The organism is Streptomyces sp. NK08204 (assembly GCF_020400585.1).
Lineage (GTDB): Bacteria > Actinomycetota > Actinomycetes > Streptomycetales > Streptomycetaceae > Streptomyces.
In genome coordinates, this window is sequence record NZ_JAINVF010000024.1 from 55104 (window position 1) to 106081 (window position 50978).

A 50978-nucleotide genomic window follows, 5' to 3' on the forward strand; every position below is an offset into this window, starting at 1 on the left:
CGCTGTCTTCGGCTACATGGTTCCGGAGCTACCGGAGAGCGAACTGAACCCGCGGGTCGAACACCGGATGCGCCGCAGGTCCGTACTGGAACGTGCCGTCCCCATCCCCTACGAGACGATCATCCATGAGGCGGCACTGCGCATCATGGTGTCGGATCGCCGCACCGCTCAAGCTCAACTACTCGAACTCCTGCGGGCAATCGAGCGCGGGCACGCAACGGTACGCGTCATCCCCTTCACACACCAGGGGTTCGCTGGGGCGGGAATCGAGATGATGTACGTGGGCGGTCCGCTTCCCCGTCTGGACACGGTGCTTCGCGACGCACCTCATGGCACCGCATTCATCGATGCCGAATCACAACTGGCGCGCTTCCGGGCTCTGCTCCATAAGGTGGGGAAGTCCGCACTGGACCCCGTGGGATCACGGGATTTCATCCACCGTTTGACCAAGGAACTGTGAGGCGCCCGCATGACCCACGCCATCCGCTGGCAGAAGTCGTCGTACTCCGGCGGAGGGGATGGCAACACCTGCGTCGAGATCGCGCACCTGGACAGCCACATAGCCGTCCGTGACTCAAAGGCCCCCGCCCGAGCCACTCTCACCTTCCCCACCCACACTTTCACCCGCTTCGTCGAAGCCCTGAGCACATCACTCACCCGTGAACTGACCGAATCCTGACCCGTCGTTCAATAACGTGTGGCAAACTGCCGCAGTGGTTGATCACTCGTACGCCGATCTCTCACTCGCCGCGCTGTACGACCGCCTCAACCCCTGGGCGCCGTGCGACGGCTTCTACCTGAGTCTGGTGAGAGAGGCCGGCTCCGTGCTGGACATCGGTTGCGGCACGGGACGGTTGTTGCGCCGGGCGCGGGCCGAAGGACATCAGGGCCGACTGGTGGGGCTCGATCCGGCCGCGGCCATGCTCGTGCAGGCCCGGCAGGCAGCCCCGGACGTCGAATGGGTGCTCGGGGACACCCGAGTGCGGTGCTGGCGGGGCGAGTTCGAGCTGGCCGTCATGACCGGACACGCCTTCCAGGCGCTGGTGACGGACGACGAGATCCGCGGTTGTCTGCGGGCGGTACGGGCGGCGCTCGCCGACGGGGGCCGGTTCGTGTTCGAGACGCGCAACCCCGCGGCCCGCGCCTGGGAGGGCTGGACCCCCGAGCGGATCCGGGAGATCAACACCCCCGACGGCACTCCCGTCAGGGTGTGGCACGAGGTCCAGGGTGACGGCCTGGACCGGGACCGGGTGCACTTCACGGAGACCTTCGAGGCCGAGGGCTGGCCGGCCCCGCGGGTCAGCCACAGCGTCCTGCGCTTCCTGGACGCCGAGACGCTGAAACGCTTCCTCACCGAGGCAGGACTGGCCGTGGTGGCACAGTACGGCGACTGGGGACGGGGGCCGCTCACCCCCGCCAGCCCGGAGATCATCACCGTTGCCCGGCCCCTCGGCCAGGTGCGTGCCTGACCGGACGGGCACGTCGTAGCCAGTGCTCTGTCCGACATCGTCAACCAGATTGCTCACCGCAGGCCTCTGGGGCACTGCCGCACTGCTGCTCCTGCACGCCGCACCGTCCGTTCCGGACTGGGTGGCCTTGGCCGTCGGTACTCGTGCGGCCTCCGGTCTGGACGCGATGAGCCGGTTCGCGACCTTGCTGTACGAGCCGTTCTTCATGGCCGGCGGGCTGCTCTTCACCCTCGCTTCCCTCGGCCGCCGAGCAGCGACGTTCCAGCGGCCGGCGTCTTGACCAGCCGCCCACCGAGTCGGCAGCGGCGGGACCCGGACGGGTCGGACATGGGGGCGCGGTCAGCTGGTCCACCGGGTCGACCGGCTCGGCCCGGCCTGTCCGGACCCTCGGTGGGCGCAGGACGCCCGACCGAGCGATCCGGCGAGCCGATGGCGGTCACGGCACCGGGCAGTCGCTTCCGGATGCTCCGCCTGTGATCGCCCGGCCAGGTCCTCAGTCCTCCGAGGACTCCTCCAGGGCCGCCAGCGCCGGGTCCAGCACGATGTCCTCGTCCCGTGCCTCGGTCGTCGGGTCCTCAGGGAAGTGGCAGGCCGTCAGGTGGCCCTCGTGGTTTCCGGAGATCTGCACCAACGGCGGTTCCTCCGTCGCGCACCTGTCCTGCGCCTTCCAGCAGCGCGTGCGGAACCGGCAGCCGGAGGGCGGGGAGATGGGGGACGGGACGTCACCGGCCAGGCGGATGCGTTCGCGGGCCGGGGCGTCGCCGTCCGTGAGGTTCACCTCGGGGACCGCGGAGAGCAGGGCGTGGGTGTAGGGGTGGCGAGGGCGGGCGTAGATCGATTCGCGGTCGCCCACTTCGATGATCTTGCCGAGGTACATCACCGCCACGCGTTGCGAGAAGTGGCGTACGACGGCCAGGTCGTGGGCGATGAAGAGGAACGCGATGCCCAGCTCTCGCTGCACCTTCTGGAGCAGGTTCACCACCTGGGCCTGGATCGAGACGTCCAGGGCGGAGACCGGCTCGTCGGCCACGATCAGCTTCGGTTCCAGGGCCAACGCCCTTGCCACACCGATGCGTTGCCGCTGGCCGCCGGAGAACTCGTGCGGGAAGCGGTTGTAGTGCTCGGGGTTCAGGCCGACGATCTCCAGGAGTTCGCGGACGCGCCTCTCACGGCCGCCCTCGGGCTGGATGTCGTTGATCTCCATCGGGCCGGAGATGATCTTGCCGACCGTCTGGCGGGGGTTCAGGGACGAGTACGGATCCTGGAAGATCATCTGGATCTCGGAGCGGATGGGTGCCAGCTGCTTGCGGGTGGCGTGGCTGATGTCCCGGCCGCGGTAGGCGATGGCGCCGGCCGTGGGCTCCAGCAGGCGCGTGATCAGGCGGCCCGTGGTCGACTTGCCGCAGCCAGACTCCCCCACCAGCCCGAAGCTCTCGCCGGCGTGCACGGTCAGGTCGATGCCGTCGACGGCCTGGACATGGCCGACCGTGCGGCGGACCGGGAAGCCGCCCTTGACCGGGAAGTGCTTGGTCAGCCCGGTGACCTTCAGCAGCGGCTCCCCGTCCGGGTCGGCGGTCCGTTCCCGGGGGACCGGGAGGACCAGGTCCTCTTTCATGACGGTGTCCTCCTAGGACGACTGATGGACGAGTGATGGACGAGTGATGGACGAGTGATGGACCACTCACGACCTACCCCAGTCGGGGCTTGATCTCCTCGATGAAGATGGTCCGCTTCTGGTCGGCGGTGAGATGGCAGGCCGAGGCCCGGTCGGGGGCCAGCAGGGGGCGGTCGGTGACGCAGCGGTTCCTGCCCTCCACCCGGTCCTGGAAGGTGCAGCGCGGGTGGAAGCGGCAGCCGGACGGCGGCGTGAGCAGCGAGGGCGGGGTGCCCGGGATCGGGGCCAGCGGGGCGCCGAGGTCGGAGTCGAGACGCGGCATCGAGTTCAACAGGCCCCATGTGTAGGGGTGTTGGGGCGCTCGCAGTACCTCGTCGACCGTGCCCCGCTCCACCGCGCTGCCCGCGTACATCACCATGATGTCGTCGGCCATGTCGGCGATCACCCCCAGGTCGTGGGTGATGAAGACGATGCCCGAGCCGAACTCCTGTTGCAGGTCCTTGAGCAGGTCCAGGATCTGTGCCTGGACCGTCACGTCCAGGGCCGTCGTCGGTTCGTCGGCGATCAGCAGGTCCGGATCGCAGACCAGCGCCATGGCGATCATCGCGCGCTGCCGCATGCCGCCCGAGAACTGGTGCGGGTAGTCCTTCGCCCGCTCCCTCGGGTTGGGGATGCCCACCTTGCCGAGCATCTCCACCGCGCGTTCCCAGGCCGCCTTCTTGGAGGCGCCGTTGTGCTTCATGTACGGCTCGGCGATCTGGCGGCCGACGGTGTAGTAGGGGGAGAGCGCGGTGAGCGGATCCTGGAAGATCATGGCGACCTTGTTGCCGCGCAGCTTCTCCAGCTCGGACTCCCGGGCGGTGGTCAGTTCCTGGCCGTCCAGCAGGATCTCGCCCTCGACGGTGGCGAACATGGGGTTGTGCAGGCCGAGGATCGTCAGGTTCGTCACCGACTTGCCCGAGCCCGACTCCCCCACGATGCCGAGCGTCCTGCCGCGCTCCAGGTCGAAGGAGAGCCCGTCCACGGCCCGTACGACGCCGTCCTCGGTCCGGAAGCTGACGTGCAGGTCCCGCACCGACAGCAGGGGACCGGCACCGGCCGGGACGGGAGCACCGGCCTCCTTGGTCAATGTGGTCAAGGCAGGGCTCCTAGGCCAGCCGCACGCGCGGGTCGATGAAGGCGTAGGCGGCGTCGACGATGATGTTGAAGAGCAGGATCATGGTGGCGGAGAACAGCATCACGCCGAGCAGCAGCGGAAGATCGCTGAAGAAGACCGACTGTACGGCGAGTTGGCCGAGGCCCGGCAGGCCGAAGGTGTACTCGGTGATGATCGCCCCGCCGAGCAGGGAGCCGAGGTCGATGCCGAAGATGGTGACGATCGGGATCAGCGAACCGCGCCAGGCGTAGCGGAAGAAGACGTACTGCCGGGACATGCCCTTGGCGCGGGCGGTGCGGACGTGTTCCTCCTGGAGCTGTTCGATCATCGACGAGCGGGACATACGGGTGTACTGCGCGGCGAAGATCGTGGAGAGGACCACCCAGGGGATGATCAGACCGGTGAACCAGCTGACGGGGTCCTGGGTGAACTCGTTGTAGGCCGGTTTGTCGAACCAGTGGGTCTGGTAGACGAGGACGGCCAGGGCCAGCGGGCCGAGGAAGTAGATCTGCATCGAGCTGATCACCATGGCGCCGGCGGTGGCCGCCTTGTCGATCAGCGTGCCGCGCCGCCAGGCGGCGAGCAGTCCGGTGCCGAGGCCGATGATCAGGAAGCACACCGCGCCGCCCAGGGTGAGCGAGACGGTGGTCGGCAGGCGGTCCATCAGCGTGCTCCACACCTGTTCGTTGGTGTGGTACGAGTACCCGAAACAGGGGGCGGGGCAGGGGCCCTGGGCGAAGTCGTTGCTGCCCAGCACGAGGTTGTGCAGGAAGATCCCGTACTGCTCGGGGATCGACTTGTCGAGGCCGAGCACGTGGTGGATGTTGGCGATGCTGTCCGGGTTGCAGGTCTTGCCGCACATCAGCAGTGCGGGATCCCGGGGCACCCCGAAGAACAGCAGGAACGTGACGATGCTCAGCAGGAAGAGGATGACGACGGCGCCGAGGGTCCGGCGGACGAGGAAGCGCAGCATGACAGGGGCAGCTCTCTGACGTCGACGGGCCGGACGGCACCCGGCGCGCCGCCCCGGAAGGCTCCGGGGACGCGCCGGGTACCGGGCGGGGACGGTTACTTGATGAACAGGCGACGCGGGTCGACGCCGCCGATCACGTCGTCGTAGACGAGGCCGCCGACCCTGGAACCGGCGATCTGGACCTGCTTGTAGTACGCGGTCGGAACGACGTTGACGACGTCCTTCACGAGGTACTCGTCGAGCTTCTCCCACTCGGCCGCGGACTTCACCGGGTCGGTGATCGAGTTGATCCGGTCGATCTCGCTGTTGACCTTCGGGTCGTTGACCTGCGAGTAGTTCGACGCGCCGTCGGCGATGACCCGGCCGTCGTACAGCGGCGGGATGACGGTCGAGGCGGACGGCCAGTCGGCACCCCACGCGGTGTGGAAGATGTCGTAGTTGTTGTTCAGCTTGGAGACCTGGTCGTAGTAGGTCTCGGCCGGGATCTCCTGGCGCTGGACGTCGAAGCCGGCCTTCTTCAGGCCCGCGGCCATGGCGGTGGAGTACTGCTGGCCCTCGGGGGTGTTGATGTAGCCGAAGGTCAGCTTCATGTTGAGCTTGCCGGCCTTCTTCAGCAGCGCCTTGGCCTTGGCGGGGTCACCGGCGGGGTTCTTCTTCTTGCCCCACGGGTCGAAGGCGGCGTTGTAGCCGGACACGGTCGGGGAGATCAGGCCGCCGGCGACCTCCATGGCGTCGGTGCCGCCGAAGGCGCGCACGAACGGGGTGATCGGCAGGGCGTAGGCGATGGCCTCGCGGACCGTCTTGTCCTGCATGGCCGGGTGGTGCATGTTGATGTTCATCTGGCCCACGTACGGCTGGTAGCCGGAGACGGTGCGCGCCTTCATCTTCGGGTCGCTCAGCACCTGGGACAGGTTGCCCGCGTCGACCTGGTTGTTGAAGCTGACACCGGTCTGGTCCGCGCCGCTGTCGGCGAGCAGCGCCTTGGTGGACGTCTCGAACTGCTGGTTGAAGGTGATGTTGAACCGGTCGACGTACTGGTGACGGATGGGGTCCGTCTTCGGGTCCCAGTTGGGGTTCTTCACCAGCACCATCGACTTGCCGGACTTGAACGACTGGATCTTGTACGGTCCGGTCACCAGCGGCGCCTTGTCGTAGCGCTCCTTGGTGTCGGCCTTCTCCGAGACCACGGCGTACCCCGCCATGGCGAGCGCGTACGGCAGGTCGGGGTGCGGGGCCTTGAAGTGGAAGACGACGGTCTTGTCGTCCGGGGTCTCCAGGACGGAGCTGGGAAGGTGCTTGCCCTTGTACGGGCCGCCCTTGAGGAGCTTGCGGTAGGCGGTGCCCGGCGTGTTGGCCAGCCACTGCTGGAGGTAGGTCGGACCCTCGTTGATGAACGGCGCGAAGAGCCGTTCGATGCTGTGCCGCACGTCCGTGGACGTGATCGGGGAACCGTCCTGGAACTTGATGCCGTCCTTGAGGGTGTACTTCCAGGTCTTGCCGCCGTCGGTGGTGGTGCCGGAGTCGGTGGCGAGGTCGCCGACCACCTCGTGGCCGCTGCCGTCGTTGTTGGTCGACTTGTACCCGGTGAGCCCTCTGTGGAGCAGCGTGGCGAGCGAGCCCTCGTCCGAGACGTAGATCTGCGCCGGGTCGAGGTGGGCATAGCTGTCGCGCTGGAGTACTTCCATCGTGCCGCCCGGCTTTGCGCCGGGGACGTCCGGCGCGGGACCCGTGGAGTCGGCGGCGCCGCCGAACTTGATGGACGCCTGCTGGCGTCTGGCGTTCTGCTGGTCCTTCTTGCCGTCGTTGCCGCTGTCGCTGCCGCCCTTGCTGCAACCGGTGAGCACAAGAGCTCCGGCCGCGAGCATGGAGAGTGCGCCGTATGCGTGGCGTCCGCCCCTACTCATCACGAAGATTCCCACCCATCTGTGTGTCACCAGTGCGACGAAGTGTCACCAGTGCGGAGTAACTGCTTGCTGTGACCGTGCAGTTGATGTGCGAGTGTTTGAGAGTGCTGGTCAGCGCGCGGTCTTGGGGTCGAAGGCGTCTCTGACCGAGTCCCCGAGCAGGTTGAACGCGACGATGAAGATGATCATCGAGATGCCGGGGAAGAACATGTAGGTGATGTCGTTGCGCATCACCAGCTCCGTGGACGCCTTCGCGAACATCTGTCCCCAGTCCGGGGTCGGTTCGACGATGCCCACGCCCAGGTAGGACAGGCCGGCCTCGGCGGTGACGAAGCCGGGCAGCAGATACGTCGCCTGCACCAGCAGCGGTGTGACGACGTTGGGCAGGATCTCCTTGCGGATGATCCGCCACGAGGAGGCGCCGCTCACCTTGGCCGCCTCGATGAACTCCCGCTCACGCAGGGAGAGTGCGGTGCCGCGCAGGATGCGGCCGAGTCCCATCCAGCCCAGGAACCACTGGACGAGGATCAGCGCGACCACCCGGACGTACGTGGGCGTCTCGTCGCGCGGGCTGACGAAGAGTGAGACCACGACCGGCATGCTCGCGATGAAGAACAGCTGGGCCGGGAAGGCCAGCAGGAAGTCGATGACCCGCCCGATGGCGTAGTCGGCCTTGCCGCCGAGGTACCCGGCCGCGACACCGAGCAGGATGCCGGTGACCACCACCGCTATGGTGACGGCGACCGAGATCATCAGCGAGGTGCGGATGCCGTACAGCAGCTTGGTGAAGACGTCGTAGCCGTTGCCCGGTTCGAGGCCGAACCAGAAGTCGCCGCTGATGCCACCGTTGGGCTTCACCGGCACGCCGGCGCTGTCGAAGAGTTCGGGCCGTTCGTCCGCGTACACCGTGTACGGGTCCTTGCCGTACAGCTTGGCGATGAGCGGGGCCAGCAGGCCGATCAGGAAGAAGAAGCCCACGACGTAGGCCGAGATCACGCCCGTGCGGTCGCGCTTGAAGCGCAGCCACATCAGCTGGCCGGGTGAACGGCCTTCGAGCTTGACGGTGTCGTCCGTCGTCTTCGGCTCTGGTTCACCGCCGACGACGACTGACGCCCCGCCGCCCTCAATGTCGATAGGACTTGTCACGGTTCGTCCGTTTCGCAGGTATGAGTGTGAGAGGTACCCGGATACTCCGAGGACGTGCGAAACCCCTGGAGGACGCGCGTAGTACTACGCCCGGTTCACACTGCTGGAAGCGACGGACTGACCCACCTGGTGCTCGTGACACCGCGCATGGGGGTTCCTCCTCATGACTTCACGTGTTCACCAACAGGAGAGGGCTTACGTCTTCCCTCCGACACCCCTGACGGAAGGTCAGACACCCCCTGTTGCTCGTGAGTCGGCGCGCTGTCCCCACAGCGCGAGACCCATTGACCCGAGCGCTACGCGGCTAACTATCTGCCATGAGCCAGGTGGCGACCACCGTTCTAAAATCTCAATTCAGTCACAGCTGGCATGGAGAGCTTCCAAAAAATGGACAAACGGTTCGGCGGGAGAAGCCGCGAAACGGACGTGTTACATGGGTATCGGGCGAGCTTCTCCGCATTTCGGACACCACGGACGTGCGGGGGCCGGAAAATGGGTTGCAAAAAACCCGGGCGCCCCCACTCTTGGGGACACCCGGGTTCGGGTCGGCCGGACCGGCCGGATCAGCCGTGCTTGGCGCGGCTCGCGGCGCGGGCCCGCTCACGCTGGTCGAGGTTGACCTTGCGGATGCGAACGGCCTCCGGAGTCACCTCGACGCACTCGTCGTCACGGCAGAACTCCAGCGACTGCTCCAGCGACAGCTTGCGCGGCGGGACGATCGACTCGGCCACGTCGGCAGTCGAGGACCGCATGTTGGTGAGCTTCTTCTCCTTGGTGATGTTGACGTCCATGTCGTCGGAGCGGGAGTTCTCACCGACGATCATGCCCTCGTACACCTCGGTGCCCGGCTCCACGAAGAGCACGCCGCGCTCCTGAAGGTTCGTCATCGCGAACGCGGTGACGGCACCGGCGCGGTCGGCGACCAGCGAGCCGTTGTTACGGGTCTGCAGCGCGCCGAACCAGGGCTCGTGGCCCTCGTGGATGGAGTGGCCGATGCCCGTGCCGCGGGTCTGGGTCAGGAACTCGGTGCGGAAGCCGATCAGGCCGCGGGACGGCACCACGAACTCCATGCGGACCCAGCCCGAGCCGTGGTTGGACATGTTGTCCATGCGGCCCTTGCGGACACCCATGAGCTGCGTGACGGCGCCCATGTGCTCCTCGGGCACGTCGATCGTCATGCGCTCGACCGGCTCGTAGACCTTGCCGTCCACGTCCTTGGTGACCACCTGCGGCTTGCCGACGGTCAGCTCGTAGCCTTCCCGGCGCATGGTCTCGACCAGGATGGCCAGCGCCAGCTCACCACGGCCCTGCACCTCCCAGGCGTCCGGACGCTCGGTCTCCAGCACGCGCAGCGAGACGTTACCGATCAGCTCGCGGTCCAGGCGGTCCTTGACCTGGCGGGCGGTGACCTTGCGGTCCTTCACGGCCGACTTCGCGTCGGCGCCCTTGCCGGTGCCGCCACGGCCGACCAGCGGCGAGGTGTTCGTACCGATGACCATGGAGATCGCCGGCTCGTCCACCGTGATCAGCGGCAGCGCGACCGGGTTCTCCGGGTCGGCCAGGGTCTCGCCGATCATGATGTCCGGGATACCGGCGACCGCGCAGATGTCACCCGGGCCGGCCTTCTCGGCGGGCTTGCGGGTGAGCGCCTCGGTCATCATCAGCTCGGAGATGCGGACGTTGCTGATGCTGCCGTCGCGCTTGATCCACGCGACCGTCTGGCCCTTGCGCAGCTCGCCCTGCTCCACGCGCAGCAGCGCGATACGGCCGAGGAAGTTGTCGGCGTCCAGGTTGGTGACGTGGGCCTGGAGCGGCGCGTCCTCGTCGTACGTGGGGGCCGGGATGTGCTCCAGGATCGTGGAGAAGAACGGCTCCAGGCTGTCGCTGTCGGACGGGACCGTGCCGTTGTCCGGCTTGGTCAGCGAGGCGATGCCGTCACGACCGCAGGCGTAGACGATCGGGAACTCGATCTGCTCCTCGTCGGCGTCCAGGTCGAGGAAGAGGTCGTAGGTCTCGTTGACGACCTCGTCGATGCGGGAGTCCGGGCGGTCCGTCTTGTTGATGCACAGGATGACGGGCAGGCGCTGCTGGAGCGCCTTGCGCAGCACGAAGCGGGTCTGCGGCAGCGGGCCCTCGGAGGCGTCCACCAGCAGCACGACACCGTCGACCATCGACAGGCCACGCTCGACCTCACCGCCGAAGTCGGCGTGGCCGGGGGTGTCGATGATGTTGATCGTGATCGGTTCCCCGCCGTCCTTCGGGTGGTACTTGACCGCCGTGTTCTTGGCGAGGATCGTGATGCCCTTCTCACGCTCCAGGTCGTTCGAGTCCATGACGCGGTCGTCGACCTGGTCGAGCTGGTGGGCGGCGAAGGCACCGGCCTGCTTCAGCATGCCGTCGACGATGGTGGTCTTGCCGTGGTCGACGTGGGCGACGATGGCGACGTTGCGGATGTCGTGGCGCGTGGCCATATTGCGGCGTACTCCCGGAGTGGTGAGAAGGACCCTGCTGGGTACGTCCGTGTGACGCGGGTCCTGCCGGGCTTGACATGCCACGGCCTCACCCCATGTTACGTGGCCTCGGGAGAGTCGGCCTCCCCAGGTCCGTTTGCGCACGTCAAAGGCGTGCGGACCCGGGCTTCAGCCCTTCTTGGGACTGCGCGGCACCTTCGCGCCCTTCTTCAGGTAGCCCATGTCCTCGTAGATCGGCGTCTGGAAGCCGAAGGCACCGGCGTTGACCAGGTTCCGGCGGACGCCGACCAGCTGCGGACGCTGGTAGAGCGGGATCGAGCCGGCGGCGGCCCAGATCCGGGCGTCGGCCTGGCGGAGCAGGTCGCGTGACTCGTCCTCGTCCAGCGCGGCGGCGGCCTGGTCGAAGAGCTGGTCCACCTGGTCGGTGCCGACCCGGGTGTAGTTCTGCCCGATGTTCACCGAGCCGTCGGCGGCCGGGACCGGCTTGGCGTAGAGGGGCCGGGCGTCGGTGGCCGGGAAGGCGGAGGCCGGCCAGGAGTACAGGGCGAGGTCGTAGTCGCCGGCGGCGATGTGGTCCTTGAAGTAGCTCTCGTCCGAGACCTTGGTGATCGTCGTGCTGATGCCGACCTTCTCCAGCATCGCCGTGATCCGCCCGGCGACGGTGTCCAGTGTCTGCGAGCCGGGGCCGGAGGGCAGCACGAAGCGCAGGGTGAGCGCCTTGCCGTCCTTGGCGAGCGGACCGGTCTTCGCGCCGGCCGGTGCGGCCGTGCCCTTGGGTGCGTACGCGCCGGGAGCACCGCCGCCCCGGCCCTCCTGGGCGAGGTGCCTGCCACCCTCGTCGCCCTTGTTGCGCCTGTCCTCGGCCGGCTCGTGCCGCCTTTCCCTTTCGTCGCCGCTCTTGTCGTCGCCGCTCTTGTCGTCGCCGCTCTTGTCGTCGCCGCTCTTGTTGTCCTCGCCGACGATGTACTGGCCGTCCTTGCCGCCCTGGGAGGGCTTCTCCTGGTCCTTCTCGGGGCCGGCCGCCTTCTCCCCCTTCTTCAGCGGCTGGGTGACGGGCCCGCCCACCACCCAACCGGCGTCGGCGAGCAGCGCCTGCGCCTCCTTGGTGTCCTGGCTGCCGAGGGCGCCGCTGCCGTCGGTGTAGTCGTCCTGCCCGGACAGAGCGAGGTGACTGCCGACCGGGACGGCGGGCAGGCCCAGCGGGGTGAGGACCAGCCTGGCCAGTTGCCTGCGGTTCAGGGCCCGGGCGACGGCCCGCCGCACGCGCTCGTCGGTCAGGGGGCCGGAGGAGCCGTTGAGGGCCAGCTGGGTGTAGGCGGGCTCCAACGACTTGCGGACCTCGATGTCGCGCAGCGCCTGCTGCTGCTCCAGGTACCGGCTGATGGCCTTGGCCAGCTTCTTCCGGCCGACGTGGACCTCGTCGGAGGCGAAGCCGTGCGCCAGCGCCCAGCCCCGCAGTTTCTTGGCGGAGGTCTTCCCGCCGCCCTGCAGCGGGGTGCCGGCGCCCTTCGAGCGGCCGGCGGCGCCGATCCGCTCGGCGTCGACGGGGTCGATCTCGGCGAGGTCCACGCCGCCGTCGGCGAGAGCGGCGGCCCGCTTGTCGCGGGGCACGGCGTGCAGCACGATCTGGTCCAGCTTGGCGGGCCGGCCCCACCAGCGCGGGTTGCGGGCGAGGACGACGTCCTTGCCGACGGTGTCGACCTTCTCCACCCGGAACGGCCCGGCGGTCACCTTCAGCTTGCGCCGGGCGCCGTCGTTGAAGGCGTCCGGGGTGCCCATGACCTCCTTCGGGTACAGCGGGGAGAACAGCGACCTCCAGTCGGCGTAGGGGCGGCTGAAGGTGACCCGGACCTGGAGGTCGTCGGCGCCGCGCTCGATCTTGGCGATGCGGTCGTAACCGGCGTTGCGGGCGGTCCAGTAGGAGCTGTTCCTGCCGGACAGGGCACGCCACTGGGCGACGAAGTCGGCGGCGCCGATCTCCCGGCCGTCGCTCCACACCGCCTGCTGGTTCAGCTTGTACAGCACGACCTGCCGCGGCTCGGTCTCGATGACCTTCGCCGACTCCAGATAGGCGGGGTTCGGTACCGGCCGGCCGCTCGCGTCGAGCCGGAACATCGACGGCAGCACGGCCTGGGCGACGCGGGTGGTGCCCCCGTCGGCGTCGGCCTGGAAGACGTTCAGGGTCTCCGGCAGGGCGTCCACGGCCCACTTCAGGGTGCCGCCGTCGGCGACCTCGGCGCGGGTGACGGCTGCGATGTCCTGCGGGGCGAGGGGGGTGCTGGTCTTGTCGTCCGAGCCACAGCCGGCGAGGAAGGGCACCGCGAGCGCGCCCGCGGTGAGGAAGGCGACCGAGCGCATCACCGCGCGCGAGCTGACGCCGTCGTGGTGGGACATCTCTGCTACCTCCGGGAAGCCGCGGGCGTTATGATCACTTTTGGCGGTATATGGAGCTGATCACATCTATGCGGCCACTGAAGAGGAAACGATCCTGGAACACCGGGCGACACGGCGACGACGGGCGGCAAGCCCACCCGTGCGGCGCAACACACACGGAAGGAGCACCGACACGCCTGCGCCAATCGCTGCACATGCCTTCACATCGGCAGGTGTGACGCGCAACACTCGCAGGCGCATGAACGTCGCCGCCGGGGCCCGCAGGACCCAGGGAAGTGAGGTCACGTCATGTCCGTGCACGACGACATCACCGCTGTCCAGCGCTGCCTCGACGACCTTCAGCGGTCGTTGGGACGCCTGGAACAGCACCTCGGCACCATCGGCCTGGACATGCGCCGGGTCCGGATGGACGCCGCCCATCTGAGTGAAAGTGTGGCGCTGCTGCGCGACGCGGCCTCCACGCCGGACGCAGCGCGCCGTCCCGACCTCGTCACCATCTCCGACACGCCGTACGACATCAGCCTGTGGACGGACACGGACGACGAGGGTCTCGGCGCCCGCGACCGCCACGCCCCCTGATCGGGAAGCGGAGCATCCCTTGGCCACTGGTACGGAACGTCAACAGAGCCGCGGCGGCGTACGCACCGGTACGCGCGCCGCGATCGCCGCCCCGCATCTGCGGACCGACCGCTGGTGGCTGGCGCCCGCCGCCACCGCGGCCGGGCTGTTCGCCTTCGTCGTGTACTCGACCTGGCGGGCCTTCGCGAACACGGACTACTACGCGCCGCCGTACGTCTCGCCGTTCTACTCACCGTGCCTGGCGCACAACTGCCGGCCGATGCACGGCGGCCCCAACGCCGATCTGTTCGGAAGCTGGTGGGGACTGTCCCCCGCGATCATCATCCTGGTCTTCCCGCTCGGCTTCCGCCTGACCTGCTACTACTACCGCAAGGCCTACTACCGCGGCTTCTGGGCGTCCCCGCCCGCCTGCGCGGTGGCCGAGCCGCACCGGACGTACACCGGCGAGACCCGTTTCCCGCTGATCCTGCAGAACATCCACCGGTACTTCTTCTACGCAGCCGTGCTCGTCGCCGGCGTGCTGACCTACGACACCGTGCTGTCCTTCCGGGACACGCACGACCGCTGGGGCCATATGGGCCTCGGCAGCCTCGTCTTCCTCGTCAACATCGTGCTGATCTGGGCGTACACCGTCTCCTGCCACTCCTGCCGGCACATCGTCGGCGGCAAGCTGCGGCACTTCTCCAAGCACCCCGTGCGCTACCGGGCGTGGCAGTTCGTCGGCAGGCTCAACGCCCGCCACATGCTGCTCGCCTGGACGTCGCTGGTGAGCGTGGCGCTCGCCGACTTCTACGTGTACCTCGTCGCGTCCGGCGTCTTCGACGATCCGCGCTTCTTCTAGTGATCTGGTGATCTAGCGAGTAGGGACTGACTGATGTCCGTGGTCGACCGGCAGGAGTGGGACGTCGTCGTGGTCGGTGCCGGGGGCGCCGGGCTACGGGCCGCGATCGAGGCGCGTGAGCGGGGCTGCCGTACGGCGGTGATCTGCAAGTCGCTGTTCGGCAAGGCGCACACGGTGATGGCCGAGGGCGGCATCGCGGCGGCCATGGCCAACGTCAACGAGCACGACAACTGGCAGGTCCACTTCCGCGACACCATGCGCGGCGGCAAATTCCTGAACCAGTGGCGGATGGCCGAGCTGCACGCCCAGGAGGCCCCGGACCGGGTGTGGGAGCTGGAGACCTGGGGTGCGCTGTTCGACCGGACGAAGGACGGCCGGATCTCGCAGCGCAATTTCGGCGGCCACGAGTACCCGCGGCTGGCCCATGTCGGCGACCGTACGGGCCTGGAGCTGATCCGCACCCTCCAGCAGAAGATCGTCGCCCTCCAGCAGGAGGACTTCGAGGAGACCGGGGACTACGAGTCGCGGCTGAAGGTCTTCCAGGAGTGCACGGTCACCCGGATCCTGAAGGACGCGGAGCGCGTGTCGGGGATCTTCGCCTACGACCGCGAGACCGGCCGCTTCTTCGTCCTCGAGGCCCCCGCGGTGGTCGTCGCGACCGGCGGCATCGGGAAGTCCTTCAAGGTCACCTCGAACTCCTGGGAGTACACCGGTGACGGCCACGCCCTCGCCCTGCTCGCGGGGGCACCGCTGCTGAACATGGAGTTCGTGCAGTTCCATCCGACGGGCATGGTGTGGCCGCCGTCCGTCAAAGGCATCCTCGTCACCGAGTCCGTGCGCGGGGACGGCGGGGTGCTGAGGAACTCCGAGGGCAAGCGGTTCATGTTCGACTACGTCCCGGACGTCTTCAAGGAGAAGTACGCGGAGTCCGAGGAGGAGGGCGACCGCTGGTACGACGACCCGGACAACAACCGGCGCCCGCCGGAGCTGCTCCCCCGCGACGAGGTGGCCCGCGCGATCAACGCCGAGGTGAAGGCGGGCCGCGGCTCCCCGCACGGCGGGGTCTTCCTGGACGTCTCCACCCGTATGCCCGCCGAGGTCATCCGGCGCCGCCTGCCGTCCATGTACCACCAGTTCAAGGAGCTGGCGGACGTCGACATCACCGCGGAGGCGATGGAGGTCGGGCCGACCTGCCACTACGTGATGGGCGGCATCGCGGTCGACTCCGAGTCGGCCGCCGCCCGTGGGGTGCCGGGGCTGTTCGCGGCCGGTGAGGTGGCCGGCGGCATGCACGGCTCCAACCGGCTCGGCGGCAATTCGCTCTCCGACCTGCTGGTCTTCGGGCGCCGGGCGGGCTGGCACGCGGCCGAGTACGCCGCGGGCCTCGCCGGTGACCGCCCGGTCGTCGACGACGCCCAGGTCAACAGGGCTTCCGCGGAGGCGCTGCGGCCGTTCTCCGCCGAGTCGGAGGGCGAGGCGGGGGCACCGGAGAACCCGTACACCCTGCACCAGGAACTCCAGCAGACCATGAACGACCTCGTCGGCATCATCCGCCGCGAGGGCGAGATGGAGCAGGCGCTGCAGAAGCTGGCCGAGCTGCGGGTGCGGGCCCGCCGGATGGGTGTCGAGGGGCACCGGCAGTTCAACCCCGGCTGGCACCTCGCCCTGGATCTGCGGAACATGCTGCTGGTCAGCGAGTGCGTGGCGCGGGCCGCGCTGGAGCGCACCGAGTCGCGCGGCGGCCACACCCGCGAGGACCGGCCGGCGATGGACCGCGCCTGGCGCAACGTGAACATCCTGTGCGCGCTCGCCGACCCCACCGGGGAACTGGCGGCCACCGACCCCGCCCGGGGCCGGATCCGCCTCTCCCGCGAGACCACCGAACCCGTCCGCCCCGACCTGCTCGCCCTCTTCGAGAAGGAGGAGCTGGTCAAGTACTTCACCGAAGAGGAGCTGTACGAGTGAGCAGCTACGAGGCCCGCTTCAAGGTGTGGCGGGGTGATGTGGAGGGCGGCGGCCTGACGGACTTCACGGTCGAGGTCCACGACGGCGAGGTGGTGCTCGACATCATCCACCGTCTCCAGGCCACGCAGGCGCCGGACCTGGCCGTGCGCTGGAACTGCAAGGCGGGAAAGTGCGGTTCGTGCTCGGCGGAGATCAACGGCCGTCCACGGCTGCTGTGCATGACCCGCATGTCGGTCTTCGACCGCGCCGAGACGATCACGGTGACTCCCCTGCGCGGCTTCCCGGTGATCCGCGACCTGGTGACGGACGTCGGCTTCAACTACCGCAAGGCCAGGGAGGTTCCGGCGTTCGTCCCGCCGGCGGGCGTCGGCCTTGGCGAGTACCGGATGTTCCAGGAGGACGTGGAGCGCTCGCAGGAGTTCCGCAAGTGCATCGAGTGCTTCCTGTGCCAGGACACCTGCCATGTGGTCCGCGACCACGAGGAGAACAAGGCGGCGTTCGCGGGCCCGCGTTTCCTGATGCGGATCGCGGAGCTCGACATGCATCCGCTGGACGCCGCCGCCGATACCGGCCTGGACCGCGCCCGCACCGCCCAGGACGACCACGGTCTCGGCTACTGCAACATCACCAAGTGCTGCACCGAGGTCTGCCCGGAGGGCATCCGGATCACCGACAACGCCCTGATCCCCATGAAGGAGGCGGTGGTCGACCGCAAGTACGACCCGCTGGTGTGGCTCGGCTCGAAGATCAGGAGGCGGACTTCGTAGCGCCGGTCCGCGGGGTGCGGCCGGGGCGCTGGGCGAGCATCTGGACGCCCAGGCCCGCCATGAACATGAGCCAGCCGATGAGCGGCAGCGCATCGAACCTGTGGGGGATCGTCCCGAGAAACATCCACAGGGAGATACCCACCGCGCCGGCCAGCTGGCCGTACCCCCACAGCCTCGGCCGCAGGACCCGGTGCCGGCCCAACGGGATCACCCAGCCGGTCGTGACGGCCGCGAGGCCGAACCCCGCCATGAGTGCCACGATCAGCACACTCGCGACGATCATGAGCATGTGCATGGCGGTTAGCATCTCACGGTGTCTGTCCCGGTACTACCGCTGCACCCAGTCCTTCTGGTAAGCGGACCAGTCGCCCTGTGTCGCCGCGAAATCGACGTACAGGGCGACGCCGAAGCGGGCGCGATCGGCGTCCGTGCGGGACAGGCCCAGGCGGACGCCGCGTACGGCGGCCGGGACGGTCTCCGCGCTCGCCCAGTGGCCGGCGTTGTCCGTGTGGTAGAAGGGCAGGCCCATGAGGAGGTCGGTGCCGGACGGGGTGACCTCCAGGGCGAGGCTGGTCTGCTGCGCGACGTAGCCGCCGTACAGGCTCTGCAGCGGTTGCGCGGTGTCGTAGGACATCACGGCGATCTGGTCCACGCGGCGGGCCACCTGCCCGAAGTACGCCTGCGACCACCACTTGGGATGGCCGGTGGTCACGCCCCAGAAGGAGTGGAGAGCGGGCAGCGGGTCGATCTGGTGGGCGGCGACGGAGAGGACGGCGTGCCGGGCGCGGGTGAGGGCGCGCAGGTCGTCGAGGAGGGCGAGGTAGTCGCGGTCGCCGGAGTGGAGGGGCTCCAGGTCGAAGTGGACGCCCTGGAAGCCGGTGGCGAGGATCTCGCTGGTCGAGGCCAGGACGGCGGCACGGGTGGCGGGGCGGTCCAGCCGCATGCCGACGGGCCCCTCACTGGCCAGCTTGTCGCCGAGCCAGGCCTGGACGCGGACGCGGGGCGCTGCGTCGTGCAGGGCCGCTGTCAGCCAACGGGCCCTGGGGTACGCGGACCTGGGCAGGGTGCCGTCGTGTTCCAGGGGGCCGGCGTGGACGTACAGGTCCCGGATGCCGGTGTCCCTCAGGCGTTGGGCCAGGGCGGTGACGTCCGCACCGGTCTTGCGGCCGTCGACCCAGGCGTGGCCGAGCCAGAGGGCGTCCCGGTGGCGGGTGCGGGTGCCGGGGGCGGGAGTGCCGGTGTAGTTGACGCGGAGGGCTGTTTCCGCGGCGAGGAGGGGAAGGAGGAGGAGCAGAGCGGTGACCAAGAGGGCACGGCGGGCGCGGCGGGCGCGGCGGGCACTGCGGGCACTGCGGGCACTGCGGGCGCGGCGGGAACGTTTCGCCTCGGCTTGGCCATCGGCCTGCGTGCCGCCACCCGCACGGCCGGCGGCTTCCGGCCCGTTCCGCCCGACGGACGGTTCCGCTGCCTCGCATCCGGTACCGCCCGCGCTCCCGTCCCCCGGCTCACCTCCGGCGCCGCCCACGGTCTTCTCCCCGGCACCGCCTCCCGGCCCGTCCGCGGACCGGTCCTCGGTGTCGGCCCCGCTCTCGCGTGCCGTGCCGTCGTCCATTGCCGCCCCCTGTTCCGCGGTTCCGTTCGTCCCCCGGCTGTATCCGCACCGCTCGCGGAGCCGCCGACCTGCCCATACGCTCCGAAAGGTGACCTCCTCCCTGATCCGGGGCCGAGCCCGGCATGCCAAGGGGAACATACGGGTGCGCGTGGCGCATGCCGTGCTGGGTGTCGTGGTGGGGGCCGGGTGGCTGGTGTTGCCGGTGATGACGGCCGGGGGCGATGATCCGGTTCCGGTGGCCCCCGCAGGGGGTGTCGCGAGTGCCGCCGCCCCACGGCAGGACGGGACGTCCGGTGCCGACCTGATCATGCCGCTCGTCGCGGTCGGCGCGGCCGGGGTGCTCGCCGGGTACGGGTACCTGCGGCGCACCCGGCGGGCCCGGACCCGGACGACCCCGGCCACGGTGTCCGTACAACCGCCCGTGCCCGCGCCCGCCGAGTCGGAGCGGCAGGCGCGGGCCGCGCTGGTCCTGGCAGACGACTGCGTGCGCACCAGCCGGGAGGAACTGTCGTTCGTGTCCAGGCGGTTCGGGCCGCCGGAGACCGAACCGTTCGAGCGCGCCGTGCGGGCCGCGCAGACCGAGCTGACGGCGGCGTTCGCGATCTGGCGGCGCTACGAGGAGGGGGTGCCCGAGGACCCGGCGGCCCGACGGCAGGCGTTGGTGGGGGTGGCCGGGCGGTGCGCGGAGGCGGGCCGGCGGCTGGACGCGGCGGCGCCGGACCTGGACGGGCTGCGCGGGCTGGAGCGGGGCGTGGGCGAGGCGCTGGAGGTGGCCGAGGCACGCTTCCGGGAGCTGACGGCGCGGACGGCGACGGCCCATGTCACGCTCGCGGGTCTGCACGACCGGTACACGCCCCTGGCCGTCGGGTCGGTCACCGGATACGTCGAACAGGCCAAGGACCGGCTGGTGTTCGCCACCAGCCACCTCAACCAGGCCCGCCAGGCCGACGACGCGGAGGACGCCGCGCGGGCGGCCCGGCAGCTGCGTGCCGCCGAGGGGGCCGTCGCCCAGGCCGGGATCCTGGTGGGCGGGGTGGAACGGCTGCGCGGCCGGCTGGGGCAGGCCGCCGCGCTGGTCCCGGCCGCGCTGACCGGCGCCGAGGCGCGGATCGCGGCGGCCCGCACGGGGCAGGTGCGCTCGCTCGCCGCCGGTGAGCTGCACGCCCGCCTCGCCCACGCCGACGGTGTGCTGGCCGCCGTGCGCGATGAGCTGACGAAGGGGGCGTACGACCCGCTGGACGCGCTGCGCCGGATCGCGCGGGCGGTCGCGCGGCTGGAGGTGGGGCTGCCGGGCGTGCTGGACACGGCCGAGCTGCTCGTGGCACGCGAGGCCGTCGACGGGGCCGAGGACTTCGTCGCCGTGCACCGGGGGGCGGTGGGCGCACAGGCGCGGGCGCGGCTCGCGGAGGCGGTACGGGCGCTCGGCTCGGGGGACGTCCAACGGGCGGACCGGGTGGCCCGGCAGGCCCGGGAGCTGGCCGAGCGGGACGTACGGGCGCACGGCAATCCGTACGCCGGCACGGACAGCGAGGCCGCCGGGCTCGCCGGTGCGATCCTCGGCGGAGTCCTCCTGGCCGAGGAACCGGACGCCGGCCCCCCGACGAGCTTCGGCGGCCCGGAGACAAGGGCACGCCGCCGGCTCGGCTAGCCCCGTGCCGCCGCCGACTCGGCTAGCCCCGTGCCGCTGCCGAGATCGAACGCCCTCGGATCAGGCACCGCGGCCCGGCAACGGACGTGTCAGAAGAGGCTCAGCAGGGCCTCCGTGGGGTCGGTGAGGGTCTGGTCCGTGCCGGGCAGCGGGAGTTCGAACCACACCGTCTTGCCGCGCGGCGTCCTGCGGGAGCCCCATGCCGCACTGAGCAGCCCGACCAACTGCAGCCCACGGCCGCCCTCGTCGGTGTCGCGGGCTCGCCGGCGACGGGGCTGGACCAGGCCGGAGTCCCAGACCTCGCAGACCAGGGTGCGGTCCAGCAGGAGCCGGAGCCTGATGTCTCCCTCGCCGTACCGCAGCGCGTTCGTCACCAGCTCACTGACCAGGAGTTCCGTCGTGTCGACCAGCGACTCCAGATCCCAGCCGAGCAGCTGCGCGCGGGTGTACTCCCGGGCGCGGCCCACGCTGCGCGGCTCGCGCGGCAGCGTCCAGTCGCCGACGGACTCGGCGGGCAGGCCCTGAACGCGGGCCATCAGCAGGGCGATGTCGTCCTCACCGTGGTGGGTGTCGAGGGTGTTGAGGACGTGGTCGCAGACGTCCTCCAGCGGACGGGCGGGGTCGGTGAGAGCGCCGACGAACGCCTGGAGTCCCTCGTCCAGGGGGTGGTCGCGGGACTCGACCAGGCCGTCCGTGTAGAGGGCCAGGAGGGCGCCCTCGGGGAGTTCGACCTCGACCTCCTCGAAGGGTTCCCCGCCGACACCGAGGGGCATGCCGGGCGGCACGTCGAGCATCAGGGCAGGCTCGCCCGGTTCCACCAGTACGGGGGGAAGGTGGCCGGCGTTGGCGAACGTGCAGCGTCTGGTGACCGAGTCGTAGACCGCGTAGACGCAGGTGGCGAGGTAGACCTCGGAGAGGTCTGCGGCGCGGGGCTGGCGGGCGGTGCGGGTGGCCTGCTGGACGCCGCCGGGGGTACCGAGTCCGCGGGCGATCTCGTCCAGCGCGGAGAGGACTTCGGCGGGTTCGAGGTCCAGCAGGGCCAGGGTGCGTACCGCCGTACGCAGTTCACCCATGGCCACCGCGGCCCGCAGCCCGCGGCCCATGACGTCGCCCACCACCAACGCCGTACGGTGCCCCGGGAGTTCGATGACGTCGAACCAGTCGCCGCCCACCTCGGTGGCCGCGTTGCCGGGCAGGTAGCGGCAGGCGATGTCCAGGCCGGAGGCCTCGGGGTCGCCGGGCGGGAGCAGGGACCGTTGCAGTATCAGGGCGCGTTCGTGTTCGCGCCGGTACAGCCGGGCGTTGTCGATGCAGACGGCGGCACGTGCCGCCAGTTCGACGGCGAGGTCCCGGTCGCGGTCGCCGAACGGCTCGCTGCCCTTGGTCCGCGCGAACCGGGCGAGGCCCACGACGGTGTCGTGGGCGACCATCGGCACGGCCAGCGTGGACTGCACGAGGCCGCCCTCCTCGGCGGGCACGTGCTTCGGGCGGGCGGTGCGCAGGGCTTCCGCGCAGGGCGAGTTGAACGGGAAGTGGTGGACCGCGCCGACCGCGACGGGCTGGACGCTGCTCTGGAGGGGCACGTCGGCGACGGCGCTGGCGAAGGCGACGCGGCGCACCGCGGCACTGCCGTCGGCGAGGCCCGGCGGGGTCTCGTCGCCGGCGAGCAGCCCCTGGTAGAGGTCGACGGTGGCCAGGTCGCAGAAGCCGGGGACGACCACGTCGAGGAGTTCGCGGGCCGTGGTCTCCAGGTCCAGGGAGTTGCCGATGCGGGCGCCGGCCTCGTTGAGCAGGGCGAGGTTGCGGCGGGCGGCGGCTGCCTCGCGGGCGGCGGCGCGACGGGCGGTGATGTCGGTGCCGAGCCAGGCGACGCCGATGGGCCGACCGCTGCCGCTGTTCACGCGGTAGAGGTTGACGGACCAGTGCCGCCGCTCCTCGGAGCCCGGTACGAAACCCGTGATGTGCATGTCGGTGATGGAGTTGCCGGTCTCCAGCACTCGTCGCAGCGTGGCCGAAACCCGTTCCGCCTCGCCGCGCGCGAGATAGTCGTGAACTCCCCTGCCCCGGTGGTCGTCCGGGGTACCGCCGAAGATGGAGGCGAACCGCATGTTGGCGCGGCGGACTCTGAGATCGGGGTCGATCAGCAGAAATCCGAAAGGTGACTGGCCGAAAATCGCCTGCGAGGCGGCCAGGTCGGTCTCGATGCTGCGCAGGGTGCGGACGTCGACGACGATGCAGACGGCGGCCTTCTCGCCCTCGGCGGTCCGGGTGGGCATGACGTAGACCTCGGCGAGCCCCTCCTCGCCGCGTGTCCCGTCGGGCTCGTCCGGCATCCGGAAGGGGACCACTCCGGTCCACTCCCGCCCGTCGAGGATCTCCGCCATCTTGCGCTGGCCGCGCTCGCGCAGATCGGGGTCGACGAACACCTCTATGGGGTCCATGCCGACGGCACGTTCGGCGGGGATGCCGAAGATCTGCTCGGCGCGCAGCGACCACTGGTCGACCAGGCCGCCGGGTCCGATGGAGAAGGAGGCGACCTTGATGTAGTCGTAGATCGAGCCGGGCGGACTGCTCTGCCACATCGCGTCGCCGGGTGCCGCGGCGGCCTGGTCGGCCTGGTTCCTCGCGCCGTCCGACGGGTCCTCGGACTCCGTGGCCTTCGCTGGTATCCCGCTCACGCGAACCGTCCCCTCCAGCTCACCGCGTCCGGCACCGGTCACCGAATGGCGGCTGCCCGCAGTATCCAGCACTACGGCGCCGCACGACACGGTGTTCACGATCACAGCTCGGTCCAGGTTCTTTTCGGACCGCCGCATGGCAACACTTCCAGACTTCTAACCAGGGAACACGCCCTCGAATCACGTACTCCGGCATGGAGCGAGTGCGCGGGCCGCTCGATGGACGGCAGGGCCGCCGCTGTACACCCGTCGTGCCCCCGTATGCCCCCACCCTGCCTCCGTCTCACCCCCCGACACCCGTTACCTCGGCAGCCGTTGCCGGATCAGTGGGGGACCGCCAGTTCGAACCAGACGGTCTTTCCGGTCACGCCGGGCCTGGTGCCCCAGCGGCGCGAGGAGCCGGCGACGAGCTGCAGGCCGCGTCCGTGCTCGTCCTCGAGGCGGGCGGCGCGTTCGTGCGGGAGGTCCGGGAGCGGGTCGGAGACCTCCACGAGCAGCGGGTCACCGAGCCCGGCCGGGCGCACCAGCCGTACGCCGATGGGGCCGGCGGCGTACCGCAGGGAGTTGGTGACCAGCTCGCTGACCAGCAGTGTGGTGAGGTCGGAGACGCAGTCGAGGTCCCAGCCGTGCAGTTGGCCGCGGACCGCAGCCCGAGCGGTGCGCACGGCGCCGGGTTCCGCGGGAAAGACCCACTCGGCGCGGTCGCCTTCGGTGTCGATCACGCCGATCACTTCCCAGGACAGCGAACCCACCCCACGTCCGGTTTCGTGGGGTTAATGGGCACATACCCGATATTCCGGTTGTATTACCGCGCTGGGGTGTGCAGGAGGGCGCACTGTGGCACGAACGGCGTACGACACGCACGCCCCGCGGCCGGGCCGGGCGGCCCGTTCGGCGCACTCCCCCGTTCGCCCGGTGTGCCCCCGGCTCTGTCGGCGTGGTCCCGCGCCGGGTCGTCCGGGCGATCTCGCGGACCGCCGGGACGTCCGGGCCGGGCCAGGGCATCTCCCGGAGCCGGTCGGGGGCGATGCACGGGGCGCAGCTCACCGGACTCCGCCTCGGCGCCGACTCTCGGAACACTCTGTGCTGTCGGTCCGCTACTCCACATGCGCGGGTGCCGACCACCGGTCGGACAGTTCTGCGGGCGACGGAGTCTCGTCCCGGACCGCCCAGGCGCGTCGCCGTCCCGGCGCGGCATCGGTCACCGGGTCGAGGAGGGCCGGCCCGCACGCACCCGCCGAGCGGCTTGGGCCTTGCTCATCTGACGGTCGGTCATGACCGTCACCAGCGCCCGACAGGCCGTCACCACAGGGGCGTGGGCGCTCCCGCCCACTCGCGCCATGTCCCTCGGCACGGCCGCCACGGCTGACTCGGCCGGCGGCCCGGCAGGGACGGCATGATCTGCCGCATGCCCTCCGCGAGCCCGGACGGGATCTGCGTCATCCGCCGTGCGGGAAACCCCACGGAGAGCCGGAGGGCCGTTCCCAGGGCACGGTGATGTGTTCAGGCGACTCAGACGAGCACGCCGTCGGCCTTCAGGTCGTCGAAGAGCATCTGGTCGACCGGCGGCACCAGGTCCCGGTCGGCGTACGAGAACCAGGCCATCTCCTCGATCTCGCTGCTCGGCGTCAGGTCTCCCTGGTACTCGGCGGTGTAGCAGGCCATCCGCACCACTGTGCCGTCCGGGAGCCCGGGATCCCCTGCCTCGTACGTCCCCGCGTGGACGACCGTCTTCGGATCCAGCAGGACCGTCAGCTCCTCCTCGACCTCGCGCACCAGGGTCTCCAGGTCGCTCTCGACCCCCTCCCTCTTGCCGCCCGGGACGTAGAAGACGTCCTTTCCGCGCGGACGTGCGCACAGGATCCGGCCGCCCTCGATCCGCACCCAGGCCACCGTGTCGATCAGCACCGGCTGAGCCCTCTTCCCTCTCGCCCCGAACCTGGCCGGGAACGACCCTATCCGGGCAGGAGGACCAGGCAGGAGTCGAGTCCGTCCGGCCGGCTCGGGGGGCGCGCCGCGGCGCGCGGCGAGCAGGCGGCCACGTCGGGCAGGGCGGGCAGGGCGGCTCCGACCACCACGATCCGTTCGGTCATGAGGCGGAGCCCTACGGGTGCGCACAGGAGGTCAGTTCTGGGCGCGGTCCCCTTCCCCGTTCCGGCAGCTCAGGTACGCGTGCCGTCGCCGTTCTGGCCGATGCGCTCGACCCAGTAGACCTGCTTGTGGCCGCGGTCGTCGAGGCTGTCGGCGATCTTCTGGGCCTCTGCCCGTGTCGCGTACCGGCCGACGCGGTATCGATTGCCGTTGTCGTCCTGCCGTATGACGATCCAGGGCAGCGCGACCGTGCCCTCACTCATGGCTCTCACCGCCCCTGTCGCTTCGTTTGACACCGCCCCACCTGCTTCCCCTCCCGGTTCCGCGCAGTGCGCCACCCAAGGAAACCGCAATCCGCATATGCCCGAGCGTACGCCCTACCTTCACGCAGCGAACTCGGCTTTTCACAAAGAGGTACGCAACCAGCCAGAACACCAGGGGCGCACGATGCCGAACACGCCCCGGTGCATGACGCCGCCCACGGTCCGGAGCATGCCGGGCACACCGGGAGTCACCTGCGAGAACGGCCGGATTGCAACGGCGCCCGGACCGGACAGCAGGCCGCACGACCGGGGTACGCGCCGCACGGGTGTGCGCTACCTCACGCGGAGCGGGCGATGCCTCGCGCGGGCGTGCGCTCCTTCGCCAGGAACGTGCGCTATTTCACCGGCAGGTGGTACGCGACCCGGTAACGGTCGGCCGGGATCACCACGTCGGCGGTCTCCACCGGGCGGCCCGAGGCGTAGTACGTGCGCTGGACGACCATGACCACATGGCCGGGGACGCCGCCCAGGAGGTGCAGTTCCTCGGCGAGGCCGGGGCGGGCGCCGACCTCCTCGGTGACGTTGTCCACGATGACATCGATGGCCCGCATGCGCTCGACCACGCCCATACCGCCGAGCGGGCCCTCCTCGGGCAGCATCACGGGGGTGCGGCCGGTCACGGCGAGGGGCTCCCAGGAGGTCGAGAGCATCATCGGCTCGCCGGACTCGCGGAAGAAGTACTTGGTGCGCATGACCCGGTCGCCGGGCTGGATCGCGAGCCGCTCGGCGATGGCGGCGCCGGCCTCGGTCTGCTCGCTGCTGGACTCCCAGGTGCCACGCGCCGAGTCATCTGCCTGCTCCTGCCGGAAAGGCGTGGCCCCCCCGGCCGGACGGTACCCGGAGCGGGCGACCCGCCGGGGCACGGGCAGCTCGCGCACGTACGTCCCCGAGCCGGAGCGGCCCTCGACCAGCCCTTCGGCCATCAGCACCTTGCGGGCCTCCAGCGCGACCGTGTCCGAGACGCCGTACTCCTCGCGGATGCGGGCCTGGGAGGGCAGGCGGGTGTGGGGCGGCAGTGAGCCGTCGACGATCTTCTTGCGGAGATCACCCGCGACACGCAGGTAGGCCGGCTGCTCACCGAAAGTCACTGGCCACTCCCATCGGTTTGTACAGACAGCAACAGACTGGCAACCGCGGGTTCTGCCGTGCAAGCAAAGGCCAGAGAATCACTCGATGTGATGACGGGGCGCCGGGGAAGGCTCTGCCCAGGCACTCTCTCCCCGCCCCGCGCTCAGGCCATGCGGACGCGTTCCCCATGAATTTCGCTCCCGATGGAGTGCGGCGGCTCTCCGGGGTCTCTGTTTCGGGTGGAGGCCCTGGACTCCACGCAACGGACACCCTCGCAACGGACCTAACGCAACCGGATAGGGAGAGCAACAGCATGTGGCTGACTCAGCTGCTGGAGCGCAACCGGCAGTGCTTCGGCGACCGGGTGGCGCTGGCCGACGCCCGGCGGTCGCTCACCTGGGCGGAACTGGCCCACCGGGCCGAGGCGCTGTCGGTGACCCTGGGTGCCCTGGGCGTGCGGCACGGCGACCGGGTCGCGGTGCTCTCGCGCGACCGGGTCGAGGTGCTGGAGACCTACTTCGCGCTCGGCCGGATCGGCGCCCTGTTCGTGCCGGTCGACCCCGCCCTGGTGCCCGGTGAGGTCGCCGAGATCACGGAGCACGCCAAGGTCGCCGGGATCATCGGCGAGAGCGAACTCCTCGAACGGCTCGACACCGCACCCGGCACGGCCGGCCCCGACGCGCCCTGGCGGCTCTCCTTCGATGACTCCCGCCACCGGGACGCCGCCACCACGAGCCCCGCCGCGGCCCCCGCCTCGGCCGGCGAGGAGCCCGTCGTGCGGGCGGACGACCCGGTGGCCGTCCTGTACACCTCGGCGACGGCGGGGCACCCCAAGGGCGTCGTCGTGGACCACCGTTCGGTCAAGGACATCGCGCTCGGCTGGCTGGCGGTGGCCGCGCCGCCCGCGGAGGCCGTACTGGTCACCTGCTGCCCGCTGTTCCACGGGACGGTGGTGCTGACCCTCGCCCACCTCGCGGCCGGGACGACGGTGGTGATCCCTGGTTCGGACGCCCCGCCCAAGGACATCGTGGCGAGCGCCCAGCAGCACCGGGCCACCCACCTGTGGCTGGTGCCGGAGACGCTGCGCGCCCTGCTGGACCACCTCGGCACACACGAGGACGCCGCCCTGCCGGACTCGCTCACCGAGGTCCTCTACGGAGCCGCCCCCATGCCGGTCGGACTGTACGCGGCAGCCGCCCGCACGCTCGGCTGCGGCTTCCGCCAGGTGTACGGGCTGACCGAGGCCGGCGGCCCGTTCGTCACCCTGGCGCCCGCCGAACACCCGGACCCGCACGGCGACCTGCCCGACGCGCTGCCGGTCGGCCGGGTGATCCCCGGCATGTCGGTGCGCATCGCGGACGACGCGGGACGGCCGCTGCCGACCGGCGAGCGCGGCGAGATCCTGGTGCGCGGCGACGGCCGGATGCGCGGCTACTGGCGCGACCCCGCCGCCACCGACGAGGCACTGGTCACGGGCTGGCTGCGCACCGGCGACATCGGCCACCTCGACGAGACCGGCTGCCTGCACCTGCTCGACCGGAAGACGGACCTGATCATCCGGAACGGGCGCAACGTCTACCCGGCCGAGATCGAGCGTGTGCTGCGCCGGCACCCCGCCGTCGCGGACACGGCCGTGGTCGGTGTCGCCGACCCGGTGGAAGGGGAGGTCCCCCTGGCCCTGGTCGTCCTGGCACCCGGCGCGCAGGTCTCCCGCGACGACATCATGAGCCATCTGGCCGCCCGGACGGCGGCGTACAAGACGCCGAAGGACGTGCAGATCGTCGAGACCCTGCCGCGCAACTCCGCGGGGAAGGTGCAGAAGAGGCTCATCACCGCCTGAGTTCGAGCCGGCCTGAATTCGTATTCACCTGGAGGCCCTTCCGTCATGCACGCCGCCCCGCTGCTCGCGCCGAGGCGCCAACCGCTGTGGACACCCGCGGACTGGCGCCGCCGTCCGGCCACGCAGATGCCCGACTGGCCGGACGCGCAGCTGCTCCGCAGAGTCCGCGCCCGGCTTGCCGCCGCCGCCCCGCTCGTGGCGCCGCACGAGGTCCTCGACCTGCGGCGGCTGCTGTCGCGGGCCGCCCACGCCGACGCCTTCGTCATCCAGCTCGGCGACTGCGCCGAGACCTTCGACACGCCCGAGTTCGCCGGGACGGCCGCTCGGGTGCACCTGCTGCACAGCGCGGCCCGCACCGTCGAGCGGGCGCTGCACCGCCCGGCGATCCCCATCGGTCGGATCGCCGGTCAGTACGCCAAGCCGCGCTCCTCCCCCACCGAGAAGGTCGGCGACCTCGTACTGCCCTCTTTCCGCGGGCACTTGGTGAACGACCCGGCGCCCGATCCCGCGGCCCGCGTCCCCGACGCCATGCGCCTGCTCCAGGGCCACCGGCATGCCAGTGACGTACTCGGCCTGCTGCGGGAGCTGGCGGCTTCGGGCATGGCCATGCCGGGAACGCTGGCCAGTAGCGCGCCCGCCGTCTGGACGAGCCACGAGGCGCTGGTGCTCGACTACGAGGAACCGTTCGTGCGCCGCGACCCCGCCACCGGCCTGTGGTGCCTGACGTCGACCCATCTGCCGTGGATCGGCGCGCGCACCTGCGACCCGGACGGCGCGCATGTGCGCTTCCTGTCGGGCGTGGCCAACCCGGTCGGGGTGAAGGTCGGCCCGGACACCGACCCGGAGCAGCTGGCCGCACTGTGCGCCCGGCTCGACCCGGGGCACCAGCCCGGCCGGCTGGTGCTGATCTCCCGTATGGGCGCCGAGCGGGTGCGTACGGTGCTCCCGCCGCTCGTGGCGGCGGTGGCGCGGCTCGGGCATCCGGTGGTGTGGGTGTGCGACCCGGTGCACGGGAACACCTTCACCAGCGCCACGGGGCACAAGACCCGGCACACCGACACCATCGGCGAGGAGATCCGCGGGTTCTTCGCGGCGGTCCGGGAAGCCCGTGGCTGGCCGGGCGGCGTGCACCTGGAGGCCACCCACGCCGATGTGACCGAATGCCTCGGCGGTTGCCCCGCCGTGGCCGAGGGCGATCTGCCGCTGCGCTACGAGACCGCGTGCGACCCGCGCCTCAACGGCGCGCAGACCGCCCAGGTCATGGAGCTGGTGGCCGAGCTGTGCGGGGCGGGCTGAGCACGGTCCCGCGGATACGGGTGAGGGCCGTCGGACCCAGAAGGTCCGGCGGCCCTCACCCGTTCAGCCGTTCTTCAGCTGTTCAGCCTTTCAGCCGTGCAGCCAGTCCGGTCGTGTCGGCCGGTCACCGCTCAGGCGTCGAAGTCGAGTTCGACCTCCGTCGACACGGCCCGCGCACGGCAGGCCAGTGTGTAGCCGCGGTCCAGCTCCTCCTGGCCGAGAGCGTACTGGCGGTCCATCTGCACGCTGCCGCACACGACCTTGGCGCGGCAGGTGCCGCACAGGCCGTCCCGGCAGGAGTACGGCGTCTCCGGCCGGGCCCGCAGCACGGCGTCCAGGACCACGTTGTCCTCGGGTTCCATGGCGAACACGGTGGTCCGGCCGCTGAGCCGGGCGGTGATGCGCGCGTGGGCGGCCGGGGCGCTCCGGTCGACGGGCTCGGGGGCCTGCCTGCCGGGTTCGCCGTCGGTCGTGAAGAGTTCCAGGCGGATGCGGGAGGAGTCGGCGCCCCATTCCGCCAGGGTGCCCCGGACCCCCTCGACCAGACCCCAGGGCCCGCACAGGTAGAAGTACGTGCCGTCGTCGGGCTCGGCGCCGAGGAGTTCCAGCAGTCTCGGCAGCCGCTCGGTGTCGATGCGTCCCGAGAGCAGCGTGGCCCCCTGCGTCTCCTGGGAGAGGACGTTCAGGACGAAGAACCGGTCGACGTAGGCGTCCTTCAGATCGGCCAGTTCGTCGGCGAGCAGCACCGACATCGAGGTCTGGTTGGCGTACACCAGCGAGACCCGGCACGCCGGGTCCTCGCGCAGCGCCGCCGCCGCCATGCTCAGCAGCGGTGTGATGCCACTGCCGCCGGCGACGAGCACGTGGTGTGCGCCAGGGTGCTCGGCCAGCCGGAAGCCGCCGGTCGGCGGGCCGACCACGAGGGTGTCACCCGCGCCGAGCGAGGTCAGGGCGTACTCGCCGAAGCCGCCGTCCCCCAGACGCTTGACCACGATGCGCAGGCCGGCGTCGGGAGTCGGTGGCTGGGTGGGCGGGCTGCAGATCGAGTAGCTGCGGCGGATCTCCTTGCCGTCGGGGCCGCCGAGGAAGTGCCGGACCGTCAGGTGCTGGCCCGCCCGGTGGGCGAACGTGTCCGTCAGGTCCCTGGGCACGTCCAGGCTGATCGCGACGGCGTCGTCGGTGAGTTTGTCCACCGCCGTGACCCGCAGCTGGTGGAATCCCGTCGCACGGCGTGAGATCGTCGGGGTTTCGTTGCTGTCCTTCAATCGCCTGTCTCCATGCCGTGTCGTCACGTCGCTCTCATGTGCGCGAAGGTCTCGCGGCAGGCCGTGCACACCAGGATCGACTGGCACCGGGTCGCACCGAACGCACTCTGCGGGCGGGTCGCCGCGGAGCCGCAGTTCGGGCAGGGCACGCCGATCCCGATGCGGACAGGCAGGGGCGCGCCGGCCGGTCCCGGTGGCGCGATGCCGTTCTCGGCCAGCTTGCGCAGGCCGTCGGTGCTGATCCAGTCGGTGGTCCAGGCGGGCGAGAGCACCTGTCGCACCCGCCCGTCCGGATGCCCGCACCCGGCCAGCACGGCCCGGATCGAGCCGTGGATGGTCTCCATCGCCGGGCAGCCGGTGTACGTCGGCGTGATGGTGACCTCCACGACGCCGTCGTCCGCGAGTGCCACGTCCCGGATCACCCCCAGGTCGCCCAGGGAGATCAGTGGGAGTTCCGGGTCGGGAACCGCCTCGACAAGCCTTCTGACCTCGTCCACCGCGCTGCGGGTAGCCGTGGTCACCAGCTCGCTCCCGGGTACTGGCGGTGCACCGCCTGCAGCTCCGCCACCAGCGGGGCGAACGCCTCGGTGTGCAGCCCCTCCCGGCCGCCGCCCGCCCGCCAGCGGGGGGCGGGAACCGTCAGCCCCGCCTCGCTGAGCACGGCGCCCACGGACTCGTCCCACTCGGCGCGCAGCCGCGCCGGGTCGACACCGGTGCCGTCGCCGTCGAGCCGTCGTACCAGCTCGTCGCTGTCGAACAGCTCGGCCACGTACGGCCAGACCTGGTCGAGCCCCGCCTGCATCCGGCGGTGGCTCTCCTCGGTGCCGGCGCCCAGGCGGACGGCCCACTGCCCGGCGTGCAGACAGTGGTAGGCCACCTCCTTGGACGCCTTGGCGGCGAGCCCGGCGAGTACGGCGTCGGCCGACTCCTCCAGCGCGGTGTACAGCAGCCGGGTGTAGTGGGCGAAGACCAGCTGACGGGCGATGGACAGGCCGAAGTCGCCGTTCGGGATCTCCACCAGCAGGGCGTTGCGGAACTGCCGTTCGGTGCGGGTGTAGGCGAGGTCGTCCTCGCTGCGGCCCGTGCCGTCCAGCTCGCCCGCGTAGCCGAGCAGGGTGCGGGCGTGTCCGAGCAGGTCCAGGGCGATGTTGGCCATCGCCAGGTCCTCCTCGATGGTGGGTGCTCGGGTCACCCACTCGCACAGCCGCTGGCTGAGGATCAGCGCGTCGTCCCCGAGGCGCAGCGCGTACGCGGCGATGTCCGCTGCCGTCACCGCCTCTACGGCCTCAACTGTCATGGCCCCCCGCCTTGTTCAGGGCCACGTAGTGGTCCGGGTACCGGTACGGCTTGTCGGCCGCGTTGCTGAACAACGGGTCCTTCTCGTCCGGCGAGGACGCGCGTACGTCCTCGGAGCGCACCACCCAGATGGACACCAGGTCCCCGCGGCGGGTGTAGAGGTCGCGGGCGTTGGCGAGCGCCATGTCGGCGTCGGCGCCGTGGACGGAGCCCACGTGCTGGTGGGACAGGCCCCGACGCGGGCGGATGAACACCTCCCACGGTGCCTGTGATCTCGCCACCCGTCCGTTCATGGAGTGTGCCTCCTGTTTCTGTCTTCGTCCTGGTCTTCGTTCCCGCCGGGCGTCTCGTCCTGACGCAGGGAGTAGGCCTCCACGGCCTCGCGCACCCAGGCGCCGTTCTCATGGGCGGCCTTGCGGTGGGCCAGTCGCTGCTTGGCGCACTGCGAGTCGTCGGCGAGCACGTCGCGGAACTGCTGCCAGTCGATGGGGCTGAAGTCGTAGTGCCCGCGCTCCTCGTTCCAGCGGATCGCCGGGTCGGGCAGCGTCAGGCCGAGTTCCTCGGCCTGCGGCACGGCGTTGTCGACGAAGCGCTGGCGCAGTTCGTCGTTGGTGTGGCGCTTGATGCCCCAGGCGATCGAGCGCTGGCTCACCTGCGCCCCCATGGCGGCGGCGCGGGAGTCCTGGGCGCCGCCGGCCACGGTGTCCGGCGGACCGAACATCAGCGCCACGGCGGGCAGCCACCAGCGGTTGACGGCGTCCTGGGCCATCTGCTTCTGCTCGGCGGTGCCGCGGCACAGCGACCACAGCACGTCGTAGCCCTGCCGTACGTGGAAGGCCTCCTCCTGGCAGACACGCTGCATGGCGCGCGCGTACGGCCCGTAGGAGGTGCGGCACAGCGGCACCTGGTTGACGACGGCGGCGCCGTCCGTCAGCCAGGCGATCGCCCCGGTGTCGGCCCAGGTGAGGGCCGGGTGGTTGAAGGTCGCCGCGTACCGCTGGCGTCCGGAGTGCAGGGCGTCGAGCAGTTCGGCGCGGGTGACGCCGAGCGTCTCGACGGCCGAGTACAGGTAGAGCCCGTGCCCGGCCTCGTCCTGCACCTTGGCCAGCAGGCTGGCCTTGCGGTGCAGCGAAGGGGCCCGGGTGAGCCAGCCGCCCTCCGGCTGCATGCCGATGATCTCGGAGTGGGCGTGCTGCGCGAGCTGCCGGATGAGCATGCGCCGGTATCCGTCGGGCATCCAGTCCCGGGGTTCGACGCGCTCATCGGCGGCGAGGAGCGCCTCGAAGTGCTCGATCAGGCGCGCCTCGTCGTCCATGGTCGCGGTGGCCGAAGTGGCCGCGGTGGCCGCGGTCTGCTCAGCGGTCACCGGCGGTCTCCACTTCGGCGGAGACGGTGCGGGCACCTGGCACGGGCGCCGCCTCCGACTCCTGGAAACCGCCCAGGAAGCGCGAGTGGAAGCGCCGCAGCGGGCCGGGGGACCACCAGTTGGCCGAGCCGAACATCGCCATCAGCGACGGCACGAGCAGGGCGCGTACCAGGGTCGCGTCGATGATCACCGACAGGGCGGTGCCGAGGCCGAGCTGCTTGATGAAGACGAGGCGGGAGAGCGTCAGGACGCCCATGGGGATGCAGAACAGGACGGCGGCCAGCGTGGTGATGCGGCCGACCTTCTGCAGTCCGGTCGCGACGGCCTCGCGGTTCGGGATGCCGTGGTCCACGCCCTCCTTGATCCGGGAGAACAGGAAGACGGTGTAGTCGGTCGACACGCCCAGCGTCAGCGCCAGCAGGATGATCAGCATCGTCGGCTGGAGCGCGCCCTGGCTGCGGAAGTCCAGCAGGCCCTCGAGGTTCCCGTCCTGGAAGACCATGACCAGGATGCCGAAGGTGGCGCTGAGGGTGAGCAGGTTGGTGATGACCGCCTTGAGCGGCAGGACGACCGAACCGGTCATGGCGAAGAGGATGAGCAGCGTCGTCAGCGCCATCACGACGACCGCGAGCGGCAGGTGGGAGCCCAGGCTGTCCTGCATGGCGCGGAACAGCGCGGTATTGCCGGTGGCCTCGGTCGGGTACGGCGCCGGGGTGTCCTTGATCTCCTTCAGGGTGTCCTGGGCGTCGAGGGACAGGGGCGCCTTCTTCAGCGAGACGTCGGTCTGCCACAGGCCGTCACCGAGCTGGCGGGGCGGGGCGACCGCGGCGACCCCGTCGATCTGCTTCAGCTTGGCGGCGTACTCGGCGAGCTTCGGCCCGGCGTTCGCGGGCGCCTCCTGGATCAGGTTGACCGGGGACTGGAGCGAACCGGGGAAGTCCCGCTCGAGGGTGGCGTAGACCTTGCCCGCGTGCGAGTCACGCGGCATGGACGCGGAGTCGATGCCGGTGAACTTGATGCCGAAGAAGGGCAGTCCGAGCACCACCAGGACGACGCCCGCGCTGACGGCGGCGATGACGGGCCGCTTCATGACACCGCGCGAGAAGCGGTACCAGCGGCCCTCGGTCTCCGGTCCCTCGTCGGCGCGCTGCCAGCGCTTCGGCGCCCACTTGTTGATGCGCGTGCCGAGCACGGCCAGCAGGGCCGGCAGCCCGAGGAGGGCGAACACCAGGGCGCCGAAGACGGTGGCGATGCCGGTGACACCCATGGTGTAGAGGAAGCGCTGCGGGAACACGAGCAGGGAAGCCAGCGCGGCGGCCACGGTCAGACCGCTGAAGAAGACGGTGCGGCCGGCGGTGAACAGGGTGGTGCGCACGGCCTCCTTGGGGGACTGACCGCGGTGCAGTTCCTCCCGGTAGCGGGAGATGATCAGCAGGCTGAAGTCGATGGACAGACCGATGCCCAGCGCGAAGAGCAGGTTGAGGGCGAAGATCGACAGGTGCACGGTGGTCATCACCACGCCCATGACGCCGAGCGCCAGCGCGATGGTGCAGATCGCGCCGCCCAGCGGGATCAGGGCAGCGATCACACCGCGGAAGATGAACAGCAGCAGGACCAGCAGGATCGGGAAGCCGATCGTCTCGGCCTTGCCCAGGTCCTCGCTGGAGATGGTGCTGCCCTCGACGTTGGAGGCGGTGGGGCCGCCGAGGCTGACGCGGTCGCGCAGCTGCGGGTCCGCGTCGATCTTGTCCTGGAGGTCGGTGACCGCCTTCTTCACGGCGTCACCGGGCGCGAAGCTGCCGACCCCGGCGACGACGTAGGTCTCCTTGCGGTCGGCGGAGACCATCTGCGGGTTGTGCGTCGAGGCGTAGTCCCACACCGCCTTGACCTCGTGGCGGCTCTTCAACAGGTCGATGGCCCGGGTGACGACCGCGGGACGCTCGGCGGACTGCGGGTCGATGGGCTGGTCGGTCTTGACCAGGACGACGTAGCCCTGTTCCAGGTCCGATCCGCTGGCCTTCTCGACCTTGTCCAGGACCTTGACCGCGGCCGACTGGGAGTCGTCGTAGTCGTCCACACCCATCGTCATCTTGGTCAGAGAGCTGCCGCCGACGCCCAGTCCCACGAGTATGAGGACGCCGACGAGCAGCAGCAGACGCCCCGGCCTCCTCTCCATGAAGCCGTTGAGCCTGGTAAACACCTCGACCACTCCTTGTCTTTCTGTGTGTGCAGTGCCCCCAGAGAAGAAGGAGGCTGCAAGGAGGGAGATCAATCCCCGCTCCCCGCATCGAACTTCAGCCCGCTGACCGCCTCCTAAACATGTTTCGAAGGAAGTTTCCGAACCTGGGGAGTGAGATGGCGCGTTAGCGCCTCTCTCCTTACTGCGTACCTCATCCGCGGCATGCCGCTCCCGCAGTGATCCGGGCTGCCCGCGCACGCGCACCCTTCAGCTCTCTTGCACCAACAGCAGCTCCAGCGACGAGGAAGGAACGACGATCCCGTGGCTCCACAGGTGGGCTCCGTCACCGACGCGGCAGTACAGCCGTGGCTGCAGGCACTGCGCGACCTGGTCCCGATGCCGGAGAAGTACCGCCGGTTCGAGGTGGACCGGGCCGGTGCCCTCGCGCTGCTCGGCTGCCGCGATCTCGTGCTCGACGCCCTCGTGGCGGCGGGGATCCCGCACACCGGCAGCGGCGACGCGGTCCTGTTCGACTACAACGACCTGGCGAACGTCGCCCTCTACTCCGGCTCCATCACCAGCGTCCCGCTCGCCGGGCAGCGCATGATGATCCGCTACGCCTCCGCGGCCCCGGAGACATGGATCGCGCCCCGCAGCTGGGACGTGGAGTGGAAGCTCAGCTGCCGGAACAAGCAGTGCCCCGGCGGCCAGTGGCGGGTGGTCCTGCCGACGCCGGAGGTCTTCGGCGGACGCGTCGAGGAGCTGGCCTGCGACCAGGAGTCGGTGACGGAGGACGGCGTGCTGACCGTGACCGGCAGCCCGGCCGTGCGCCTGACCGGCCGCATCTCCACCGCCGGCCGGCACACCCCGCTGAAGTCCGCGGTGGCCCGCAGGCTCTTCGACGAGACGCTGGCCGAACTCCTCGACGGGCGCTTCCGGTTCCAGTGGATGCACCCGCGCCTGCGCATCGACCGTGCGGCGGTCGAGGAGATCAAGATCATGGACTGCACCGTGTGCTCCCTGCGCATGCAGCGCCAGGCGCTCGCCGAGGGACTCACGGTCCGCACCCGTCGCGGGCGGTTCCTCGGCGTCCTGGACGCCGAGCACTCGTGGCTGGAGGTGCTGGACGAGGACGACGTCTGGAAGCCGGTCGATCCGATCTTCGCCCTGCTCTCCATCCGGCACAAGCGCGCGCAGGAGGGCTTCGTCGACTTCTGCGCCGGTTCCGTACCCAGCCGTTTCCTGCCCTGGACGGTGGCCGCGGGCGAGCCGCTCGCCGAGCACCGCTGCCCGGTCGGGGACGGGGCCTGGGACAACACCTTCAGTGGCACAGCAGCGAAAGGCAACTCATGAGCACCGTACGGGACATGCTCGTCGAACTCACCGGTATGCAGGAGTTCGCGGAGAGCATCGGCGACGACGTCGACCTCAGTGCCAGCGGCATCGACTCCGGTGACCTGGTGCGTCTGGTCCTGCTCATCGAGCAGCGCACCGGCGTGGAGGTCACCGCGGAGGACATGGACGGCCTCTCCACGATCGCCGACTACGAGCGTTTCGTCGCCGAGCGCGGCAGCGCGGCTCAGGCGGGCGGCGCCTGATGTGGCTGACCCAGCTGCTGGAGCGCAACCGGCAGTGCTTCCCGGACCGTACGGCCCTGGTGGACGAGCGCCGCTCGGTCACCTGGGCCGAGCTGCACGACCGTACGGCCCGTATCGCGCAGGGGCTCGCCGGACTCGGCGTCCAGTCCGGTGACCGCGTCGCGGTGCTCTCGCTGGACCGGATCGAGGTTCTGGAGAGCTACTTCGCGCTGGCCCGCCTCGGGGCGGTGTTCGTGCCGGTCAACCACAGCCTGATCGCGTCCGAGGTGACGGGTATCACGGAGCGCACCGGCGCGAGTGCGGTCATCGGTGAGGCCGCTCTCCTGGAGCGGCACCCGGACCTGCCGGTCAAGCTGCGCATCGCCTTCGAGAGCGAGGAGTTCGCCGAACTGGCCGACACCCCGGTGAACGCGGCGCTGCCCGTGGTGCCGGACGACGCGGTGGCGGCGATCCTGCACACCTCGGCGACCACCGGCCAGGCCAAGGGCGTCACGGTCGACCAGGGCTCGTTCCGGGCCATCGCGCTCGGCTGGCTCGCCCTGGCCGCGCCCACCGACGACATGGTGATGGTCAACTGCTGCCCGCTGTACCACGGCAGCATGGTGGTCTCGCTGACGTACATGGCGGCCGGTGCCACCGTGGTGCTGATGCCGGGCTTCAAGCCGCAGAAGGCGCTGTCGCTGATCGAGGAGCACCGGGCCACGCACGTGTGGCTGGTCCCGCAGATGCTCCGCTTCATGCTCCAGACCAAGGGTCTTCAGAGCGCCGACCTCTCCAGCCTGCGGGAGGTGCTGTACGGTGCCGCGCCGATGCCGCTGGAGGTGTACAAGGAAGCGGCCGAACGGCTCGGCTGCGGCTTCCGCCACGTGTACGGCATGACCGAGGTCGGCGGCCCGTTCGTCACCCTCGGCCCGGCCGAACACCCCGATCTGCAGGGGGAGTTGCCCGATCAGATCCCCGCGGGACGGGTCATCCCCGGCATGTCCGCGCGTGTCCTGGACACCGACGACACCGAGCTGGGGCCCGAGGCCATCGGCGAGGTCGTCGTCCGGGGCCCGGGCATCATGCACGGCTACTGGAACGACCCGGCCGCCACGGCGGAGGTCACCGTCGACGGCTGGATCCGCACCGGTGACCTGGGCTACCTCGACCGCGCCGGCCGGATCCACCTGGTCGACCGGCGCAAGGACCTGATCATCCGGGCCGGGCAGAACGTCTACCCCGCGGAGATCGAGCGTGCCCTGCGCGCCCACCCGAAGGTGCTCGACGCGGCGGTCGTCGGCATCCCGGACGCCGACTACGGCGAGGTGCCGCTCGCGTACGCCGTGGCCGTGGAGGGCACGCAGCCGGCCGAGCTGATGAGCCACCTGGCCGGGCAGCTGGCCCCGTACAAGCGCCCCCGCCGCATCGAACTCATCGACGAGGTGCCGCGCAACCCCGCCGGAAAGATCCTCAAGAAGCTGCTGCGGACCTGACCGACGGCCGCCCGCGGCCCACGCCGCACGCCACCCGCTCAGCCATCACCCGCCACCCGCCACCCGGCGGCACCGTGCCCACTGGAAGGAACGAGATGGACAGGCCACTCGGGGTCGACATCCGATACACCTCGGAAGAGACCCTCAAGGTGTCCGACGACATCGAGCTGTACTACGAGTTGCAGGGCGATGAGGGACCGCACATCACGCTGGTCAACAACTTCTTCATCATCGCCCCGATCTGGCGCAACTACATCGCCGACCTGGCCAAGAAGAACCGCGTCCTCACCTACGACCTGCGCAACCAGGGCGCCTCGTCGCTGAAGGCCGACCTCGACTGGGACGACCACGTCACCGACCTGCTCGCGCTGCTGGACGGCCTGGGCATCGAGAAGACGTACCTGGTCGGCACCTCCACCTCGGCGTTCGTCTGCCGGGACTTCGCCGCCCGGTACCCCGAGCGGGTCTCCGGACTGATCATGGTGGGCCCCTCCTGCACGCCGTCGGACGGTCTCAAGCGCCGCGCCACCGAGCGGGCCTGCATCAACTCCCTCGCCAACGGCGGCACGGCGGCCCTGTGGGACCACCTGTACTCGCTCGTCTTCGCCGAGGACGCCATGCGCGCGATGGGTGCCGCGGGTTACCTGGGGCTGCGGGAGGCGTTCACCGCCATCCACCCGGCGGAGCCGCTGCTCGCCAACCTCAAGGCCGCGCTGCAGGCCGCCGAGGGCCCCGAGCTGCTCGCCCGGATCAAGGTGCCGACGCTGCTGCTCCTCGGCGACCAGGACCCGCTGTGGCACGAGGGCAACGCCGCCGAGGCCGGGCGTCTCATCGAGGACTCCACCACCGTCTGGCTCAAGGGCGTCGGCCACCTGCCGTACATGGAGGACAGCGACGGCTTCCAGGGCGCGATCCAGAACTTCCTGGACCAGCTCGCCCGGCGCGACGCCGAAGTCGCCCCCGAGTCCCGGGCCACGACGGCCGGCGCCGAGGACGGCGCCGACCCGGTGGTCGCCAAGCTCTGCGACCTGCTGCGCATCGTCGTCGCCGACCGCACCGACCTGCCGGAGACGGGCCTGGCGGACACCCCTCTGTCCTCCATCGGCCTGGAGTCCTGGGCCTTCACCCAGCTCCTCGGACACGTCGAGGAGGCCTTCGGCATCGAGTGGGACATGGACGTGCCCACCGAGGTCTTCGACAGCCTCGCCACCATCGCCGACTACCTGCACAAGCACCACGCCACCGCCGTGGCCGCAGTGATCTCCAAGGAGGAGAACCAGTAATGGCTTCGACTGCCAACCAGACCGCCACTCAGCACCTCGTCACGGGTGCCACCGGCTTCGTCGGCGGCGCCATGGCTCTGGAACTGCTCGTCCGCACCGACGCCGAACTCGTCTGCCTCGTGCGCGGCGAGGACGACAAGGCCGCGACCAAGCGCCTGCACGACGCCCTGGTCCACGCGGCCGAGGTCTACGACATGCGGGACCTCGTGCCGGCCGTGCTCGAGCGCACCCGCGCGGTGGCCGGCGACATGACCGATGTCGACGTGGCCGCGACCGCCGAGCGGATCGGCACGGTCGAGGCGGTCTGGCACGTGGCGGCCTCGCTGAAGTACGAGGACCGGCACGCCGACGAGATCGAGCTGATGAACGTGACGGGCGTGCACAACATCCTCGCCCTCGCGAAGGCCCTCGGCGAGCCGGTGTTCAACCACGTGAGCACCGCGTACGTGGCGGGCAAGCGCACCGGTCTGCAGAAGGAGACCTTCCCCGAGAACACCGAGTGGGCCAACAACGTCTACGAGGCGACCAAGACCGTCGGCGAGCAGGCCGTGCGGGACTCCGGGCTGCCGTGGCGCATCCTGCGGCCCTCCGTCGTGATCGGCCACAGCGTGACCCGGGCCGCCACCAGCTTCACCGGCCTGTACGGCTTCATTTCCTCCGTGCTGCGCTTCAAGCGCTCCGTGGAGGCCGATCTGGGCAACCTGCTGAGCCACCGCCGCGTCCCGATCATCGCCGACCCGGGCATCGAGTGCGACCTGGTCCCGGTCGACTTCGTGGCCCGCAACGGTGTGCAGGCCGGTCTCTCCGGCGAGCTGGGCCGGATCTACCACCTCAACAACTCCACCGCCCCCTCGATCGGCCTCATGATCGAGGAGACCTTCGACGTGGCGGGCCTGCGCGGGCCGCAGTTCGTGGACAACCAGGGCATGCTGACGGCCGTCGACAAGAAGCTCGACGACGGCATCCAGTTCTACGCCTCGTACTTCATCAACGGTAAGCACTTCGACCAGACGAACACCGACGCCGTGTGCGGCGCCGAGGCGTCCGTCTTCCCCATGGACCGCGAATCGCTCCGGGGCTTCATCCAGTGGTACATCGACCGCATCCGGGAGGACGGCCGGGGCGCCGCCCCCAAGCGCGCCGACTTCGCCTACAAGAAGTCGCGCACGCCGGCCTCCGTCGCCTGACGTCGGCCGCGCTCCCCCACCCGCACCCGCCGTACCAGACGTCCATCCCCTGAGAGGAGAACCAACGGTGCCGGTCCCAGCTGATCTGCCTAAGCCCGGAAAGCTGTTCTCGCTGGGACTGATGACCCAGCAGGCGGCAGTCCGCCACCCCGATTCGCTGTTCTACCTGGACAAGCCGTTCGACCTGGCACCGGAGCTGGGCATGCGGCCCACCTACCTCCAGGTCGCGGACCTCGTCGAAGACACCGCCGCCCGGCTGTACGGCCTCGGGGTGCGCGCCGGTGACGTCGTGGGCGTCTACAAGACCCACAACGCCGATCTCCTCTTCCTCGCCTGCGCGATCGCCAGGATCGGCGCGGTGCCGGCCATGCTCGCGCCGTTCCTGGAGTGGGAGACCGTGACGGTCATGATGGACCGGCTGAAGCCGGCCCACTTCGTCACCGACGCCGCCAAGATCACCGTGTCGGGGGAGCACGGCGACCGGCTGCAGTCCATCGTGCCGTCCGTGGTGCTGGCGCACGGCCGGGCCGCCGGGCTGTCCTCGCTGGAGGACGCCCCGGCGGACGAGCGCCCCCCGTACCACGACATCCCGGCCGACGACCCCGCGCTGATCACGCACACCTCCGGCACCACGGGCGTGCCGAAGATGGTCGCCGCGGCGCGGCGCGGCACTCAGCTGCCGATCAACATGCAGGCGCGGATCGCGCGTTGGCTGCGCTACAGCGAGACGTACGCGATGTGCATCTCCTTCGTGCACTCGCGCACCTTCGCGGCGCTGGCCACCGCCCTCGAGCTGGGCGTCGGCATCGCCGCCCTCACCGACGCGGACGTGGACAACGTCCGCAAGATCTTCCTGGAGTGCAGGCCGGGCGGCGTGGAGGCGCACCCGAACATGTACCCCCACTGGGAGGAGCTGGCGGAGGACCCGGACGGGCCGCTGGAGAGCGTGCGCATCTTCATGAGCACGTTCGACGCCATCCACCCGCGCAGCATCCGCGTGATGCTGAGCGCCAGCAAGCGGCGCTGGCCGATCTTCCTGCAGTCCTACGGCCAGACGGAGACCGGTCCGGTCACCATGCGCCTGTACACGCGCCGCAACGTCCTGCGTGCCGACGGGCGTTGCGTGGGCCACCCCTTCGTCGGCATGACCAAGGCGCGCATCAAGCCCCGGCCGGGCATCGACGACGGCACCCGGCACGGCTTCATCGAGGCCACCTCCACCGGCCTCGGCATCACCTACATCGGCCAGCAGGAGCTGTACGACGAGCGCCGCGACGGCGAGTGGTGGAACCTCCAGGACATCGGCTACAAGTCGCGCTGGGGCTGTCTGCACCTGCTGGACCGCGAGTTCGACCAGACGCCCGAACTGGCCAGCATGCTGGCGGCCGAGGACACCATCCTCGACCAGCTGCCCACGCTCACGGAGGCCGTCTTCGTCACACTGCCCGGCGGCATCCAGCCGGTGGTCTGCACCCGGCGCGACAGGCCCTTCGACCGCAAGGCGTGGGCCGCCGCCGTCGCCGGCCTGCCCAAGGTCGCCGAGCCGGTGCACATCGCCTGGGAGCACATGCCCCACACGGCCACCTGGAAGGTCAAGCGGAACGTGCTCGCCGAGCGCCTGGCGGACGGCACCATCCCGACTCTGGACGAGGTGAAGCCCCTCATATGACCGGCAACGCAGTGGGCGTCCTGCCCGAGGAGTGGGTGACGGACGGGGGTGTCCTGGTCGAACGGCGCCGCGTCGCGCTCGACGCGGAGATCGCCGCGCACCGCCTGGAGACCGCCCTCGACCAGCGCCGCGGCGCGCTGTTCACCTCGGACTACGAGTATCCCGGCCGCTACCGGCGCCGCGGCGTCGGCTACACCGACCCGCCGGTCGAGATCGTGCTGCGCGGTCTCACCCGCGTGGAGGTCCGCGCGCTCAACGCGCGCGGCGAGGTGCTGCTGCCCGTGCTGCGCCGTGCCGCGGAGAAGACGCTGGACGGCGTGGCGCCGCTGACGGACGGCGAGCATCCGGGCCTCGCGGGGACCATCGGCGACGCGCCGGGCCAGGACCTCCTGAGCGAGGAGGACCGCACCCGGCGCCGCAACGCGTTCGACTTCCTGCGCGCCGTGCAGGACGCGTTCGCCGGGTCGCCGGACCCCCATCTCGGTCTGTACGGGGCCTTCGGCTACGACCTGGTGCTGGCCTTCGACCCGGTGCCGCTGAAGCAGCGGCGCGACGAACACGACCGCGACCTGGTCGTGCACATCCCGGACTCGGTGACCGTCCTGGACCCGGTGGCCGGTACGGCGTTCCGCTACGACTACGAGTTCGAGGTCGAGGGCTCCGGCACCGCCGGGCTCGACCGGCGCACCCCGCCGGCGCCCTTCACCGGCCCGGCCTCCGGGGCTCCTGGCGCCGATCACGCGCCCGGGGAGTACGCCGAGCTGGTGCGCACCGCCCGGGAGCGGTTCCGGGTGGGCGACCTGTTCGAGGTGGTGCCCAGCCGCACCTTCCGACGCCCCTGCAACACCGCCCCCTCGGAGCTGTTCCGTACCCTGCGCGGGCGCAATCCCTCGCCGTACCAGATGCTGATGAACCTCGGTGAGGGCGAGTTCCTGGTGGGCACCTCGCCGGAGATGTTCGTCCGGGTGCACCCCCAGGAGGGCGCGGGCGGCAGGCGCTGGCGGGTCGAGTCCTGCCCCATCAGCGGCACCGCGGCGCGCGGGCGCGACGCGCTGGAGGACGCACAGCGGATCAGGGCGCTGCTCGGCTCGGAGAAGGAGGAGTCCGAGCTGACCATGTGCACCGACGTCGACCGCAACGACAAGGCCCGCGTCTGCGAGCCCGGCAGCGTGCGCATCATCGGCCGCCGCCAGCTGGAGATGTACTCCACGCTGATCCACACCGTGGACCACGTGGAGGGGATCCTGCAGCCCGGCCGGGACGCCCTGGACGCGTTCCTGACGCACATGTGGGCGGTCACCGTCACCGGCGCGCCCAAGCGGGCGGCGATCGCGTTCATCGAGGAGCACGAGCGCTCCCCGCGCCGCTGGTACGGCGGGGCGGTCGGCCGCATCGGCTTCGACGGCACCCTGGACACCGGGCTGACCATCCGGACCGTGCAGATCCGCGACGGGCAGGCGGTGGTGCGCACCGGCGCCACGCTGCTGCACGACTCCGACCCCGCGGCCGAGGAACGCGAGACCGAGCTGAAGGCGCTCGCCCCGCTGGACGCGCTGGAGCGGCCCGCGTCGAGGACGAGCCGGGCGACGGGCTTCGGCCTTACGGCGCCCCTGGCGTCGGCACGGCCGGACGTGCGGGTGCTGCTCGTCGACCACCAGGATTCCTTCGTCCACACGCTGGCCTCCTACTTCCGGCACGCCGGCGCGCAGGTCTCGACGTACCGCAGCGGCTTCGACGAGGACCTGGTCGACGCGCTCGACCCGGATCTGCTGGTGCTGTCGCCGGGGCCGGGACGCCCCTCGGACTTCGACACCGCGCGCACGCTGCGGATGGCGGAGGAGCGGCACATCCCGGTGTTCGGCGTCTGCCTGGGACTGCAGGCCATCGTCGAGTACCTGGGCGGCGAACTGGACGTGCTGGAGCGGCCGTTCCACGGCAAGCCGTCGACGATGCACGTCCGCGGCGACGGCGGCACGGTGCTGGCGGGCCTGCCCGAACGGGTCACGGTCGGCCGCTACCACTCCCTGTACGCGAACCGGGCGGCCCTGCCGGCCGACCTGCGTGTCACGGCCGAGACCGCCGACGGGGTGGCGATGGCCGTCGAACACCGCAGCAGGCCGCTGGCGGCCGTGCAGTTCCACCCCGAGTCCCTGATGACCCAGTTCGACGACCACGGCCTCGCCGTGATCAACAACGTGGTGGCCGGGTTCGCCCGGCGCCCGCGGCTCGCCCGCGTGTGACCGGCCGAGAAGAGCCGAGAAAGAAGAGAGGCAATTCGACGATGGCGGCAACAGTTACCGACGTCCAGCGGGTCTGGACGGCGCCCGGCGAACTCGCCGACGACAACCGGCGCGAGTTCACCGCGATGCTCCGCTACTGCCTCACCGAGGCCGGCAGCCACCAGCTGTTCCTCGAGGACGTCCCCCGGGTCGAGTTCTCGGCCGCCGACGCCGAGCAGGCCGACCGGATCGAGCGGATGATCGGCGAGGCGTACCGGCGGTTCGGCGGCCCGGTCAAGCGCCGCAGCAGCAACAAGCTGGACCAGTGGGACCTGCCCGCGACGCCGAGCGGCACCGCGCGGGAGGAGGGCCGCATCGGGCCGGGGCTGTTCGTGGGCGGCCCGAAGACCGCCAGGCTGATCCGGGCCCTGGAACGGCTCTTCGGCGAGATGGCCACGCGGCTGGGCGCCGACGAGTACACGGTGCCCGCGATGGTGCCGTGGTCGACGCTGGAGAAGGCCGACTACACCCACAACTTCCCGCAGCACGTCACCGCGACCTCGGTGGTGCGCGCGGACCTGGACGCCCTGGACCGGTTCTCCGCCGCCAAGGACCAGCGGGCGCGGGAGGCGGAGCTGGAGATCGCCCCCGTCGTGCTCGCCCCGGCCGTGTGCGTGAGCCTGTTCGAGCGGTTCGGCGGCACCCGGCTGACCGAGCCGCTCACGGTCACGGCGACGGGCCGGTGCAGCCGGTACGAGGGCCAGACCGACACCTCGCCGACCCGCCTGTGGTCGTTCAGCATGCGGGAGATCGTCTTCCTCGGCGACCGTCCCTCCGCTCGGGCGTTCCGTGAGGCCGTGATCGAGGAGCTGGTCCGGCTGGCCACCGAACTGGCGCTGCCGTGCCGGGTCGCGCCCGCCGGGGACCCGTTCTTCACCAAGGAACGCCCGGAACTGGCCAACTTCCAGGCGGCCATGGACGTCAAGTACGAGCTGGTGGGCCGTATGGCCCACGACGGATCGGCCGTCGCCGTCTCGTCCCTCAACTACCACAACCAGCACTTCGGCAAGGGCTTCGAGATCGGCTTCGGCGACCAGCCTGCCTTCTCCGTCTGCCTGGGCTTCGGTCTGGAGCGCTGGGCCGAGTGGCTGTCGGGCTACCTGGACGACGACCCGGCCACCTGGCCCGCGCTGCTGCGCGACCGGTGCTGAAGAACACCCTCGTCGGGGCGCAGGCCGAGCGATTACTGCTCGGCCTGCGCCCCGACGTCGAGAAGTACGGCCTCTGCCTGGGCGTGGCCACGGCCGGCGAGCCGGATGCCGTACCGGCCGGTCCCGGGGAGGAACGCCTCCTGCGCGACATGCTTCCCGTGCGGCGCCGCGAATTCACCGCCGGACGGTGCGCGGCGCGCCGCGCGCTGGCCCGCGCGGGCATCCCGGCCGGAGAGATCCTCAGCGAGGGTCGCCGGCCGCGCATGCCTGCGGGCAGCGTCGGCTCGATCACCCACTGCGCGGACACGGCAGTCGCCGTCGCGGCTCCCCGGCAGCGCTACCGCTGCCTCGGCGTCGACCTGGAACTGCGCCCACTGCCCAGTGAGGCGGCCCGCCTGGTGCTCTGCCAGGACGAACGGGCCTGGATGAACGACACCGCGGGCGACGCGGCCGAGTCCGAACGGCGTCTGCTGGCCGCCTTCTCCGCGAAGGAGGCCGCCTTCAAGGCGTTCTCCGTGCTGCTCCCGCCCGGCGAGGCGCCCACCATGCTGCTGGGCATCGCCCTTGACCCCACCCCGTCCGGCTTCCGAACCCGCCCCCGACGCCTGCCCGGCCCCGTACTGGACGTCATGGTCCACCCGGTGGGCCCCGGGGTACTCAGCTGGACGGCCGTGCCGCACGACGCCTGCACCCCACCGGCCGGCCTCAGCCGGTGACGCGGCCCCCACTCACCCGCCTCGGCACGGCGCCCCACCGCAGACGAACCCGCCGCACGGCCCCAGCCACCCACCGCTCCCCCTCCTCGGCGATCGGCGGCCACAGATCGCGGCGGAAGGCCGAGGCCCCGCCCGGTTGCGAGGCCCGGCGCAGGGTGTCGATCACGTCCGGGGTGGGCAGCGCGAGGTGTGCCGACCGTGCGCGCCCTTCTGGCTGCGACCCCGCGAGCGGTACGGCAGCCCGCGCCGCGACTCCGCGTACAGGCGCTTGCTCGCGCCCGGAAGGCACGTACACCAGGCGCCCGTCGCGGCGGGTGAAGGTGCCGCCGCGGCCCACGGTGAACAGCGCCGTGAGCCTCCGAGTGGGGGACGGTGAGCGGACAGCCCCGGGGCTCCTGCCCGAGGGGCGCCTGCCCGAGGGGCGCCTGCCCGAGGGGCGCCTGCGGCACTGATCGAGCATCGGTCGACATCCCTGAAGAGCCGGCTCGGGACCGCACCACCCCGCCGCATCAGGCGGAACGCTGATGCCACGCGTTCTGGAAGTTCCGCCGGGCCCGGAAGAGCCGCGAGCGGACGGTACCGACGGGCAGTTCGAGGATGGTCGCCATCTCCTGTTCGTCCATCCCGTAGTAGGCGCGCAGGGTGAGCACCTCACGGTGGTAGTCGGGCAGCCGGTCCATCACGTCGGAGACGTCGACGGAGACGAACGGGTCGGCACTGTGGTGCGTCTCCGACAGTTCGTCGGTCGCGCGCTGCGCGACCCGCTTGGAGGTGCGCACGGCCTCGCGCGTGGTGACCGCCCTGACCCAGCTGTAGAAGGCCGAGGGCTCCCGCAAGCTGTGGATCCCCCGGTATATCGCCAGCAGCGCCTCCTGCGCGGCGTCGGCACTGTGCGTCTGGGCGATGGGCTGGCAAAGCCTTCTGACGAATGGGGTGACATGGAGAAGCAGGTCGTCCATGGCCCGCTCGTCCCCGCTCTGAGCGCGCTTCAGCAGGGTGGTGACATCACTGACAACCTGGTCGTTCTGGTGACTCACTTCGAGCATGCTCCTGAACTCAGTATGGCAATGCAGATTCCTGGCATGCGGACGGCAGCCGACGGCGAAGGCACGGTTCCGAGCCGGAAGGCAGACACGGCTGTGAACCGGAGAAGGTGCGAGCACTCAGGCACTCGAACAGGCCCGACGCGAAAATGTCCGAAATGCGATGCCATTTCGGAGGCAGTTCGCTCAGCGCCTCACACCGAAAGGGTTCACCCACCCGTAAAAATCGCGAGAACGGGCGGCAACTTCACACCCGGAACTCGAGATTCACTCGATACAGCGACTATTCACGCTCTACCCCCGTAAGACGCATCGCCAAAACGGAAAAGGAACCGAGGAAGCGCGAAAAGGCCCTCGGCAAGATCCATCGTCCGGACGCCACTCTAGGGATTCGCAACCCGTGGCGTCGGCATCCACCCCTGCGGAAACAAGTCATGGCGGATCCATGCCAGACAATCAATATGCCCTTTTCGCTCCCGCGCGCTCCCACCCGGCGAAGTGCGCACACCCGTCGCGCACAAGCCCCGCACACCGTCAATACCCCTTGCAGCCAGCACAGTTGACGGTCATGCGGCCGCCGGCCGAGCGCGTCGCACCTCGACCCCCCGTGCACCGCTCGCTCACTCACCGTGAAGTGCGTCTCACTTGGCGCTCTGACGGCCGCGGGCAGTCGCACCGGCAGATTGGCCATGCCAGATTAGGCACTTGAGCAGCCGTCAACTCAACCGATAGCGAATCTAGGGAGCGAATCGTGGGGCAGGGCACAGATCCCGCCGCCAGGAACGAGATGTCCGAGGCTTCGAAGCTCGTCGTCTACCTGGAGCTGCTCGCCCGGGGCGAGGTGGAGTCGGCGGCCCTGGCCCGCGAGTTGGGATTGTCCGACCGTGAGGCCGAACACGCGTGGTCGGCGCTGGAGAACCTCGGCCTGATCGGGCGGATCGAGCGGAAGAACGAGCTGATCGTCCCGGTCTCGCCGGAGGCCGCCCTGCTGCGCGTACTACGCCGCCAGCGGACGCTCATCGAGAAACGGGTCCAGGAATTCCAGCACCTGGAGGAGGCCGTCGCATCCCTGGTCGACGTGTACATCCCCGCGGTCTCGGCGGAGCGGTCGGAGATCCAGGTGAGCATCGTCTCCGGCCGGAACCAACTGCTCCAGGCGCTCAACGACCTCTCCGACAGCGCCCAGGAGATCGTGTCGTTCGTGTACTCCGGCCCGACGCCTCCGCTGCTCGAACTCCGCCGGATCTTCAGCCTCGACCGGCACCTCATCGAACGCGGTATCACCGTCCGCCGCCTCCACCCCCTGCGGCACGCCACCGCGCCGGGCGGCGCCGCCCACTTCGGCAACCTCATCGACATCGGTGTCGATCTGCGACTGACCCCGATGGTGCCCATGGACATGTTCATCGCGGACACCAATCTGGCGCTGCTGCCGCTGGACCCGGAGGACCCCGACGAGGGAATGACCGTGCTCCGCGGAGCCCGACTGGTCCGCTCATTCGCAACCATGTTCGAACATATCTGGCAGGGCGCGACGCCGTACGCCACCACCAGGACGGACAGGGACGGCCTGAAGCTGACCGACGAACAGGCCGTCATCGTCCGCATGTTGGCCGAAGGCGTGAAGGACGAGAAGATCGCCCGCAACCTCGGTGTCTCCACCCGCACCATCAGCCGCTACATCGCGGAGTTCATGCAGCGCCTCGGGGTGACCAGTCGCTTCGCGGCGGGGGCCCGCGCCGCCCAGCTGGGTCTGCTCGACCCGGAACCGTTCGGCGCGGACAGGTACAGCAGCCGCTGAACCGGATGGTGAGCAGTGGCCGATACGCGTCCATGGAGAGACCCGGTGTGACCGAGCCCACCCGTTCACGGTGCCGCCGTCCAGTAAGTTACCGCCCGGTAAGTCATGGTGCGGGGTCAGAGAGAGGAGCAGGGAGCCGATGCAGATCGCCGCGATAGTGGTCTCACTGGGTGTCAGCGTGGCCGGTGTCGCGCTGTTGGCCCGGGCCGCGCTGTATGTCTACCGGTTCGTCAGACTCGGGCAGCCGGTGCCCGTCGGCTCCCGCACGAACGACCCAGCGCAGCGGTCGGTGACGCTGGTCAGGGAGTTTCTGGGGCACACGCGGATGACGCAGTGGCGGCTGATCGGCTTCGCGCACTGGTTCGTCGCGATCGGTTTCTACACCCTGCTGCTGAGTCTGGTGTCGGCGTACGCGGAGCTGTTCGACGCCCACTTCACGCTGCCGGTCGTGGGTCGCTGGGCGGTGTACGAGGTCTACACCGAGGTGCTGGGCCTGATGTGCGCGGTGGGCTGCGGGACACTGCTGGTCGTCCGGCTGCTGAGCCGGCCCGTGAAGCCGGGCCGCAAGTCCCGGTTCGCTGGCTCGACCGCCTGGCAGGGCTACTACGTCTCGTGCACGATCGTCGCGATCGGTGTGTGCATCGTGATGCTGCGGGCCCTGGACGGCGCCCTGCACCCGTCCGGCTACGACGTCCACCACCTGGTCTCACACCCCATCTCGCTGGCGCTGAAGGGGCTGAGCAGCCACACGCTGGAGAATCTGGTCTACCTGTTCGCGGGCCTGAAGGTCACGGTCTCGCTCGCCTGGGCGTGCACCATCGGCCTCAACCCCAG

General features: G+C 70.4%; 43 protein-coding genes and 1 pseudogene (1 of these 44 only partly in view). 22 read left to right on the forward strand and 22 right to left on the reverse strand.

Annotated features, from left to right (window positions below):
* The 4 genes in view from K7G59_RS27775 to K7G59_RS27790 are tightly spaced (at most 34 nt apart) and all read left to right on the forward strand, a layout consistent with a single transcriptional unit that may run on beyond the window.
* A protein-coding gene (locus tag K7G59_RS27775) for a helix-turn-helix transcriptional regulator (RefSeq protein WP_225838912.1) crosses the window boundary here: on the forward strand, positions 1-460 show its 3' portion. 392 nt of this gene lie to the left of the window's left edge; the window shows 460 of its 852 coding nt (coding positions 393-852); the start codon falls outside the window, past its left edge; its stop codon occupies positions 458-460.
* Positions 461-469: 9 nt separating this feature from the next.
* The gene (locus tag K7G59_RS27780; RefSeq protein WP_225838914.1) at positions 470-679 is read left to right on the forward strand and encodes a DUF397 domain-containing protein; all 210 of its coding nucleotides are present in this window, start codon (positions 470-472) and stop codon (positions 677-679) included.
* Between the two features lie 34 nt (positions 680-713).
* Complete coding sequence (locus tag K7G59_RS27785; RefSeq protein WP_225838917.1) at positions 714-1469, forward strand: trans-aconitate 2-methyltransferase; 756 nt, start codon at positions 714-716, stop codon at positions 1467-1469.
* Between the two features lie 22 nt (positions 1470-1491).
* Entirely contained in the window at positions 1492-1749 is a 258-nt protein-coding gene (locus tag K7G59_RS27790) for a DUF3995 domain-containing protein (RefSeq protein WP_225838919.1), read from the forward strand.
* A 213-nt stretch (positions 1750-1962) separates the two neighbouring features.
* On the opposite strand, the gene K7G59_RS27795 is transcribed toward K7G59_RS27790, so the two are convergent.
* The 7 genes from K7G59_RS27795 to K7G59_RS27825 all read right to left on the reverse strand — a co-directional run bounded on the left by K7G59_RS27795 (position 1963) and on the right by K7G59_RS27825 (position 13128).
* Positions 1963-3084 carry an ABC transporter ATP-binding protein gene (locus K7G59_RS27795; RefSeq protein ID WP_225838921.1) on the reverse strand — a complete coding sequence of 374 codons (1122 nt, stop codon included), beginning with the start codon at positions 3082-3084 and terminating at the stop codon, positions 1963-1965.
* 73 nt (positions 3085-3157) lie between these two features.
* Positions 3158-4222 (reverse strand): ABC transporter ATP-binding protein, encoded by a 1065-nt coding sequence (locus K7G59_RS27800; RefSeq protein ID WP_225838923.1) that lies wholly within the window; start codon positions 4220-4222, stop codon positions 3158-3160.
* 10 nt (positions 4223-4232) lie between these two features.
* Positions 4233-5213, reverse strand: a complete 981-nt coding sequence (locus K7G59_RS27805) for an ABC transporter permease (RefSeq protein ID WP_225838925.1) — start codon at positions 5211-5213, stop codon at positions 4233-4235.
* Positions 5214-5308: 95 nt separating this feature from the next.
* On the reverse strand, positions 5309-7117 hold the full coding sequence (locus K7G59_RS27810; RefSeq protein WP_225838927.1) for an ABC transporter substrate-binding protein: 1809 nt from the start codon (positions 7115-7117) through the stop codon (positions 5309-5311).
* A 111-nt stretch (positions 7118-7228) separates the two neighbouring features.
* Positions 7229-8263 (reverse strand): ABC transporter permease, encoded by a 1035-nt coding sequence (locus tag K7G59_RS27815; RefSeq protein WP_225838929.1) that lies wholly within the window; start codon positions 8261-8263, stop codon positions 7229-7231.
* 563 nt (positions 8264-8826) lie between these two features.
* The gene (gene typA, locus K7G59_RS27820; RefSeq protein WP_225838931.1) at positions 8827-10734 is read right to left on the reverse strand and encodes a translational GTPase TypA; all 1908 of its coding nucleotides are present in this window, start codon (positions 10732-10734) and stop codon (positions 8827-8829) included.
* 168 nt (positions 10735-10902) lie between these two features.
* Positions 10903-13128 carry an ABC transporter family substrate-binding protein gene (locus tag K7G59_RS27825; RefSeq protein ID WP_225838933.1) on the reverse strand — a complete coding sequence of 742 codons (2226 nt, stop codon included), beginning with the start codon at positions 13126-13128 and terminating at the stop codon, positions 10903-10905.
* Positions 13129-13416: 288 nt separating this feature from the next.
* Here K7G59_RS27825 and K7G59_RS27830 point away from each other — a divergent pair, with 288 nt between their 5' ends.
* Genes K7G59_RS27830 through K7G59_RS27845 form a run of 4 tightly spaced genes read left to right on the forward strand, consistent with a single transcriptional unit; the run spans position 13417 to position 17280 of the window.
* Positions 13417-13707 (forward strand): hypothetical protein, encoded by a 291-nt coding sequence (locus tag K7G59_RS27830; protein WP_225838935.1) that lies wholly within the window; start codon positions 13417-13419, stop codon positions 13705-13707.
* Positions 13708-13726: 19 nt separating this feature from the next.
* A complete protein-coding gene (locus K7G59_RS27835) occupies positions 13727-14548 on the forward strand; it encodes a hypothetical protein (protein ID WP_225838936.1) in 822 nt (273 codons plus the stop codon).
* A gap of 33 nt (positions 14549-14581) precedes the next feature.
* Entirely contained in the window at positions 14582-16513 is a 1932-nt protein-coding gene (locus K7G59_RS27840; protein ID WP_225838938.1) for a fumarate reductase/succinate dehydrogenase flavoprotein subunit, read from the forward strand.
* Entirely contained in the window at positions 16510-17280 is a 771-nt protein-coding gene (locus K7G59_RS27845; RefSeq protein WP_225838940.1) for a succinate dehydrogenase/fumarate reductase iron-sulfur subunit, read from the forward strand. The genes K7G59_RS27840 and K7G59_RS27845 overlap by 4 nt, the downstream gene beginning before the upstream one ends.
* Here the strand turns inward: K7G59_RS27845 and K7G59_RS27850 are convergent.
* Together K7G59_RS27850 and K7G59_RS27855 are read right to left on the reverse strand one after the other, a co-directional pair.
* Positions 17261-17575, reverse strand: a complete 315-nt coding sequence (locus K7G59_RS27850; RefSeq protein WP_225838942.1) for a hypothetical protein — start codon at positions 17573-17575, stop codon at positions 17261-17263. The two genes, K7G59_RS27845 and K7G59_RS27850, sit on opposite strands and share 20 nt — an antisense overlap.
* A 33-nt stretch (positions 17576-17608) precedes the next feature.
* The gene (locus K7G59_RS27855; protein ID WP_225838943.1) at positions 17609-18892 is read right to left on the reverse strand and encodes a glycosyl hydrolase family 18 protein; all 1284 of its coding nucleotides are present in this window, start codon (positions 18890-18892) and stop codon (positions 17609-17611) included.
* A gap of 88 nt (positions 18893-18980) precedes the next feature.
* Here K7G59_RS27855 and K7G59_RS27860 point away from each other — a divergent pair, with 88 nt between their 5' ends.
* Positions 18981-20540, forward strand: coding sequence for a hypothetical protein (locus K7G59_RS27860; RefSeq protein ID WP_225838945.1), 1560 nt, complete (start codon positions 18981-18983; stop codon positions 20538-20540).
* 89 nt (positions 20541-20629) lie between these two features.
* On the opposite strand, the gene K7G59_RS27865 is transcribed toward K7G59_RS27860, so the two are convergent.
* The 6 genes from K7G59_RS27865 to K7G59_RS27890 all read right to left on the reverse strand — a co-directional run bounded on the left by K7G59_RS27865 (position 20630) and on the right by K7G59_RS27890 (position 26720).
* Complete coding sequence (locus K7G59_RS27865) at positions 20630-23218, reverse strand: SpoIIE family protein phosphatase (protein ID WP_225838947.1); 2589 nt, start codon at positions 23216-23218, stop codon at positions 20630-20632.
* Between the two features lie 323 nt (positions 23219-23541).
* Positions 23542-23970, reverse strand: coding sequence for an ATP-binding protein (locus tag K7G59_RS27870; RefSeq protein ID WP_225838948.1), 429 nt, complete (start codon positions 23968-23970; stop codon positions 23542-23544).
* Positions 23971-24730: 760 nt separating this feature from the next.
* Entirely contained in the window at positions 24731-25126 is a 396-nt protein-coding gene (locus K7G59_RS27875) for an NUDIX domain-containing protein (protein WP_225838950.1), read from the reverse strand.
* Positions 25127-25173: 47 nt separating this feature from the next.
* Positions 25174-25311 (reverse strand): hypothetical protein, encoded by a 138-nt coding sequence (locus K7G59_RS27880; protein ID WP_225838951.1) that lies wholly within the window; start codon positions 25309-25311, stop codon positions 25174-25176.
* 69 nt (positions 25312-25380) lie between these two features.
* A complete protein-coding gene (locus K7G59_RS27885) occupies positions 25381-25572 on the reverse strand; it encodes an SPOR domain-containing protein (RefSeq protein ID WP_225838953.1) in 192 nt (63 codons plus the stop codon).
* Between the two features lie 395 nt (positions 25573-25967).
* Entirely contained in the window at positions 25968-26720 is a 753-nt protein-coding gene (locus K7G59_RS27890; RefSeq protein WP_225838955.1) for a GntR family transcriptional regulator, read from the reverse strand.
* 293 nt (positions 26721-27013) lie between these two features.
* Between K7G59_RS27890 and K7G59_RS27895 the strand changes: the two genes are divergently transcribed.
* Both K7G59_RS27895 and K7G59_RS27900 read left to right on the forward strand, forming a co-directional pair.
* A complete protein-coding gene (locus K7G59_RS27895) occupies positions 27014-28540 on the forward strand; it encodes a class I adenylate-forming enzyme family protein (protein WP_225838957.1) in 1527 nt (508 codons plus the stop codon).
* A gap of 45 nt (positions 28541-28585) precedes the next feature.
* Positions 28586-29836: a 3-deoxy-7-phosphoheptulonate synthase gene (locus K7G59_RS27900; protein ID WP_225838959.1), complete on the forward strand. Its 1251-nt coding sequence runs from the start codon at positions 28586-28588 to the stop codon at positions 29834-29836.
* Between the two features lie 131 nt (positions 29837-29967).
* On the opposite strand, the gene K7G59_RS27905 is transcribed toward K7G59_RS27900, so the two are convergent.
* From K7G59_RS27905 to K7G59_RS27930, 6 genes are read right to left on the reverse strand one after another with little or no spacing between them, the layout of a single operon-like run.
* Complete coding sequence (locus K7G59_RS27905; protein ID WP_225838961.1) at positions 29968-31101, reverse strand: 2Fe-2S iron-sulfur cluster-binding protein; 1134 nt, start codon at positions 31099-31101, stop codon at positions 29968-29970.
* 23 nt (positions 31102-31124) lie between these two features.
* Positions 31125-31622: a 1,2-phenylacetyl-CoA epoxidase subunit PaaD gene (gene paaD, locus K7G59_RS27910; protein ID WP_374114290.1), complete on the reverse strand. Its 498-nt coding sequence runs from the start codon at positions 31620-31622 to the stop codon at positions 31125-31127.
* On the reverse strand, positions 31619-32398 hold the full coding sequence (paaC, locus tag K7G59_RS27915) for a 1,2-phenylacetyl-CoA epoxidase subunit PaaC (RefSeq protein WP_225838962.1): 780 nt from the start codon (positions 32396-32398) through the stop codon (positions 31619-31621). The genes paaD and paaC overlap by 4 nt, the downstream gene beginning before the upstream one ends.
* Positions 32388-32690 (reverse strand): 1,2-phenylacetyl-CoA epoxidase subunit PaaB, encoded by a 303-nt coding sequence (paaB, locus tag K7G59_RS27920; protein ID WP_225838964.1) that lies wholly within the window; start codon positions 32688-32690, stop codon positions 32388-32390. The genes paaC and paaB overlap by 11 nt, the downstream gene beginning before the upstream one ends.
* Complete coding sequence (gene paaA / locus K7G59_RS27925) at positions 32687-33712, reverse strand: 1,2-phenylacetyl-CoA epoxidase subunit PaaA (RefSeq protein ID WP_308295098.1); 1026 nt, start codon at positions 33710-33712, stop codon at positions 32687-32689. Before paaA ends, paaB begins: the two co-directional genes overlap by 4 nt.
* A gap of 40 nt (positions 33713-33752) precedes the next feature.
* Positions 33753-35963 (reverse strand): MMPL family transporter, encoded by a 2211-nt coding sequence (locus K7G59_RS27930; RefSeq protein WP_225838968.1) that lies wholly within the window; start codon positions 35961-35963, stop codon positions 33753-33755.
* Between the two features lie 300 nt (positions 35964-36263).
* Between K7G59_RS27930 and K7G59_RS27935 the strand changes: the two genes are divergently transcribed.
* From K7G59_RS27935 to K7G59_RS27975, 9 genes are all read left to right on the forward strand, one after another.
* Positions 36264-37295: a hypothetical protein gene (locus tag K7G59_RS27935; RefSeq protein ID WP_225838970.1), complete on the forward strand. Its 1032-nt coding sequence runs from the start codon at positions 36264-36266 to the stop codon at positions 37293-37295.
* The gene (locus tag K7G59_RS27940; protein WP_225838973.1) at positions 37292-37540 is read left to right on the forward strand and encodes an acyl carrier protein; all 249 of its coding nucleotides are present in this window, start codon (positions 37292-37294) and stop codon (positions 37538-37540) included. Before K7G59_RS27935 ends, K7G59_RS27940 begins: the two co-directional genes overlap by 4 nt.
* Positions 37540-39015, forward strand: a complete 1476-nt coding sequence (locus tag K7G59_RS27945) for a class I adenylate-forming enzyme family protein (RefSeq protein WP_225838975.1) — start codon at positions 37540-37542, stop codon at positions 39013-39015. The genes K7G59_RS27940 and K7G59_RS27945 overlap by 1 nt, the downstream gene beginning before the upstream one ends.
* Positions 39016-39110: 95 nt before the next feature.
* Positions 39111-40298, forward strand: a complete 1188-nt coding sequence (locus K7G59_RS27950; protein ID WP_225838976.1) for an alpha/beta fold hydrolase — start codon at positions 39111-39113, stop codon at positions 40296-40298.
* Positions 40298-41485, forward strand: coding sequence for an SDR family oxidoreductase (locus K7G59_RS27955; RefSeq protein ID WP_225838978.1), 1188 nt, complete (start codon positions 40298-40300; stop codon positions 41483-41485). The genes K7G59_RS27950 and K7G59_RS27955 overlap by 1 nt, the downstream gene beginning before the upstream one ends.
* A 121-nt stretch (positions 41486-41606) precedes the next feature.
* Positions 41607-43154, forward strand: coding sequence for a class I adenylate-forming enzyme family protein (locus K7G59_RS27960; protein WP_225838980.1), 1548 nt, complete (start codon positions 41607-41609; stop codon positions 43152-43154).
* Positions 43151-45394 carry an anthranilate synthase component I gene (locus K7G59_RS27965; protein ID WP_225838982.1) on the forward strand — a complete coding sequence of 748 codons (2244 nt, stop codon included), beginning with the start codon at positions 43151-43153 and terminating at the stop codon, positions 45392-45394. Before K7G59_RS27960 ends, K7G59_RS27965 begins: the two co-directional genes overlap by 4 nt.
* Before the next feature lie 41 nt (positions 45395-45435).
* On the forward strand, positions 45436-46584 hold the full coding sequence (locus K7G59_RS27970; protein WP_225838985.1) for a hypothetical protein: 1149 nt from the start codon (positions 45436-45438) through the stop codon (positions 46582-46584).
* The gene (locus tag K7G59_RS27975) at positions 46578-47300 is read left to right on the forward strand and encodes a 4'-phosphopantetheinyl transferase superfamily protein (protein WP_225838988.1); all 723 of its coding nucleotides are present in this window, start codon (positions 46578-46580) and stop codon (positions 47298-47300) included. Before K7G59_RS27970 ends, K7G59_RS27975 begins: the two co-directional genes overlap by 7 nt.
* Before the next feature lie 509 nt (positions 47301-47809).
* Here K7G59_RS27975 and K7G59_RS27980 read toward each other — a convergent pair.
* On the reverse strand, positions 47810-48346 hold the full coding sequence (locus tag K7G59_RS27980; protein ID WP_225838990.1) for an RNA polymerase sigma factor: 537 nt from the start codon (positions 48344-48346) through the stop codon (positions 47810-47812).
* Positions 48347-49094: 748 nt separating this feature from the next.
* On the opposite strand from K7G59_RS27980, the gene K7G59_RS35115 reads away from it, so the two are divergent.
* Both K7G59_RS35115 and K7G59_RS27990 read left to right on the forward strand, forming a co-directional pair.
* Positions 49095-50144, forward strand: a complete 1050-nt coding sequence (locus K7G59_RS35115; protein WP_225838992.1) for a LuxR C-terminal-related transcriptional regulator — start codon at positions 49095-49097, stop codon at positions 50142-50144.
* A 139-nt stretch (positions 50145-50283) separates the two neighbouring features.
* Positions 50284-50978 (forward strand): annotated as a pseudogene (locus tag K7G59_RS27990) (Fe-S oxidoreductase); the annotation flags it as partial.

Coding starts and splice junctions, on each gene's coding strand:
- K7G59_RS27780 (WP_225838914.1), top strand. CDS start 470: ATGACCCACGCCATCCGCTGGCAGAAGTCGTCGTACTCCGGCGGAGGG.
- K7G59_RS27960 (WP_225838980.1), top strand. CDS start 41,607: ATGACCCAGCAGGCGGCAGTCCGCCACCCCGATTCGCTGTTCTACCTG.
- K7G59_RS27825 (WP_225838933.1), bottom strand. CDS start 13,128: ATGTCCCACCACGACGGCGTCAGCTCGCGCGCGGTGATGCGCTCGGTC.
- K7G59_RS27900 (WP_225838959.1), top strand. CDS start 28,586: ATGCACGCCGCCCCGCTGCTCGCGCCGAGGCGCCAACCGCTGTGGACA.
- K7G59_RS27980 (WP_225838990.1), bottom strand. CDS start 48,346: ATGCTCGAAGTGAGTCACCAGAACGACCAGGTTGTCAGTGATGTCACC.
- K7G59_RS27940 (WP_225838973.1), top strand. CDS start 37,292: ATGAGCACCGTACGGGACATGCTCGTCGAACTCACCGGTATGCAGGAG.
- K7G59_RS27945 (WP_225838975.1), top strand. CDS start 37,540: ATGTGGCTGACCCAGCTGCTGGAGCGCAACCGGCAGTGCTTCCCGGAC.
- K7G59_RS27880 (WP_225838951.1), bottom strand. CDS start 25,311: ATGACCGAACGGATCGTGGTGGTCGGAGCCGCCCTGCCCGCCCTGCCC.
- K7G59_RS27895 (WP_225838957.1), top strand. CDS start 27,014: ATGTGGCTGACTCAGCTGCTGGAGCGCAACCGGCAGTGCTTCGGCGAC.
- paaB (WP_225838964.1), bottom strand. CDS start 32,690: ATGAACGGACGGGTGGCGAGATCACAGGCACCGTGGGAGGTGTTCATC.
- K7G59_RS27810 (WP_225838927.1), bottom strand. CDS start 7,117: ATGAGTAGGGGCGGACGCCACGCATACGGCGCACTCTCCATGCTCGCG.
- K7G59_RS27950 (WP_225838976.1), top strand. CDS start 39,111: ATGGACAGGCCACTCGGGGTCGACATCCGATACACCTCGGAAGAGACC.
- K7G59_RS27855 (WP_225838943.1), bottom strand. CDS start 18,892: ATGGACGACGGCACGGCACGCGAGAGCGGGGCCGACACCGAGGACCGG.
- K7G59_RS27955 (WP_225838978.1), top strand. CDS start 40,298: ATGGCTTCGACTGCCAACCAGACCGCCACTCAGCACCTCGTCACGGGT.
- K7G59_RS27965 (WP_225838982.1), top strand. CDS start 43,151: ATGACCGGCAACGCAGTGGGCGTCCTGCCCGAGGAGTGGGTGACGGAC.
- K7G59_RS27830 (WP_225838935.1), top strand. CDS start 13,417: ATGTCCGTGCACGACGACATCACCGCTGTCCAGCGCTGCCTCGACGAC.
- K7G59_RS27805 (WP_225838925.1), bottom strand. CDS start 5,213: ATGCTGCGCTTCCTCGTCCGCCGGACCCTCGGCGCCGTCGTCATCCTC.
- K7G59_RS27850 (WP_225838942.1), bottom strand. CDS start 17,575: ATGCACATGCTCATGATCGTCGCGAGTGTGCTGATCGTGGCACTCATG.
- K7G59_RS27840 (WP_225838938.1), top strand. CDS start 14,582: ATGTCCGTGGTCGACCGGCAGGAGTGGGACGTCGTCGTGGTCGGTGCC.
- K7G59_RS27885 (WP_225838953.1), bottom strand. CDS start 25,572: ATGAGTGAGGGCACGGTCGCGCTGCCCTGGATCGTCATACGGCAGGAC.
- paaC (WP_225838962.1), bottom strand. CDS start 32,398: ATGACAGTTGAGGCCGTAGAGGCGGTGACGGCAGCGGACATCGCCGCG.
- K7G59_RS27970 (WP_225838985.1), top strand. CDS start 45,436: ATGGCGGCAACAGTTACCGACGTCCAGCGGGTCTGGACGGCGCCCGGC.
- K7G59_RS27795 (WP_225838921.1), bottom strand. CDS start 3,084: ATGAAAGAGGACCTGGTCCTCCCGGTCCCCCGGGAACGGACCGCCGAC.
- paaA (WP_308295098.1), bottom strand. CDS start 33,712: ATGGACGACGAGGCGCGCCTGATCGAGCACTTCGAGGCGCTCCTCGCC.
- typA (WP_225838931.1), bottom strand. CDS start 10,734: ATGGCCACGCGCCACGACATCCGCAACGTCGCCATCGTCGCCCACGTC.